Annotated in this window: 54 protein-coding genes (2 of these 54 running past the window's edge); 27 read left to right on the top strand and 27 right to left on the bottom strand. The window is 59.3% G+C overall.

Annotation, left to right across the window (positions count from 1 at the left end):
• On the bottom strand, positions 1-245 hold the beginning of the coding sequence (gntX, locus tag FO014_RS11135; RefSeq protein WP_111737909.1) for a DNA utilization protein GntX. 439 nt of this gene lie to the left of the window's left edge; only the first 245 of its 684 coding nucleotides appear in the window; its start codon is at positions 243-245; its stop codon lies off the left edge, out of view.
• Positions 246-283: 38 nt separating this feature from the next.
• Between gntX and bioH the strand changes: the two genes are divergently transcribed.
• A complete protein-coding gene (gene bioH, locus FO014_RS11140) occupies positions 284-1,060 on the top strand; it encodes a pimeloyl-ACP methyl ester esterase BioH (protein WP_105232948.1) in 777 nt (258 codons plus the stop codon).
• 256 nt (positions 1,061-1,316) lie between these two features.
• The gene (locus FO014_RS11145; RefSeq protein WP_015962219.1) at positions 1,317-1,601 is read left to right on the top strand and encodes a YdgH/BhsA/McbA-like domain containing protein; all 285 of its coding nucleotides are present in this window, start codon (positions 1,317-1,319) and stop codon (positions 1,599-1,601) included.
• Between the two features lie 38 nt (positions 1,602-1,639).
• On the opposite strand, the gene FO014_RS11150 is transcribed toward FO014_RS11145, so the two are convergent.
• From FO014_RS11150 to greB, 5 genes are all read right to left on the bottom strand, one after another.
• Positions 1,640-1,879: a FeoC-like transcriptional regulator gene (locus tag FO014_RS11150; protein ID WP_160029596.1), complete on the bottom strand. Its 240-nt coding sequence runs from the start codon at positions 1,877-1,879 to the stop codon at positions 1,640-1,642.
• Positions 1,879-4,200 (bottom strand): Fe(2+) transporter permease subunit FeoB, encoded by a 2,322-nt coding sequence (gene feoB, locus FO014_RS11155; protein WP_160031400.1) that lies wholly within the window; start codon positions 4,198-4,200, stop codon positions 1,879-1,881. Before feoB ends, FO014_RS11150 begins: the two co-directional genes overlap by 1 nt.
• A 44-nt stretch (positions 4,201-4,244) precedes the next feature.
• Positions 4,245-4,469: a ferrous iron transporter A gene (gene feoA, locus FO014_RS11160; RefSeq protein WP_105232945.1), complete on the bottom strand. Its 225-nt coding sequence runs from the start codon at positions 4,467-4,469 to the stop codon at positions 4,245-4,247.
• 592 nt (positions 4,470-5,061) lie between these two features.
• A complete protein-coding gene (locus tag FO014_RS11165) occupies positions 5,062-7,392 on the bottom strand; it encodes a Tex family protein (RefSeq protein WP_160029597.1) in 2,331 nt (776 codons plus the stop codon).
• A gap of 155 nt (positions 7,393-7,547) precedes the next feature.
• Positions 7,548-8,021 (bottom strand): transcription elongation factor GreB, encoded by a 474-nt coding sequence (greB, locus tag FO014_RS11170; RefSeq protein ID WP_105232943.1) that lies wholly within the window; start codon positions 8,019-8,021, stop codon positions 7,548-7,550.
• Positions 8,022-8,299: 278 nt separating this feature from the next.
• Between greB and ompR the strand changes: the two genes are divergently transcribed.
• A complete protein-coding gene (gene ompR / locus FO014_RS11175; RefSeq protein WP_004709363.1) occupies positions 8,300-9,019 on the top strand; it encodes an osmolarity response regulator transcription factor OmpR in 720 nt (239 codons plus the stop codon).
• Positions 9,016-10,389, top strand: coding sequence for a two-component system sensor histidine kinase EnvZ (envZ, locus tag FO014_RS11180; protein WP_105232942.1), 1,374 nt, complete (start codon positions 9,016-9,018; stop codon positions 10,387-10,389). The genes ompR and envZ overlap by 4 nt, the downstream gene beginning before the upstream one ends.
• A 32-nt stretch (positions 10,390-10,421) precedes the next feature.
• Here envZ and FO014_RS11185 read toward each other — a convergent pair whose 3' ends face one another.
• From FO014_RS11185 to FO014_RS11215, 7 genes are all read right to left on the bottom strand, one after another.
• Positions 10,422-10,901, bottom strand: a complete 480-nt coding sequence (locus tag FO014_RS11185; protein WP_160029598.1) for a type II toxin-antitoxin system VapC family toxin — start codon at positions 10,899-10,901, stop codon at positions 10,422-10,424.
• A complete protein-coding gene (locus tag FO014_RS11190; RefSeq protein ID WP_160031401.1) occupies positions 10,898-11,161 on the bottom strand; it encodes a FitA-like ribbon-helix-helix domain-containing protein in 264 nt (87 codons plus the stop codon). Before FO014_RS11190 ends, FO014_RS11185 begins: the two co-directional genes overlap by 4 nt.
• 123 nt (positions 11,162-11,284) lie before the next feature.
• Entirely contained in the window at positions 11,285-12,904 is a 1,620-nt protein-coding gene (gene pckA, locus FO014_RS11195; RefSeq protein ID WP_160029599.1) for a phosphoenolpyruvate carboxykinase (ATP), read from the bottom strand.
• 197 nt (positions 12,905-13,101) lie between these two features.
• Positions 13,102-13,983, bottom strand: coding sequence for an Hsp33 family molecular chaperone HslO (gene hslO / locus FO014_RS11200; protein WP_105232938.1), 882 nt, complete (start codon positions 13,981-13,983; stop codon positions 13,102-13,104).
• 25 nt (positions 13,984-14,008) lie between these two features.
• On the bottom strand, positions 14,009-14,416 hold the full coding sequence (gene hslR / locus FO014_RS11205) for a ribosome-associated heat shock protein Hsp15 (RefSeq protein ID WP_105232937.1): 408 nt from the start codon (positions 14,414-14,416) through the stop codon (positions 14,009-14,011).
• A complete protein-coding gene (yrfG, locus tag FO014_RS11210) occupies positions 14,413-15,093 on the bottom strand; it encodes a GMP/IMP nucleotidase (protein ID WP_160029600.1) in 681 nt (226 codons plus the stop codon). The genes hslR and yrfG overlap by 4 nt, the downstream gene beginning before the upstream one ends.
• 149 nt (positions 15,094-15,242) lie before the next feature.
• Entirely contained in the window at positions 15,243-17,378 is a 2,136-nt protein-coding gene (locus tag FO014_RS11215) for an intracellular growth attenuator family protein (protein WP_160029601.1), read from the bottom strand.
• A 428-nt stretch (positions 17,379-17,806) separates the two neighbouring features.
• Between FO014_RS11215 and nudE the strand changes: the two genes are divergently transcribed.
• Positions 17,807-18,361, top strand: a complete 555-nt coding sequence (gene nudE, locus FO014_RS11220) for an ADP compounds hydrolase NudE (RefSeq protein WP_105232934.1) — start codon at positions 17,807-17,809, stop codon at positions 18,359-18,361.
• 75 nt (positions 18,362-18,436) lie between these two features.
• Here the strand turns inward: nudE and mrcA are convergent, their stop codons facing one another.
• Positions 18,437-20,998, bottom strand: a complete 2,562-nt coding sequence (mrcA, locus tag FO014_RS11225; RefSeq protein ID WP_105232933.1) for a peptidoglycan glycosyltransferase/peptidoglycan DD-transpeptidase MrcA — start codon at positions 20,996-20,998, stop codon at positions 18,437-18,439.
• A gap of 122 nt (positions 20,999-21,120) precedes the next feature.
• Between mrcA and pilM the strand changes: the two genes are divergently transcribed.
• The 12 genes from pilM (at position 21,121) to trpS (ending at position 31,214) form a co-directional block, all read left to right on the top strand.
• On the top strand, positions 21,121-21,957 hold the full coding sequence (gene pilM, locus FO014_RS11230; RefSeq protein WP_160029602.1) for a type IV pilus biogenesis protein PilM: 837 nt from the start codon (positions 21,121-21,123) through the stop codon (positions 21,955-21,957).
• Positions 21,957-22,493 carry a PilN domain-containing protein gene (locus FO014_RS11235; protein ID WP_160029603.1) on the top strand — a complete coding sequence of 179 codons (537 nt, stop codon included), beginning with the start codon at positions 21,957-21,959 and terminating at the stop codon, positions 22,491-22,493. The genes pilM and FO014_RS11235 overlap by 1 nt, the downstream gene beginning before the upstream one ends.
• The gene (locus tag FO014_RS11240; RefSeq protein ID WP_160029604.1) at positions 22,486-22,968 is read left to right on the top strand and encodes a hypothetical protein; all 483 of its coding nucleotides are present in this window, start codon (positions 22,486-22,488) and stop codon (positions 22,966-22,968) included. The genes FO014_RS11235 and FO014_RS11240 overlap by 8 nt, the downstream gene beginning before the upstream one ends.
• Positions 22,953-23,318: a HofP DNA utilization family protein gene (locus FO014_RS11245; protein ID WP_160029605.1), complete on the top strand. Its 366-nt coding sequence runs from the start codon at positions 22,953-22,955 to the stop codon at positions 23,316-23,318. The genes FO014_RS11240 and FO014_RS11245 overlap by 16 nt, the downstream gene beginning before the upstream one ends.
• Positions 23,315-24,526 carry a DNA uptake porin HofQ gene (gene hofQ, locus FO014_RS11250; RefSeq protein ID WP_160029606.1) on the top strand — a complete coding sequence of 404 codons (1,212 nt, stop codon included), beginning with the start codon at positions 23,315-23,317 and terminating at the stop codon, positions 24,524-24,526. The genes FO014_RS11245 and hofQ overlap by 4 nt, the downstream gene beginning before the upstream one ends.
• Before the next feature lie 349 nt (positions 24,527-24,875).
• Positions 24,876-25,397 carry a shikimate kinase AroK gene (aroK, locus tag FO014_RS11255; protein ID WP_015962198.1) on the top strand — a complete coding sequence of 174 codons (522 nt, stop codon included), beginning with the start codon at positions 24,876-24,878 and terminating at the stop codon, positions 25,395-25,397.
• Positions 25,398-25,453: 56 nt separating this feature from the next.
• Entirely contained in the window at positions 25,454-26,542 is a 1,089-nt protein-coding gene (gene aroB / locus FO014_RS11260; RefSeq protein WP_160029607.1) for a 3-dehydroquinate synthase, read from the top strand.
• Positions 26,543-26,788: 246 nt separating this feature from the next.
• Entirely contained in the window at positions 26,789-27,793 is a 1,005-nt protein-coding gene (locus FO014_RS11265) for an SPOR domain-containing protein (RefSeq protein ID WP_160029608.1), read from the top strand.
• Between the two features lie 175 nt (positions 27,794-27,968).
• Positions 27,969-28,781, top strand: a complete 813-nt coding sequence (gene dam / locus FO014_RS11270; protein ID WP_160029609.1) for an adenine-specific DNA-methyltransferase — start codon at positions 27,969-27,971, stop codon at positions 28,779-28,781.
• 57 nt (positions 28,782-28,838) lie between these two features.
• Entirely contained in the window at positions 28,839-29,516 is a 678-nt protein-coding gene (gene rpe / locus FO014_RS11275) for a ribulose-phosphate 3-epimerase (RefSeq protein ID WP_160029610.1), read from the top strand.
• A complete protein-coding gene (locus FO014_RS11280) occupies positions 29,509-30,207 on the top strand; it encodes a phosphoglycolate phosphatase (RefSeq protein WP_160029611.1) in 699 nt (232 codons plus the stop codon). Before rpe ends, FO014_RS11280 begins: the two co-directional genes overlap by 8 nt.
• A gap of 2 nt (positions 30,208-30,209) precedes the next feature.
• The gene (trpS, locus tag FO014_RS11285; RefSeq protein WP_105232923.1) at positions 30,210-31,214 is read left to right on the top strand and encodes a tryptophan--tRNA ligase; all 1,005 of its coding nucleotides are present in this window, start codon (positions 30,210-30,212) and stop codon (positions 31,212-31,214) included.
• A gap of 65 nt (positions 31,215-31,279) precedes the next feature.
• On the opposite strand, the gene cysG is transcribed toward trpS, so the two are convergent.
• The 4 genes from cysG to nirB are packed head-to-tail and all read right to left on the bottom strand — an operon-like array spanning position 31,280 to position 36,448.
• Positions 31,280-32,683, bottom strand: a complete 1,404-nt coding sequence (gene cysG, locus FO014_RS11290; protein ID WP_160029612.1) for a siroheme synthase CysG — start codon at positions 32,681-32,683, stop codon at positions 31,280-31,282.
• A 60-nt stretch (positions 32,684-32,743) separates the two neighbouring features.
• A complete protein-coding gene (nirC, locus tag FO014_RS11295) occupies positions 32,744-33,544 on the bottom strand; it encodes a nitrite transporter NirC (protein ID WP_105232921.1) in 801 nt (266 codons plus the stop codon).
• Positions 33,545-33,572: 28 nt separating this feature from the next.
• Positions 33,573-33,902 carry a nitrite reductase small subunit NirD gene (nirD, locus tag FO014_RS11300; RefSeq protein ID WP_105232920.1) on the bottom strand — a complete coding sequence of 110 codons (330 nt, stop codon included), beginning with the start codon at positions 33,900-33,902 and terminating at the stop codon, positions 33,573-33,575.
• Complete coding sequence (gene nirB, locus FO014_RS11305; RefSeq protein WP_160029613.1) at positions 33,899-36,448, bottom strand: nitrite reductase large subunit NirB; 2,550 nt, start codon at positions 36,446-36,448, stop codon at positions 33,899-33,901. The genes nirD and nirB overlap by 4 nt, the downstream gene beginning before the upstream one ends.
• Before the next feature lie 287 nt (positions 36,449-36,735).
• On the opposite strand from nirB, the gene FO014_RS11310 reads away from it, so the two are divergent.
• The gene (locus FO014_RS11310) at positions 36,736-38,019 is read left to right on the top strand and encodes a cytosine deaminase (protein ID WP_160029614.1); all 1,284 of its coding nucleotides are present in this window, start codon (positions 36,736-36,738) and stop codon (positions 38,017-38,019) included.
• Between the two features lie 67 nt (positions 38,020-38,086).
• Here FO014_RS11310 and tsgA read toward each other — a convergent pair whose 3' ends face one another.
• The 6 genes from tsgA to FO014_RS11340 form a co-directional block, all read right to left on the bottom strand.
• Positions 38,087-39,271, bottom strand: a complete 1,185-nt coding sequence (tsgA, locus tag FO014_RS11315; RefSeq protein ID WP_160029615.1) for an MFS transporter TsgA — start codon at positions 39,269-39,271, stop codon at positions 38,087-38,089.
• A gap of 176 nt (positions 39,272-39,447) precedes the next feature.
• Positions 39,448-40,434: a LacI family DNA-binding transcriptional regulator gene (locus tag FO014_RS11320; protein WP_160031402.1), complete on the bottom strand. Its 987-nt coding sequence runs from the start codon at positions 40,432-40,434 to the stop codon at positions 39,448-39,450.
• A gap of 38 nt (positions 40,435-40,472) precedes the next feature.
• Complete coding sequence (locus FO014_RS11325) at positions 40,473-41,783, bottom strand: 6-phospho-beta-glucosidase (RefSeq protein ID WP_160029616.1); 1,311 nt, start codon at positions 41,781-41,783, stop codon at positions 40,473-40,475.
• The gene (locus tag FO014_RS11330; protein ID WP_160031403.1) at positions 41,780-42,082 is read right to left on the bottom strand and encodes a PTS lactose/cellobiose transporter subunit IIA; all 303 of its coding nucleotides are present in this window, start codon (positions 42,080-42,082) and stop codon (positions 41,780-41,782) included. The genes FO014_RS11325 and FO014_RS11330 overlap by 4 nt, the downstream gene beginning before the upstream one ends.
• A gap of 50 nt (positions 42,083-42,132) precedes the next feature.
• Complete coding sequence (locus tag FO014_RS11335) at positions 42,133-43,455, bottom strand: PTS sugar transporter subunit IIC (RefSeq protein WP_160029617.1); 1,323 nt, start codon at positions 43,453-43,455, stop codon at positions 42,133-42,135.
• Positions 43,456-43,471: 16 nt separating this feature from the next.
• Positions 43,472-43,777 carry a PTS sugar transporter subunit IIB gene (locus FO014_RS11340; protein WP_160031404.1) on the bottom strand — a complete coding sequence of 102 codons (306 nt, stop codon included), beginning with the start codon at positions 43,775-43,777 and terminating at the stop codon, positions 43,472-43,474.
• A gap of 423 nt (positions 43,778-44,200) precedes the next feature.
• On the opposite strand from FO014_RS11340, the gene ppiA reads away from it, so the two are divergent.
• From ppiA to argD, 6 genes are all read left to right on the top strand, one after another.
• The gene (gene ppiA, locus FO014_RS11345) at positions 44,201-44,770 is read left to right on the top strand and encodes a peptidylprolyl isomerase A (protein ID WP_105232913.1); all 570 of its coding nucleotides are present in this window, start codon (positions 44,201-44,203) and stop codon (positions 44,768-44,770) included.
• Between the two features lie 162 nt (positions 44,771-44,932).
• Entirely contained in the window at positions 44,933-46,618 is a 1,686-nt protein-coding gene (locus FO014_RS11350; protein WP_160029618.1) for a sensor histidine kinase, read from the top strand.
• Positions 46,618-47,343: a two-component system response regulator BtsR gene (gene btsR, locus FO014_RS11355; RefSeq protein ID WP_160029619.1), complete on the top strand. Its 726-nt coding sequence runs from the start codon at positions 46,618-46,620 to the stop codon at positions 47,341-47,343. The genes FO014_RS11350 and btsR overlap by 1 nt, the downstream gene beginning before the upstream one ends.
• An 86-nt stretch (positions 47,344-47,429) precedes the next feature.
• Positions 47,430-48,959 (top strand): helicase HerA-like domain-containing protein, encoded by a 1,530-nt coding sequence (locus tag FO014_RS11360; RefSeq protein ID WP_160029620.1) that lies wholly within the window; start codon positions 47,430-47,432, stop codon positions 48,957-48,959.
• Positions 48,960-49,091: 132 nt separating this feature from the next.
• A complete protein-coding gene (locus FO014_RS11365) occupies positions 49,092-49,667 on the top strand; it encodes an aminodeoxychorismate synthase component II (RefSeq protein WP_105232909.1) in 576 nt (191 codons plus the stop codon).
• 132 nt (positions 49,668-49,799) lie between these two features.
• Complete coding sequence (gene argD, locus FO014_RS11370) at positions 49,800-51,020, top strand: bifunctional acetylornithine/succinyldiaminopimelate transaminase (RefSeq protein WP_160029621.1); 1,221 nt, start codon at positions 49,800-49,802, stop codon at positions 51,018-51,020.
• A 48-nt stretch (positions 51,021-51,068) separates the two neighbouring features.
• On the opposite strand, the gene crp is transcribed toward argD, so the two are convergent.
• The gene (gene crp / locus FO014_RS11375; RefSeq protein ID WP_004090925.1) at positions 51,069-51,701 is read right to left on the bottom strand and encodes a cAMP-activated global transcriptional regulator CRP; all 633 of its coding nucleotides are present in this window, start codon (positions 51,699-51,701) and stop codon (positions 51,069-51,071) included.
• A 377-nt stretch (positions 51,702-52,078) separates the two neighbouring features.
• Between crp and FO014_RS11380 the strand changes: the two genes are divergently transcribed.
• Positions 52,079-52,486 (top strand): OsmC family protein, encoded by a 408-nt coding sequence (locus tag FO014_RS11380; protein WP_160029622.1) that lies wholly within the window; start codon positions 52,079-52,081, stop codon positions 52,484-52,486.
• Positions 52,487-52,488: 2 nt separating this feature from the next.
• Here FO014_RS11380 and FO014_RS11385 read toward each other — a convergent pair whose 3' ends face one another.
• Complete coding sequence (locus FO014_RS11385) at positions 52,489-53,397, bottom strand: LysR substrate-binding domain-containing protein (RefSeq protein WP_160029623.1); 909 nt, start codon at positions 53,395-53,397, stop codon at positions 52,489-52,491.
• 254 nt (positions 53,398-53,651) lie between these two features.
• Between FO014_RS11385 and FO014_RS11390 the strand changes: the two genes are divergently transcribed.
• Positions 53,652-54,782: an MFS transporter gene (locus tag FO014_RS11390; RefSeq protein ID WP_246168134.1), complete on the top strand. Its 1,131-nt coding sequence runs from the start codon at positions 53,652-53,654 to the stop codon at positions 54,780-54,782.
• Positions 54,782-55,954 (top strand): amidohydrolase, encoded by a 1,173-nt coding sequence (locus FO014_RS11395; protein ID WP_160029625.1) that lies wholly within the window; start codon positions 54,782-54,784, stop codon positions 55,952-55,954. The genes FO014_RS11390 and FO014_RS11395 overlap by 1 nt, the downstream gene beginning before the upstream one ends.
• Positions 55,955-55,960: 6 nt before the next feature.
• On the opposite strand, the gene FO014_RS11400 is transcribed toward FO014_RS11395, so the two are convergent.
• On the bottom strand, positions 55,961-56,662 hold the 3' portion of the coding sequence (locus FO014_RS11400; RefSeq protein ID WP_105232905.1) for a phosphoribulokinase. The gene runs 168 nt beyond the window's last position; only the last 702 of its 870 coding nucleotides appear in the window; its start codon lies beyond the right edge, outside the window; it ends in the stop codon at positions 55,961-55,963.

Raw genomic sequence — 56,662 nt, forward strand, 5'->3', positions numbered from 1 at the left:
TTGAGCTGCTTAATCAGTCGGCTCAGCGGGCTGACATAGTCGGCGACGAACACCAGCCGCTGCCAGGGCGGCGTTTTTTGCAGGCAGCGGCCGCAGGGGTAACGGGTGTCGCCGGCAGGCAGGCCGCAGCACGGACAGCAAGGCGGCGGCATGGGCAGCTGGCGCAGGCAGTAGCTGCAGATGCCGTGCTGCGCCAGGCGCAAAGGCTGCCGGCATAGCCAACAGCGGCTGCGGATTGTTAGCATAGCGTCCTCCGTGACGAGTCAAACAAGGACAATAACTGATGACAGCGCTGTACTGGCAAACAATGGGTGAAGGCGATCGCGATCTTGTGCTGTTGCACGGCTGGGGGCTGAACGCCGAGGTCTGGGGTTGCGCGCTGACGCGACTGGCGCCGCATTTCCGGCTGCACCTGGTGGATCTGCCCGGCTATGGGCGCAGTCAGGGCTTTGGGGCGTTGACGCTGGCGCAGATGGCGGACGTTGTGCTGGCGCAGGCGCCGCAGCAGGCCTGGTGGCTGGGCTGGTCGCTCGGCGGGCTGGTTGCCAGCCAGGTCGCCCTGACGCAGCCGCAGCGGGTCAACGGTCTGATTACCGTGGCATCGTCGCCGTGTTTCTCCGCCCGCGACGACTGGCCGGGGATTCGTCCCGAAATATTAAGTGGTTTCCAGCATCAGCTGAGCGAGGATTTTCAGCGCACGGTGGAGCGCTTCCTGGCGCTGCAGACGCTGGGTACCGAGAGCGCCCGCCAGGACGCCCGTACGCTGAAATCGGTGGTGCTGAATCAGCCGATGCCGAGCGTGGAGGTATTGAACGGCGGGCTGGATATTCTGCGCACCGCCGATTTGCGCCGTCAGTTGGCCGATGTGCGCTGCCCGCTGCTGCGTATTTACGGCTATCTGGACGGTTTGGTGCCGCGCAAAGTGGCGGCGCTGGTGGATGAACTGGCGCCGGACTCCCGCTCGGTGGTGGTCGCCAAGGCGGCGCATGCGCCGTTTATCTCGCATCCCGATGAGTTTGCCGACCTGATCCTGCGCTTTGTCGGCGACGGCGCACTTTGATCCAGCGCAACGCCCGACTAAAAATACCGGCGATAACTGGCTAAAAAACCAAGCTGTCCGATACTGAATAAGTCAATGTGTTGGTTGCAAATGAAAGCGCTCTGTAGCCGCTCTTTTATATCGGCGCCCAGTCTCTGGGTGAGGAGGAACGTCAGGGAAATGGCGAACCTCCGGGCGTCGCGGCAGCCTGTTGTCACAAGGTGTTTATTTTTGACGACCTGAATAACGTATAAATTATCCATTGAGAGGTAGAGTTATGAAATCATTGAAGATGATCGTTGCTGCTCTGGTTGTGGGTTCCGTGTCTTTCAGCACCATGGCGGCCACGCTGCTGACGCAAGAAGATCTGGATAAAAATCCGGGAAAATACGAGAAGATCGGTACGGTGAGCACCACGGCGGAAACCACTTCGCCGATGGACGCGAAAGAGAAGCTGTCCAAACTGGCCGATGAGAAGGGCGGGCAGTATTACGTGGTGATCGCGGGCCGCGAGCACGGCAAATTCAGCGCCATCGCCGATGTGTATAAAGACAAACAGTAATTGCTGATTAACCGGGGGCGCATGGCCGCGCCCCTGGCTCACGCCTTCAGCCGATAGACCCGCGTCGTACAGGCTTTCCCCTCCGGACAACGTTTGCAGGCGCCGCTCAGACAGCCGCCGTCATCCAGAACGTGGCTTTCCGCTTTACCCAGCGCAATTAAACGATCGAGCATGGCCTGCACCAGCGGCAACGGCGCGTTCAACTGCCGGCTGAGCTGCTGCGCCTGAGCGCTGCCGCAGAGCGCCAGCGCATCGCGCACCTGCAGCAGGCTGGCCATCAGTGACACGCCTTTTGCGAGGGTTGGCAGCAGTCGCCGTCCGTTGCGGCGACGCTGCGCAGCCTGACGGTGACGCGGCTGCGGGCTTTACGCAGGCCGAACAGCACCAGCAGGTTGACCACCACCACCACAGCCAGACAGAGCAGGCTGTACTGAGGGTGCTGGCTGAAGGTGGCAATCTGGTAAAACAGCGTCGCCAGCGAATAGGCGATGTTCAACCCCCACAGAATGGAGAAGGTCATCCAGCCGCGGCTGGATTCGCGGGCGATAGCCCCCATGACCGAGACGCACGGTACGTACAGCAGCACGAAGATCAGATAGCTATAGGCGGAAACCGACGTACCGAATTTGCTGCTCATGGTGCCCATCGAACTGACGCCCATTTCGCCGTCGCCTTTGCTGGCTTCGATCGGGTTGGACAGGACGCTGAGGCTGAAAGTGTCTTTCAGCCCTTGCCAGGTTTCCTGCAGCGCCGCATGCAGCTCATCCAGCAGGTTGAAGTTTTCGGCATCAAACGCTTCATGAGTGATGTGTTCGGCGGTATACAGCGTGTTCAGCGTGCCCACCACCACTTCTTTCGCCATCGCGCCGGTCACCAGCCCGACGGTAGCCTGCCAGTTATCGCCGTGCACGCCCATTGGCTGCAGCAGCGGCGTCAGCACTTTGGAGACCGAGGCCAGCGCGGAATCATTGATGCTGTCCACCGGCTTGCCGCTGAAGGAGAAGCTGTTCAGGCCGCCGATAAAAATGCTGGCGATGACGATCACCTTGCCGGCGCGCAGCACGAAGCCTTTCAGCCGTTGCCAGGTTTGCAGCAGCAGGCTTTTCAGGTGCGGCACGTGATACACCGGCAGTTCCATCACAAACGGCGAGGCTTCGCCGCGCATAATGGTGTATTTCAGCACCAGGCCGGTTAGGATCGCCACCAGAATGCCCAGCAGATACAGCGAGAACACCACGCCGGCGCCGTGTTGGCCGAAAAAGGCTGCGGCGAACACGGCAAAAATCGCCAGCCGGGCGCCGCAGGACATAAATGGCGCCATCATGATGGTGATCAGCCGTTCGCGCTGCGCATCCAGCGTGCGGGTGCCCATAATTGACGGCACGTTGCAGCCAAAGCCGACAATCAGCGGCACAAAGGATTTGCCCGGCAGGCCCAGCGCCTGCATCAGCCGGTCCATCACGAACGCGGCGCGCGCCATGTAGCCTGAATCCTCAAGGAATGACAGGAACAGGTACATCATGCCGATTTGCGGCACCAGCGGTAGCACGGTGTTGATGCCGCCGCCGACGCCCTGCGCCAGGAAGATCGTCAGCCATTCCGGGGCATGCAGGGTATAACCGAGCCATTGAATCCCCTGAATAAACAGGGCGGCCGAGCCAAGATCGAAAATCGGCTGCAGCGCGCCGCCGATATTGATAGCCAGCAGGAACATCAGGTACATCACCAGCAGGAAGATCGGTACGCCCAGCCAGCGGTTGAGGATCACGCTATCCAGCATGTCGGTCAGCCGGTTCGGCCGCGCCTGTTGTGCATCGCTGACGCTGTCGCAGATGGCGGCGATGGACTGGTAGCGCGCATCGGCAATCACCAGCGCCGGATCCTCCTGTTGCTGTTGCTCCAGCGACTGTCGGGCCGCCGGCAGCAGCGCGGCGGCGTCGCCCGCCAACTGGTGACTGTAAATATCGCCTTCGAGCATCTGCAATGCCAGCCAGCGGCGCTGTCCGTTTGCCAGCGTCTCGGGCATGGCGGCGCTGAGGGCGTCGACTTCCTGCAGCAGCAGCGGCGGGTAGCTGACCAGCGCGGTGAGCTGGTTGAACTGATGATTATCGATGATCTGTTTGAGCACGCCGATGCCATCGGCCTTGGTGGAAATCATCGGCACCACCGGGCAGCCGAGCCGTGCCGACAGGGCGGCGATATCAATATGGATATGCTGGCTGCGGGCGATATCCAGCATGTTCAGCGCCAGAATGCAGGGGATACCCAGTTCAAGCAGCTGCAGCGTCAGATAAAGGTTGCGTTCAAGGTTGGAGGCGTCGACCACGTTGATCAGTAAGTCGGCGTCGCCGCTGAGGATGTAATGGCAGGCAATCTGCTCATCCAGCGAGGTTTGTTCGGAAATGGTGGTCAGCGAATAGGTGCCGGGCAGATCAACCAGCGTGACCCGCGACTGCGGCGTAGTGAACTGACCCTCTTTGCGTTCTACCGTCACCCCTGCCCAGTTGCCGACCCGTTGACGGGCGCCGGTGAGCTGGTTGAACAGCGTGGTTTTCCCTGAATTCGGATTGCCGATTAAGCCAATGGTGAGTGTTTTCATCATTATTTTTCATGCCGCATGAGAGTGTCGACGACGGCCCGGCGTTACGGTTGCGCTTCAAGCGCCAGCAGGGCGAGATCTTTTTTACGTAATACCAGGCTGACGCGTCGGGTCTTTATTTCTATCGGGTCACCGAGCGGGGCAACGCGAATCACGTCGAATAATGAACCGGGCAACATGCCGAGCGATAAAAGTTTTTGTCGATAGGCCGGGCTGATTTCAGGCGAAAAACCGGCGATCTTATAAGAGCGTTTGGGCTGTAGATGCATATGACCTGCTTGATTTTTCTGGGCGCGCTGAACGTTTACGCCAACGCGTCGGGCATTGAATACGGCGGCTGCCGATACCGCTTCAGGTCGCTGCCGATAAGGGATAAACACGTACAAGAATAATAGTGAGAACGATTATCCAATTCAATACGGATAGTGTGGCTATTGGTAACGATTCGTTATCGACTGCATGCGGTATGCCGTTACTTGTATCACCTGGCTGACGGCGCGGCAAATGAGGTAAATGCGTTAAATTTATTAAAAATTCGCATCCACTTTTTCTTATTTGAGCGTGGTGTGAACTTGGCGTGAGGATATGATGCTGTTTTGCTACATCGGTGAAATTATCATTAACAGGGCATGGTGCTGCCAATGGCGTTAACGCATTGTGTTATGGCAGAAATAAGCGCCATGAAAGCGGAATGTTAATGAAAATGTGAATGAGAACGCGTTTGACCGTGCGCATAGGGTGAAGAGAGAGACCGGTAACGGGCGGTGAAAAAATAGCGCCGGAGTTGCGGCAGGTCAAAAAAATGCGGGTTTTATCTAAAACAGGCGGAGCCGGACGGCCCCGCCTGAGACGCTGCGGCGGTTAACGCTTTTTGCCGAACGCCGCCGCCAGCGCATCACCCATGGCGCTGTTGCCGGCCGGGGCGTTGTTGCGCGCTTTCGGCCGCTGGGCCTGCTGGCGCGATGCGTTATCGCGATCGCGCGCCGGCGCGGAACCGCCGCGTCGCGGCGAACCTTCGCCCGGCTGCTCGTCCAGGCGCATGCTCAGCGCGATGCGCTTACGCTGCAGATCCACTTCCATCACCTTCACCTTGACGATATCGCCGGCTTTCACCACGGTGTGCGGATCTTCGACGAACTTGTCGGCCAGTGAAGAGATGTGCACCAAACCATCCTGATGGACGCCGATATCGACGAAAGCGCCGAAGTTGGTCACGTTGGTCACCGAACCTTCCAGGATCATGCCCGGCTGCAGGTCGTTCAGCGTTTCCACACCGTCGGCAAAGGTGGCGGTTTTGAACTCAGGGCGCGGGTCGCGGCCCGGTTTTTCCAGCTCCTTCAGGATATCGGTCACGGTCGGCACGCCGAACTGCGCGTCGGTGAAGTCGCTGGCCTTCAGGCCGCGCACCGCGCTCGGGTTGCCCATCAGATCCTGCAGCGCCTGCTGGGTAGCGGCCAGAATACGCTCCACCACCGGGTAGGTTTCCGGGTGCACGGTCGAGGCGTCCAGCGGGTTGTCGCCGTGGTTAATGCGCAGGAAGCCGGCGCACTGTTCAAAGGCCTTCGGCCCCAAGCGGCTGACTTTCAGCAGCTGTGCGCGGTTGTTGAAGCGGCCGTTCTCGTCGCGCCAGCTGACGATGTTCTGCGCCATGATGCGCGTCAGACCGGCAACGCGAGTCAGCAGCGGCACCGACGCGGTGTTCAGGTCGACGCCGACGGCGTTTACGCAGTCCTCGACGACGGAGTCCAGCTTCTTCGCCAGCTGGCTTTGGCTGACGTCATGCTGATATTGACCGACGCCGATGGATTTCGGCTCGATTTTCACCAGCTCCGCCAGCGGATCCTGCAGACGACGGGCGATTGACACCGCACCGCGCAGTGACACGTCGAGGTTCGGGAATTCCAGTGCCGCCAGCTCGGAGGCGGAGTAGACCGAAGCGCCGGCTTCGCTGACGATCACCTTCTGCGCCTTGACCGCCGGGAACTGCTTTTGCAGTTCGGCAAAGAAGCGCTCGGTTTCACGAGAGGCGGTGCCGTTGCCGATAGCCACCAGTTCGACGTTATGTTTGGTGCACAGTGCGGCGACCGCAGCGGCGGCTTTGGCGGCCTGGCCGGTGTGTGGATAAACGGTATCGGTCGCCACCAGTTTGCCGGTGGCGTCGACCACCGCCACTTTGACCCCGGTGCGCAGGCCCGGATCGAGACCCATGGTGGCGCGCATGCCGGCCGGCGCCGCCATCAGCAGGTCATGCAGGTTGCGGGCAAAGACGTTGATGGCTTCATCTTCGGCGCGCTCGCGCACCGTGCCCATCAGTTCGGTTTCCAGGTGCAGCAGCACCTTGATGCGCCAGGTCCAGTTGACTACCGCCTTGCGCCAGGCGTCCGCCGGCGCGTTGTTCAGCCGCAGATCCAGGTGGCTGATGATGATCTGCTCCGCCTGGCTTTCACGCGGCGCTTCGTCGAACTGCGGGTCGGCATTCAGCGACAGCTGCAGAATGCCTTCGTTGCGGCCGCGGAACATTGCCAGCGCGCGGTGCGAAGGCACCTGGGCGATTGGTTCGTGATGGTCGAAGTAGTCGCGGAATTTTGCACCTTCCTCTTCTTTACCCTCTACCACCTTGGCGACCAGGTGGGCGTTCTTCCACAGGTAGTTACGCACTTTGGCCAGCAGCGCGGCGTCTTCGGCGAAGCGTTCCATCAGGATATAGCGTGCGCCGTCCAGCGCCGCTTTCACATCCGCCACGCCTTTGTCGGCGTCGACAAACCGTTCCGCCAGCTGTTCCGGCTGCTGTTGCGGATCCTGCCACAGCGTATCGGCCAGCGGCTCCAGACCGGCCTCAATGGCGATCTGGCCGCGGGTGCGGCGTTTCGGTTTGTAGGGCAGGTACAGGTCTTCGAGTTCGGTTTTGCTCAGCGTGGCGTTAATCGCGCCCGCCAGTTCGTCGCTCAGCTTGCCCTGATCGTCAATGGATTTGAGGATGGTCTGGCGGCGATCTTCCAGTTCACGCAGATAACCCAGGCGGGTTTCCAGCTGGCGCAGTTGGGTGTCGTCCAGGCCCCCGGTGACTTCCTTACGATAGCGTGCGATAAACGGCACGGTATTACCTTCATCCAGCAGGCGGATTGCGGAGTCGACTTGCTCCGGACGCGCCTGCAGCTCTGTTGCAATAATGCGGCTCAGTGGCTCATTCATAAGTCTGGTATCTGTTAAGAACGGTGAATAAACAGGGGACAGTTATACGTACTGCCGGTGAAAAATGCCAGCGTGCCTGGCCGGCGCTGCACGGCCGCTGCGCCGGCAGCGCAGGGCGGTGCTGGCGTGAGGCAAGGTTCGGAATAGGCTGAAATTTATTTAACGTATTCAATCTGATTGACGTACCACAGCGCTTCGCCGAGCGGCGTGTTGACGGTAACGGCGTCGCCGACCTCTTTTTTCAGCAGGGCACGCGCCATCGGCGCGTCGATGGAGATGTAATCTTTGCGGCCGAAAATCTCGTCGTAGCCGACGATGCGAAAGCGTTTTAGGTCGCCGTCGTCGTTTTCCACCTCAACCCAGGCGCCGAAGAAGACTTTGCCTTCCTGCTGCGGCGAGTAGTCGACGATTTTCAGCTGTTCCAGGCATTTGGTCAGATAGCGCACCCGGCGGTCGATCTCCCGCAGGCGCTTTTTGTTGTACTGGTAGTCGGCGTTTTCGCTGCGATCGCCGAGGCTGGCCGCCCAGGTGACCTTTTTCGTCACCTCCGGCCGCTCTTCGCGCCACAGGTAATCCAGCTCTTGTTTAAGTTTGTTATAACCTTCGCGGGTTATTAATTGAGTTCTCATCGTTACCCACCTTAATGGATCGGCCATGGGATTTTATCACGCGGATTTTCGCATAACCTGGTGTATGCCGGGCATTTTATCGCAATGTGATATGCTGCGCAGCAGCGTGAATAATGACGGGATAATGGCAACTTTTCCCCCGTCCGGGCGACGAAAACAGTTGATTAATAAGCTTTGTAACAATTTCGGCTAGAATGTATACCATTAATCGCTGTCCGATATGACAGGGTTTTTTAACAATATTCGCATCAGGCAATACAGCCTTTGGGAGTAATACAATGCAAGAGAATCATAAGATTCTGGTCGTTGATGACGACATGCGTCTGCGTGCGCTATTGGAACGCTATTTAACCGAGCAGGGTTTTCAGGTGCGCAGCGTGGCGAACGCCGAACAAATGGACCGCCTGCTGACGCGGGAATCGTTCCACCTGATGGTGCTGGACCTGATGCTGCCGGGGGAAGACGGTTTGTCTATCTGCCGCCGCCTGCGCAGCCAGAGCAACCCGATGCCGATCATCATGGTCACCGCCAAGGGTGAAGAAGTGGATCGTATCGTCGGGCTGGAAATCGGCGCCGATGATTACATTCCGAAACCGTTCAACCCGCGCGAACTGCTGGCGCGTATCCGCGCGGTACTGCGCCGTCAGGCCAATGAGCTGCCGGGTGCGCCGTCGCAGGAAGAGGCGGTGATCGCCTTCGGCAAATTCAAGCTGAACCTCGGCACCCGTGAAATGTTCCGCGAAGACGAGCCGATGCCGCTGACCAGCGGCGAGTTTGCGGTGCTGAAAGCGCTGGTGAGCCACCCGCGCGAGCCGCTGTCGCGCGATAAGCTGATGAACCTGGCGCGCGGCCGCGAATACAGCGCCATGGAGCGTTCGATCGACGTGCAGATCTCCCGCCTGCGCCGTATGGTGGAGGAAGATCCCGCCCATCCTCGCTATATTCAGACCGTTTGGGGCCTGGGCTATGTCTTTGTACCGGACGGCAGTAAGGCATGAGGCGATTGCGCTTTTCACCGCGTAGCTCGTTTGCCCGAACCCTGTTGTTGATCGTCACTTTGCTGTTCGTCAGCCTGGTGACGACCTATCTGGTGGTGCTGAACTTCGCCATCCTTCCCAGCCTGCAGCAGTTTAATAAGGTCCTGGCGTACGAAGTGCGTATGCTGATGACCGATCGGCTGCAGCTGGAAGACGGCACGTTGCTGGAGGTGCCGCCGGCGTTCCGTCGGGAAATCTATCGTGAGCTGGGGATCTCGCTGTATACCAATGCCGCCGCAGAAGAGAGCGGTCTGCGTTGGGCGCAGCACTATGAGTTCCTCAGCCAGCAGATGGCGCGCCAGCTTGGCGGCCCGACCGATGTGCGCGTCGAGGTCAACAAAAATACGCCGGTGGTCTGGCTGAAAACCTGGCTGTCGCCGGATATCTGGGTGCGCGTGCCGCTGACCGAGATTCATCAGGGCGACTTCTCACCGCTGTTCCGCTATACGCTGGCGATTATGCTGCTGGCGATCGGCGGCGCCTGGCTGTTTATCCGTATTCAGAATCGGCCGCTGGTGGAGTTGGAACACGCGGCGCTACAGGTCGGCAAAGGCAATATTCCGCCGCCGCTGCGTGAATATGGCGCGTCGGAAGTGCGTTCGGTAACGCGCGCGTTTAACCAGATGACCTCCGGCGTGAAGCAACTGTCGGACGACCGCACCCTGCTGATGGCCGGCGTCAGCCACGATCTGCGCACCCCGCTGACGCGTATCCGCCTGGCGACGGAAATGATGGGCGCCGAGGACGGTTATCTGGCGGAGTCGATCAATAAAGATATCGAAGAATGTAACGACATTATCGAACAGTTTATCGACTACCTGCGAACCGGTCAGGAGATGCAGACGGAGCTGTGCGATCTCAACGCTATTTTGGGTGAGGTGATCGCGGCGGAAAGCGGCTACGAGCGGGAAATTGACGCCAGCCTGGCGCCAGGCGAGCTGATGATGAATGTGCATCCGCTGTCGATCAAGCGTGCGGTGGTCAACATGGTGGTCAACGCGGCGCGTTACGGCAATGGTTGGATCAAGGTCAGCAGCGGCAGTGAGCTGCAGCGCGGCTGGTTCCAGGTGGAAGATGACGGTCCGGGCATCAAACCGGAAGAGCTGAAGCACCTGCTGCAGCCGTTTGTACGCGGCGACAGCGCGCGCAGCACCAGCGGCACCGGTCTGGGCTTGGCGATTGTGCAGCGTATTATCGATGGCCACGCCGGCGCGCTGGAGTTTGGCGTCAGCGAACGCGGCGGTTTGCGGATGCGCGCCTATATTCCGTTACCGATGGCTACCCGCGATGCGCTCAACGGTAATAACGGCCAGCCGAAAGAGAAGGCCTGACTCTCCTGCTGAAGGGCGCCGCCAGGCGCCCTTCAGGATTTACGGCTCATCACATAGTATTCGGCGGCGTCTTCATGCAGGCGCTGCCCCGCCGGCACCTGCCAGGGGTCGATCAGCTCGATGCCACAGTGGAGAAAGTTTTTGCCGTTGCGCGTGGCAAGCGTAGCGCCGTACTGCAGACAGGTGGCGGCGATCTGCGCATCGGGTACGTTCATCGGCGTGCCCTGACGCTGGGTTCTGCCTATTAGCTCCGCATACTGCATGGCGCACAGGGTATCAAACGGCAAAATCTGCTCATCGAAGTTAATCTGAATCGCCTCTGCCAGCCTGAGCCTGAGCGCCCGCTGGCGTTTGCCGTCCGGCATGCCGGCCACGCTGCTGAATAGCTCGGCGACAACGATGGCGCTTAAATACAGCTCACTATTATCTTTTTCGTTCAGCCAGCTGATCACGTTGTAATGCGGATTGGGGCGCAGCGTTTCTGCGATCACGCTGATGTCGAGAATAATCATGCCTGGCCGTCATCATCGTCGAAGGTTACACGGTGCGGTGGTGCGGCATCGCGTGGCGGGATCGCCAGCTCCACGCCGCCAAATTCGGCAAAATGCTGGTGCATCCAGGTACCTAACCCGTAGCGCGCCGGCTTTTTCGTCAGCGCCTGTTTTAAAATCATACGCGCCTCCTCCTCCATGGAATGACCATTTTTAGCGGCTGCAATACGCAGCAGTTCTTTGATCTCGTCATCGAGATTTCTGACGGTTAGGGTAGCCATTAAATTTCCCGTTGCTGTCAATGATTGCAATGCCGTCATTGTCTCACCCGGTTGTTTATTAAACAATGCGGGAGCGTAAAAAAGGCGCGGAAGCCGCGCCTTGAGTGAAGAGCTAAGAGAGGGTTACAACTTTGGACCGGCGCTGACCAGGGCTGCCCCGGCCGGCGTATCGGTGTATTTATCGAAGTTGGTGATAAAGCGTTGCGCCAGATCCTGCGCTTTCTCTTCCCACTGCGCTTCGCTCCGGTAGGTGGCGCGCGGGTCAAGGATCGCGGGGTCGACGCCAGGCAGTGCCGTCGGCACCGCCAGATCGAAGATCGGCAGGGTGATGGTTTCCGCCTGGTCGATTTCGCCGCTGAGAATGGCGTCGATAATGCCGCGCGTATCTTTGATTGAGATACGTTTGCCGGTACCGTTCCAGCCGGTGTTCACCAGGTAGGCCTGCGCACCGGCGGCCTGCATGCGTTTAACCAGCACTTCAGCGTATTGCGTCGGGTGCAGCGACAGGAAGGCGGCGCCGAAGCAGGAAGAGAAGGTCGGCGTTGGTTCGGTAATACCGCGCTCGGTGCCTGCCAGTTTGGCGGTAAAGCCGGACAGGAAGTGGTACTGAGTCTGGTCGGCGGTCAGGCGCGAAACCGGCGGCAGCACGCCAAAAGCGTCAGCGGTCAGGAAGATCACCTTGGTGGCGTGGCCGGCCTTGGAAACCGGTTTGACGATGTTCTGGATATGGTAAATCGGGTAGGAAACGCGGGTGTTTTCGGTTTTCGAACCGTCATTGAAATCAATGCTGCCGTCGGCCAGTACGGTGACGTTTTCCAGCAGCGCATCGCGCTTGATGGCGTGGTAAATATCCGGTTCGGCTTCTTCGGAGAGCTTGATGGTTTTGGCGTAGCAGCCGCCTTCGAAGTTGAACACGCCGTCGTCGTCCCAGCCGTGCTCATCGTCGCCGATCAGCTGGCGCTTCGGATCGGTGGACAGCGTGGTCTTACCGGTGCCGGACAGGCCGAAGAATACCGCCACGTCACCCTGTTCGCCGACGTTGGCCGAGCAGTGCATGGAAGCGATGCCCTTCAGCGGCAGCAGGTAGTTCATCATGGAGAACATACCCTTTTTCATTTCGCCGCCGTACCAGGTGCCGCCGATCAGCTGCATGCGATCCGTCAGGTTGAAGGCGACGAAGTTTTCCGAGTTCAGCCCCTGCTGCTGCCAGTTTGGATTGGTGCATTTGGCGCCGTTCATCACCACGAAGTCCGGCTCAAAGTCTGCCAGCTCTTCGTCGCTCGGGCGGATGAACATGTTTTTCACGAAGTGCGCCTGCCAGGCGACCTCGGTGATAAAGCGTACTTTCAGGCGGGAGTCGGCATTGGCGCCGCAAAAGGTATCAACCACGAACAGGCGTTTACCGGAGAGTTGCTGAGTCACCAGCTGCTTCAGCTCGCCCCAGATTTCCGGGCTGAGCGGTTTGTTGTCATTTTTGCCTTTCCCCTGATCGGCCCACCACACGGTATCGCGGGTCACGTCATCACGGACAATGTATTTGTCCTTCGGGGAGCGGCCGGTAAAGATCCCGGTATCGACGGCTACCGCACCCAGGTTGGTCACCACGCCGCGCTCGTAGCCCGTTAAGGAAGGGTCGGTTTCTTCTTTAAACAGGAGGTCATAGCTTGGGTTGTAGACGATCTCGCCGGCGTTGTGGATCCCGTAGGCGGCAAGATCCTGGGGGGTTATACCTTTAGCACACATGTCACTACTCCTTGGTCACAGAATTTCTGCGGCCAATTGTAGGTATTTAATAGTGCGTAACCGCGATAGGTATCAAATATTTAACGTTTTAAACTAAATTTAGTTACGAAGTGAGAGATAGCACACGGAAAAAAGCAAACGTGCAAACGGAAAGGGCTGACGGGGCGCGCTTCGGCCCCGCCAGTATGGGGTGCAACTTAGTGTAACTGGTCGCTTTCGCCGGTGTTACCTGCGTATAACGCGGCGACGTCCATCGCATCAAACACGTAATGGTTGCCGCAATAGTCGCAGTGCATATCGATGTTGCCGTCCTGCTCCAGCATATCGGCCACCTCATCGGTGGGCAGCGTCAGCAGCGCGTCGGCGCAGCGCTGGCGCGAGCAGGTGCAGCGGAATATGACCGGCTGCGGTTCATACAGCGTCACCTCTTCCTGGTGGTACAGGCGGTACAGCACCTCATTGGCCGGCAGAGTGAACAGCTCTTCGTTCTTGATGGTGGCGGTCAGCTGCACCAGGTGATCGAAGTCGTCAGCGTTTTGTTCGTCCTGCGCCGGCAGAACCTGCAGCAGCATGCCGCCGGCGGCCGGCTGGCCGTCAGCCTCGCCGGTGCGAATAAACAGACGGGTCGGCAGCTGTTCCGACTGGCGGAAATAGTTCTCCAGGCACTCGGCCAGGGTTTCGCCTTCCAGCGCCACCACGCCCTGATAGCGCTCGCCCTCGGCCGGGGTAATGGTAATGACCATCACGCCGTTGCCGATCATCTGCTGCAGCGTGCTGCCGTCGGCGATATCGCCCTGCAGGCGCGCCACGCCGCGCATTTCCTGCTGGTTGTTGCCGTTGATCACCGCCAGCTTCAGCGGGCCGTCGCCCTGCAGCTGTACGGTAATATCGCCGTCGAATTTCAGGGTTGCCGTCAGCAGGCTGGTTGCCACCAGCATTTCACCCAGCAGCGCCTGCACCGGGGCAGGGTAGTCGTGGTTTTCCAGAATGTGCCGATAGGTGTCGCTGAGGGTAACCAGCTCACCGCGCACCGCGTAGTTCTCGAACAGGTAACGGTGTAATTGGTCATGATTAGACATAGTTTTCTCTCTGTGAGGCGAGGGGTTATTCCGACTCGCCAAATTTAAATTTAATCAGGGTGCGCCGCTCTTTCTTGTCCGGACGGCGATCCGGATGCGGCATGCTCAGGGCGTTCAGCTTGCGCGCCTGCGCCATCTTTTCCCGGTTGGCGATGCTGGCCGCGGTTTCCTCATACATCAGCTGCGCTTCGCCGGCGCCGCGACGCTGGCCGTTGAGCGCCAGCACGATCACCGTGCGCTCTTCATTTCCCTGACGCAGCTTGATCTCCGCGTTCAGCTCGACGTTCTTGCTGGGCTTGCTGCGCTGACCGTTATAGTGCACCTTGCCGCCGTCGATCATCTCGCGCGCCAGCGAACGGGTTTTATAAAACCGTGCGGCCCACAGCCACTTGTCTAAACGGACGGCGTCGTCGCTCGTCGTTTTTGCTTTCATTCTGGCTCCCGTGCCAGCGCCGGTATCAACTGACGGTAATCGCGCATGGACGGATGACGCTGGAAAGTTTTTTCCGCCATGCTGGAATCCGGATTTTGTACGCCGAGACAATAGCGAATGCCAAACCGGTGCGCGGCGTCCAGAATCGGTTCGCCGTCATCCACGAACAGCGTGCGCTGCGGGTCGAAGCCGATGCGTTGCTGCACCGCTTGCCACAGGCGCTGATCTTCCTTCGGATATCCAAATGTGTGGGTGGAAAGTAATAAATCAAGGTGCCGATCGAGGCCGGTATGCGCAATTTTTACCGCCAGACTGTGCGGGTGCGCATTGGTCAGCAAAATGGCCTGCCGGCCGGAGTCGCGCAGCGCCTGCAGAAACGGCGCGGTATCATCGCGCAGGCGGGCGCGGGAGCCGGCTTCACTGGTCATGGCGTAGATATCCAGATCCAGTCGTGAGCTCCAGTAATCAAAGCAGTACCAGTTCATGGTGTGCTGTACCGCGGCATACTCGGCGTCAATCATTTGGCGGGCCTGGTCGAACGAGATGTCGCGCTGGGCGCTCAGCGCCTGCGGCACCCGCTGCAGCCAAAAGTGGCTGTCGAACTCCAGATCGAGCAGGGTGCCATCCATGTCCAGCAAAACGGTATCTATATTGCGCCAATCAAATTCAGGAACCATGAATACTCCAGCGGCAGGCCTGTGCGCCCATTGTGAAAACGGTGTTTCCGCCCGTCGCACCGGCGGGAAGGGCGGAGAATATAGGGTTAGGGTAGCATAAGCAGATGACAATACGTGAGAACGAGCCGGCGCCGCCGGCCCGTCAGGACTTAGTCCCTGGAATGCAGTGAGACAGGCGTTAGCTGCGGGTTAAAGCAGCTTTCATAATAGCTCTGAATGTCAGCCAGCCGGCGGCGGTTCATCCGCTGACGCTGGATCAAGCGGAACGTATTGTAACCGAGGCCAAACGTCACTCCGATCAACAACAGGCTGGTGCCGAGGTAGCGCCACAGCGTGATGATATCCGGCTCGCTGTGCAGCGCGATATGGCGGGTTCCGTTGGCGTCGGTGCTGAGGCTGGTGATAACGCCCTGCGCTTCAAACGGCGTATGCAGCAAAACGCTGGTCATTCGCTTCAGCGCATTCCACTGCTCCAGCGCATTGTCTTCATTCGGCGTTGCGGCCGGCTGCAGCGTATGGTTCACCAGCTGTTTGCCTTCATCGCTGGAGATCAGGAAACCGCCCGGCGGCGGGCTGTTCAGCGCCGCTGCCGCCTGACGGGTTTCCTGATACACGAAGGAGGAGGTGGCCGATTTGGTCAGCCGTTCCAGGGATTCGGCGCTGACCGGCCGCAGCAGGACGTTGACGCCGTCCAGCGAGCCGGAACGTGCGCGTTTTACCAGGCTGTTCCAGTCTTTGGCGTTGCCAAGGTTCACCAGAGCGTTTTTCAGCCGCACGCAGTCGTTGCTTTCTCCGCACAGGTCACGGGTTTTCAGCACAATATCAGAAAAATCATCCAGCAGAATCATGCCGGACTTTTCGATGGCGCTGGCCAGCTGCGGGTTGATTTTCTGGTCGCTGCCGCTGGGATGCAGCTGGCTGTTGACCGTGGTGAGCAGCGCCGAGGCCTTATCGATAATGTCCGACTCCGGCTGTGGCAGCGGCGCGGCGGTGTTCCAGTAAATGCCCGAGCAGTCGAACGGCATAAAGCCGGCCGCCGAGGCATTGACCGGCGTCGGCGGTACATAGCACATGCCGCTGCCCTGAATCTTCAGGCTGTCGCCGACGTGCAGAGGGATGGTTTCCAGCGCCTGTACGCTGCTGACTTCGGTGCGCTGTGCTCCCTGCAGCCAGGCGACGCTCAGTTTCAGCGGCAGGCCCAGTGGGATATAGCTCAGCAGTAAAATCAGCACCAGCAGCGAGCTGGCGATCAGCGCGGCGTTCTTCCCCCAGTGCTGCAGCGGGAAGTGCTTCATTTCATCATGCAGCGACAGGTAACGCCCCTGACGCACCACCTGGCGGTTGAGGTAGATATCGACGTCGGTAGGCTTGCCCAGATCCGCGCTGACGAACGACTGCCAGTGTGCGGGATACGCCAGGTCGACGGTGCCGAGCGAGATGTTGCTGATCTGCCCCTGACCGGACTCGCCGAACAGCCCCCAGCGCTTCGGCATGCCGCGCAGGCAATGAATCTCTTTCAGTTCATGATCGGCCGGGCGGCGGAACAGGTTCCAGCACCCCCAGGCGATCATCAGCACCGCGACAAAAATCATCCACGGCACCACCAGGACGGGGCTGATCAGGCTGAAGAACAGCAGCAGCAGGGCGGCGGAAATAATGCCGGCTTCCTTCAGGCCGCTGGGTCGGCTGAGCATATGTTCTTCCGGCGTTTCCTTACGGATATTCAGCAGCTCGACATGTTCGCTTTCTTCCTTGCGGATGGAAGCGTTGCGCGCCGGCTCGGCGCTGACGACCGGCGGTAGTGGGCGATCGTTGATATGGTCGGTGAGTGAGTGGCCGTTGAGGGAGATCACCAGCGGCAGCGTTTGCGTTTTGATGATTTCCACGTGGTTGTCGGCGCTGATGTACTGTTCCCAGAACGGCGGCAGGTGCACCTCCTCGGAGTCCAGATAGTAGCGCCATTTGTTTGGCTCATCGCTGGCGAGGCCGTAACGGGTAATCGCGTGGGTAATCGGGTAGACATTGTCGCTTTGCGGGGTCAGCGTCAGCTTACTGGCGGACAGGGGCGAGCTGCTGGGCAGCAGTTTATTGCCCAGCCGGTTTTGCTGACCGAGGTAGTGCTCGACTGCCGCTCGCTCTTCCGACGTCAACTTGCGGTGCGTCGGTTTGAGGAAGGGCAATGAACGGGCCAGTACCGGCCGGTTGCGAGCTTTAAACCAAAAATACAGGCCAGCGATTATCAGACAGGCAAGCACTAAGGCCAATATCAACACTATTGTGCTCATGCTATCCCCATATTACGCCATGACTCCCGTCAACCTGATGATAAAGTTGCCTATTATATGCAGTAAATCAGAGTGGGGCAGCTGCGGCGCCGGCAAAAATGAAAAAACGCACGGTTAAACAAACCCCAATCTTGCACGATGATAGCAAGGGGTGACCATTGCTAATATCGGCATTGTCCTATTTTAACACGATTTATTTGCTGAATTAGCGTAGAAAAAAGGCATCCGCTGGCCGAGGTTGTTAAAAAAAAGTAAATTTAAGACGGTGTGCGTTGCGGCCAGGGTTCCCATTAACGCACAATGTGATCAAGATCGACAATGGTCAGCGTTTAAGCCTGTCGCTAACGGCATGCCCGCCAATCATTATTCCGGTTACCCTCGCCTCAACCGAATTTGGAGAGTATAGGGGAACGCATTTTGAGGCAATCATGGATAAACACCTGCAAAAACCTAAAATCCTGAAGGTAGAAACCATCGCACGTTCGCGCTTGTTTAACGTTGAATCTGTCGATCTGGAGTTCAGCAACGGTGTGCGGCGAGTATACGAACGTATGCGGCCTTCCGACCGTGAAGCGGTGATGATTGTGCCGGTAATTGGCGACGACCTGCTGTTGATTCGCGAGTATGCGGTCGGCACGGAATCCTATGAGCTGGGGTTCCCGAAGGGGCTGATCGACCCGGGTGAAGAGGTGCTGGAAGCCGCCAACCGCGAATTGATGGAAGAGGTGGGTTTCGGAGCGGAGCGCTTTGATTTCCTCAGCAAGTTAACCATGGCGCCGTCCTATTTCTCCAGCAAGATGAATATCGTGCTGGCACACGATCTGTACCCGCAAAAGCTGGAAGGGGACGAGCCGGAGCCGCTGCCGCAGGTGCGTTGGCCCATTGCCAATATGATGGCGCTGTTGGCGGAACCGGATTTTCGCGAGGCGCGTAACGTCAGCGCGTTGTTCCTGGCCGAGGCCTTCCTGCGCGGCGGCCGTTAAACGGCCGCACGCGATGTTTATCGCCTGACACAGCGCAAATAAAAAGGGCCAGATTTCTCTGGCCCTTGTTTATGGTTAGAACAGTTCGTGGCTTTCGCCGCCGGAATCCATCAGGGTGGTGCCGGCATCGTAGGTCGGGTACTCCGTTGGCTGCGTGCCTTCGATAAAGTACTCGGAACGGCTGCCGGCGCCGCCTTTCGACAGTTTGCCGGTGCTCTTGTCGATAATAACGCTGATAATGCCCTGCGGCGGCGTGGCTTTCTGCTCCGGAATGCCTTCCAGCGCAATCTTCATAAACTCATCCCACGCCGGCTGCGCGCTCTTCGCACCGCCTTCGCCGCCGGAAATCTGGTCCGGAATGGCGCCGGAGGCCGTTGAGCGACCCAGGGTGCGGCGGTGGTCATCAAAGCCGATCCAGACGGTGGTGACCGTATCCGGGCCATAGCCGGAGAACCAGGCGTCTTTCGAGCTGTTGGTGGTGCCGGTTTTGCCGCCGATATCACGACGTTTCAGATCGCGGCCGGCGCGCCAGCCGGTGCCCATCCAGCCCGGTTCGCCGTAGATGTTGCTGTTCAGCGCATCGTGGATCAGGAATGACAGCGGCGTGTTGATCACGTGCGGCGCATACTGCTGATCGCCGTCCTGCAGCACCTGGGCCGGGGTAACCTGCTCCAGCTTCGGCATTGGCACGCCGGCGTTGTTGTTGTCTTCCTGTGAGACCGCCACGTTTTCCACGTTATCGTCCGACAGCACCGCCGAACGGTGGGTGTCGCCGTAAATCACCGGCAGGTTACAGCTGTTGCAGACCACTTTCGGCTTGGCTTCAAAAATGGTGTTGCCGGTTTCATCTTCGATATGCGTGATGAAGTACGGATCCACCAGATAACCGCCGTTCGCCAGCACGGCGTAGCCGCGCACCAGCTGCATCGGGGTGAAGGAGGCGGAACCCAGCGCCAGCGACTCTGAATGCACGATGTTTTGCGCCGGGAAGCCGAAACGCTGCAGATATTCAGCCGCGTAGTCGACGCCCATCGCACGCATGGCGCGCACCATCACCACGTTCTTCGACTGCCCCAGACCTTGACGCAGACGGATTGGACCGACGTAGGTAGGCGGCGAGTTCTTCGGCCGCCATTCGGTGCCGGAGCCGGCATCCCAGCGGGTGACCGGCAGGTCGTTCAGGATCGTGGCCAGCGTTAAGCCTTTATCCATCGCCGCGGTATACAGGAACGGCTTGATATTGGAGCCGACCTGACGCAGCGCCTGGGTGACACGGTTGAACTTGCTCTGGTTGAAGTCGAAACCGCCGACCAGCGCTTTCACGGCGCCGTCATGCGGATTCAGCGATATCAGCGCGGAGTTAACGTCCGGCACCTGCGACAGCCACCAGGCATCGTTAACCTTACGCACCCAGACCTGCTGGCCAACCTGCACCACATCGGTCACGCGCTTCGGCGTCGGGCCTTGCAGCGTGTCGGATTTGTAAGGGCGCGCCCAGCGCATGCCCGCCATCGGCAGAGCGATGCTGCTGCCGTCCGCCAGCATGGCGGTTGCCTGCTCGGCATTGGCGGCGGTGATCACCGCCGGCGCCAGCGGGCCGTAGTTTGGCAGGCCTTTGAGCGAGGTGGTGATTTGCTTCTGATCCCAGGCGGCTTCGCCGACTTTCCACAGCACATTGGACGGGCCGCGGTAGCCGTGGCGCATATCGTACGCCAGCACGTTGTCGCGTACCGACTGCTGTGCCGCCAGCTGCAGCTTCTTGGTGACGGTGGTATAGACCTTGTAGCCGTCGGTGTAGGCGTTTTCACCGTAACGCTTGATCATTTCCTGGCGCACCATCTCAGCGAGATAAGGGGCGGAGAAACTGATCTGCGGCGCGTGGTAGTTGGCCACCAGCGGCTCGTTACGCGCTTCGTCGTATTGCGCCTGATTGATGTAATGTTCGCCCAGCATACGGGCCAGCACCACATTACGGCGCGCTACGGCGCGATCGTGCGAGTAGAGCGGGTTAAAGGTGGACGGCGCCTTCGGCAGCCCGGCGATGGTGGCGATTTCGCTCAGGGTCAGCTGGCTGACGTCTTTGCCGAAATAGACCTGCGCCGCAGCGCCAACGCCGTAGGAGCGGTAACCCAGATAAATTTTGTTCAGATACAGCTCAAGAATCTCATCTTTCGTCAGCATCTGCTCAATGCGCACCGCCAAAAACGCTTCCTTAATCTTACGCATCAGCGTGCGTTCCGGACTCAGGAAGAAGTTTCTGGCGAGCTGTTGGGTGATGGTGCTCGCCCCTTGGGACGCGTGGCCGGAGACCATCGCCACCGAGGCGGCGCGGAAGATACCGATTGGGTCAACGCCGTGGTGCTCATAGAACCGGCTGTCTTCGGTGGCGATAAAGGCGCGCACCATCACCGGCGGAATTTGATCCAGTTTGAGCGGAATACGGCGCTTCTCGCCGTATTGGGCGATCAGTTCGCCATCGGCACTGTAGACCTGCATCGGGATTTGCAGTCGGACATCTTTCAGCGTTGCAACGTCGGGCAGCTGTGGCTCGACATATTTGTACAAGCCAAAAACCGAGGCTGCTCCCAGCACGATGCAACATACTGCAAGGATTAGAAAATACTTTACGAACTTCACCTGAGATTTCCCATTTTTATGTCATTTGGGCAGTTTATAAACAACCGCGCGGTAGTATAAAGGTAAGGCTTCGCCATGGATATGTTCTTTTATCATCTTACCTTAAGGAGACGGGTCAAAATATGTTCCCGAACACATGGAATGTGGGGCTCGACATACAGAGCAACAGCCTGCGCGCAATCGCGGCACAGCGGCGCCGCGGCGGCTGGCAGCTGCGGCATTGGTGGCAAAAAAATTTGCCGCATGCCGTATTGCGCGACGGTTATCTGGATCAATCCGAAAGTTTAGTTCCGTTGCTGCGGCAGTGGCGAATCCGCTTGCCGCGACATATTTCCTTACGCATTGCCTTACCTGTGCAACGGGTTTTACAACATGTCATACCGGCGCCGGATGTACGTCTGCAGGAGCCGGCGCGCGATCGCTATATCACCGCGCAGGGGGCGAAACAGTTTCCGCTCGACAGTCAGACGTTGGCGCTGGACTACCGTCCGCCGCAGGAGCAGACGGCGCAACTGTTGCTCACCGCCGCCCGCCAGCAGGAGCTGCAGATGTGGCTGCGCTGCCTGCAGCAGGCCGATCTCTCGCCGCAGGTGGTGGATATCACGCCCTGTGCGCTGTTAACCATGGCTGAGGCCGCCGGGCTGCCGCCCGATGCTGTTTTGCTGCATCGGCTGGACGATCACTGGCTGTGGGCGGCGCCGCGCAGCGCCGCCTTCGCCTGCGGCGTGCTGCGCGAGCCGGAGGCAGGTGATGCCGAACGGGCGTTAGCGGCCGCGTTGGCCGCTAACGCAGGAGCGGAGACGCTGTATTACAGCAGCGTGTTGGACGAACCTGCGCCGGAGGGCGCGCTGTTGTGGTCGCCGCTTGACGCTTTCCCTTATCGGCAGGCGCCGTTACCTGCAAAACCAGGGGCTTTTGTGCTGGCCGGCGGGCTGGCGTTGCGGCAGGAGGATTGCTGATGTATCAGGTTAACTTACTGCCCTGGCGTCAGCAGGCACAGCGTCGCCGTGCACGGCTCTGGCTGCGTTTGCTGACGCTGCAGCTGGTGTTGGCGCTGACGATTGCCGCGGTAATGCTGGCAGGCGTACGCCACCGGCAGCAGCAACAGCGCAGTCTGCTGCTGCAATACACGCAGCGGTATGAAGCGTTGCAGCAACAGTACCGGCTGATTCAGACGGCGACGGGCGAACTGGCGCGGCTGAGTGCACGTCAGGCGCAACATCGCCGCAATCAAAGCCATAATTTGCAGTATGCGCGCTTTTTGCCGCAGCTGGCGGCGGCATTGCCGGCCAGCGTATGGCTGCTCTCTCTGGAAACACAGGCGCATACCCTGCGGCTGCGCGGATTGAGCCAGGGCTATCCGGCGTTGGTTCAGTTGACGCACCGTCTGACGACGCAGGCGCTGTTGCCCGATCACCGGTTGACGGACGTCGCGCAACGTTCGGACGGCCTGTTCTCTTTTACCTTGACGGCGCCCTGGGGGCGTGATGAGTAGGCCGCTGCCTGACGGGCTTATCCTTTGGCTGCAGCGTCCGGGGTGGCAACTGTTGGCGTTGCAGTGGCTGCTGCTCGGCATTCTGCTGGTGCTGCCAGGGCTGGGCCTGATCCGCGGGGAGTGGCGGCAGTTGGAACGGTTAAGCGATGACGCCCGGCAGCAGGCGCAGCGCGTGGGGCAACTGCAGCGGCGGCTGGCGTCGCTGTCGCCGCTGGCGAGGCTGGAACAACAGATAGCGCAGCAACGGGAGCAATGGCCGACCGAACCGGAGCTGTCGGCGGTGCTGCAGCGGGCCGGCGTCAGGCTGTTGCGTTGGCAGCGGCAGGAACAGCCGGCGCAGCAGCGGCTGCGGTTACGCAGCGACTACTTCTCTTTGCTGCAGCTGCTGGAAAGTTTGCCGGGTACGGTACGCATCAGCCAGTTATCTCTGGAGATGCAGCCGGAAGGATTGAGTGCGGAATGGCTGTTGCAATAACGCGCTGCGGCTGGCTGGCGCTGGCGTTGGCGCCCGCGTTGTGGGCTGCACAGCCGCGCGATCCTTTCCAACCGCCTGCCGTATCCTGCCCCGGCACCGGCGCGTCGCCCGGACGATGGCGGCTGACGGGCATTATCGGCCAGGCGGATCGCCGCCTGGGTTGGGCCATCACGCCGGAAAAGCGCTGGCTGCGGCTACAGCTGCAGCAACGGGTGCTGAACGGGGACTGGCAGGTGACGCATATTGGCGTACAGACGCTGAGGCTGCAGCCCGTGGCGACCGATGCGCTCTGTCCGCCGGTTGCCGGCGATGTCACGCTGGTTTTGGGGAATAATAAGGAAGCAATATGAAGGGATGCAAAAGCTTGGCGGGGCTGCTGTGCGCGTTATCGTTCGGCGTCATGGCGGCGGCGCGGGACGATGCCCCGGTTTCTCTGGCGTTTCATGATGCGCCGATCGCACTGGTGCTGCAGGCCTTGGCAGATTATCAGCAACTGAATTTGGTGACGGCGGAGACGGTGAACGGTAACCTGACGCTGCGGTTGGAAGAGGTGCCGTGGCGGCAGGCGCTGGCGGTGATTTTGCGGATGGGGAAACTGAATATGACGCTCGACGGCAAGGTGATGACAGTTTTTCCGGCCGAAGAGGCGCCGCCGCCGCTACAGACGCTGACGCAGCGGCTGAATCATGCTGAAGCGGCGGCGATCTCGCAGAGTTTACAGACGCAGCGCGGCGCGCTGTTGAGCGAGCGCGGCAGTGTCGTGGTGGATCAACGCACCAACACCCTGATGATTCGCGACGAGGCGCCGGCGCTGAAGGTGCTGGCAGGCTGGTTGCAGCAGATGGATCAGCCGCTGGAGCAGGTGCAGCTGGCGGCGCATATCGTCACTATCGGCAGTGAGGATTTGCGTGAGCTGGGCGTCAGTTGGGGGCTGGCAGATGAAGCACTGCCGGCTAAAGCGCTGCGGCTCGACAACTTTAGCGTTGGTTTGCCGTTGGAGCGCAGCGCGATAAGCGCGGGGTTTCACTTGGCGCGCATCAGCGGACGCATCCTGGATTTGGAGCTGACGGCGCTGGAACAGGAAAATGCGCTGGAGATTATCGCCAGCCCGCGCCTGGTCACCGCCAACCAGCAAACCGCCAGCATCAAACAGGGGACGGAAATTCCGTATGAAGTGTCCAGCGGCGCCAGCGGTGCGACATCGGTGGAATTTAAAGAGGCGGTGCTGGGGATGGAGGTTACGCCGAAGATTTTGCCTAACGGCCGTATCGCGCTGAAGCTGCAGATCAGCCAGAACATGCCCGGCCGCGCGATCAAGCAGGGAGAGGGGGAAGTCCTGGCGATCGACAAGCAGGAGATAAAAACGCAGGTGACGGTAAAAAACGGCGAAACCATCGTGTTGGGCGGCATATTCCAGCGGCAAAGCAGCCGCAGCGCCGACAAGGTGCCGGGATTGGGCGATGTACCGCTGCTGGGCTCGCTGTTTAAACGCAGCGGCACACAGTATAAAAAGCGGGAGCTGGTGATTTTTATCACGCCAACCTTGGTTAAAGGTTGAGCACTCAGCGGCCTCGCCGATGAAAATCTGCAGAAGTTGATGAGCAGATGCACTTTTTTCTCGCCACAGAGACATCTGAGTTTGACGCTGCGGCCGATTTAGCTTACAAGGGTTACCGAATTGAGCTCCGAGGTTTTTTTGTTAACGCTCAGACGCCGTTAAAAACATATGGTTTCCCTCCCGCGGCGTGGATAGCGATTTATTCGGTTGCCAAACTACCAAGAGTGTTGAGATAATTTTTCGTCTGATCTCGCACTATCGCTCATGAGGTTTCAGTTTAGGTCCCGCCGCTGATTTGATTGGCGGGGCGGGTTATCATTAACGAATTGTCTTAGTAATACCGAAAAACATGGCAGAGAAACGCAATATCTTTCTGGTTGGGCCTATGGGTGCCGGCAAAAGCACTATTGGCCGTCAGTTAGCTCAGCAACTCAATATGGAGTTCTTCGACTCCGATCAAGAAATTGAGCGACGTACCGGAGCTGACGTGGGCTGGGTATTCGACGTGGAAGGCGAAGAAGGTTTCCGCGATCGTGAAGAAAAAGTCATTAATGAACTGACGGAAAAGCAAGGGATTGTGCTGGCGACCGGCGGTGGTTCGGTGAAATCGCGTGAGACGCGTAACCGTCTGTCGGCGCGAGGTGTCGTTGTTTATTTAGAAACCACCATCGAAAAACAGTTGGCTCGTACCCAGCGTGATAAAAAACGTCCGCTGCTGCAGGTTGATGAGCCGCCGCGTGAGGTGCTGGAAGCGCTGGCAAAGGAACGCAATCCGTTGTACGAAGAAATCGCCGATGTCACTATCCGTACCGACGATCAAAGCGCTAAAGTAGTTGCCAACCAGATTATCAATATGCTGGAAAACAACTGATTGCGTTCCCCGCGCCGCGATGCGGGGATCAACCACATTGGGGAACTGGGCGCGATATGGAAAGAGTTACCGTAACGCTTGGGGAGCGTAGCTACCCGATTACCATTGCTGCCGGATTGTTTAACGATCCGGCTTCTTTTATGCCGCTGAAGGCGGGCGATCAGGTGATGCTGGTCACTAACCAGACACTGGCGCCGCTGTATCTGGAGCAGGTGCGTAACGTGCTTGAACAGAGCGGCGTGGTGGTTGATCAGGTGATTCTGCCGGATGGCGAACAGTATAAATCCCTTGCGGTGCTGGAACAGGTGTTCTCGGCGCTGCTGGCTAAACCCCATGGCCGCGACACCACCCTGGTCGCCCTTGGCGGCGGCGTTATCGGCGACCTGACCGGGTTTGCCGCGGCCTGCTACCAGCGCGGCGTCCGTTTTATTCAGGTGCCGACCACGCTGCTGTCGCAGGTGGACTCCTCCGTTGGCGGGAAAACCGCCGTCAATCATCCGCTCGGTAAAAACATGATCGGCGCGTTCTATCAGCCGGCTTCGGTCGTGGTTGATCTGGACTGCCTGAAGACGTTACCGGCGCGCGAGCTTTCATCCGGTCTGGCGGAAGTGATCAAGTATGGGATTATTCTTGATGCTGATTTCTTCCGTTGGCTGGAAAATAATATCGATGCGTTGGTCGCGCTGGATATGCAGGCGCTGGCATACTGCATTCGTCGCTGCTGCGAACTGAAAGCGCAGGTGGTTGCCGCCGATGAGCGTGAAAGCGGCCTGCGCGCCCTGCTGAATCTGGGCCATACCTACGGCCACGCGATTGAGGCGGAGCTGGGTTACGGCGTCTGGCTGCACGGCGAAGCCGTGGCGGCCGGCATGATGATGGCGGCGCACACTGCGCATCGGCTGGGACAGTTTTCCGAGCAGGATATTGCGCGCGTCAGCACTTTGCTGCAGCGTGCGGGTCTGCCGGTGACCGGGCCGCAGGAGATGACGCCGGCGGCGTATCTGCCGCATATGATGCGCGACAAGAAGGTGCTGGCCGGTGAACTGCGCCTGGTGTTGCCGACGGCGATCGGCGCAGCGGAAGTCCGCAGCGGCGTTGCGCATGATACGGTATTGGCGTCGATCGAAGATTGTTTGCCGCAGTAAGTCGCTTCCTCTGATAAACGGCCGGTTCGCTGGCGGTGCTGTAAAAGAAGAGGCAATAACAGTGGCTTAGCCGCGGTTTGCATCTATATTATTAATCATGCGAATGGGTTTTGCCCGATTACCATGATTTGAGTTAATCGGCTGTATCGCCGTCGCTTTACCGTGATACGCCCCAGGTGGCTGGTGCTACGCAAGGCGGCCAGCCTGCGGGGTAACAGCCTTTACCTCTCAGTTGGAGGGTTTTAGATGGATGAATTTAAACCGGAAGACGATCTCCGACCCGATAGCAGCGATCGTCCTTCCTCACGGTCGCGTAAAGCGGCCCCCGGCCCGCGTTTAGCTGTTTCACGTCAGCATCTGATGATCGGCATCGGCATCCTGGTGCTGCTGCTGCTGATTATCGGGATCGGCTCTGCGCTGAAAGCGCCGACCAAACACGAATCCGCGCAGCAGCAGGGCAATCAGTCCGGTTCGGCGCGCGACATCAATCTGTCCGGTTCCTCATCGTTGACCACGACGAACAATGGCGTTCCGGGCGGCACCACCGATGCCAATGACGCCAACGGCGTGAATACGACTCAGCCGCAGCAGCCGCAAGAGATCAGCGTACCGCCGATTTCCGGCACGCCGACCGAGGCGCAGCCACAGCCGCAACAGGGCGGTGCGCAGCAACGCGTGGATCTGCCCGGCAATATGAATGACGCGCTGTCTGCACAGCAAGGACAGGTTGATACCGCCACGCAAGGCATGACGGGCGGCAGTTCAACGCTGCCGACGGCGCCGGCGACGGTAATGGGCGGTTCGAACGCTCCGCATGAAACCACGCGCCCGGTGCAGAGCCATACCGCGCAGCCGCATAAAACGCCGGCGAAGAGCGCCAGCAAACCGGCCGCCTCGACGCATAAATCAAGCAGCAGCAAAGCCTCTGCATCGGCCTCTTCCGGTAAGTCTGCTGCGGTCAGCGGCAGCGGCGGCGCTATCCAGTCTGCGCCGGCCAGCCACTTCACGCTGCAGCTGAGCAGCGCGTCCCGTTCCGATACCCTGAACGCGTTTGCCAAACAGCAGAAGCTGCCGAACTATTCCGTGTATCAAACCACGCGCAACGGTAAACCGTGGTTCGTGCTGGTGAGCGGCGTTTACGCCTCTTCCGGGGAAGCGAAGCGCGCCATTGCGTCATTGCCTGCGGACGTGCAGGCGAAAAAACCTTGGGTTCGTTCTGTACGCCAGGTACAACAGGACCAGAAAAAGTAATCTGACAGCTTTCAGGCTGCCGTCCTGCGCCATGCGACGACCTTGGGTCCGAGCGATGGCCGGGCGGCGGCCTGCAGGATGAAGGGTATAAATCATTTTAATTTGTGCGCTGATGTGCTGTCTGAAACAGAGTACAATCCGCCGCTCTGAATTGTATAAGTAGCTAACTGACGGCATGAAGAAGAACCGCGCTTTTTTAAAATGGGCTGGTGGAAAATACCCGCTGGTAGATGAGATTCGTCGCCATCTGCCGGAAGGGGACTGCTTAATCGAGCCCTTCGTGGGTGCGGGGTCGGTGTTTTTGAATACCGATTACGATGCCTATATTCTCGCCGATATCAACAGCGATCTTATCAACCTGTATAACATCGTGAAGCTGCGTACGGATGACTTCGTACGCGATGCCCGCATTCTGTTCGCCGATGAATTCAATAACTCGGATCAGTTTTACCTGCTGCGCGAAGAGTTTAATACTAGCCGGGACGCGTACCGCCGGGCGTTATTGTTCCTGTATCTGAACCGCCACTGTTACAACGGCCTGTGCCGCTATAACCTGCGCGGCGAGTTCAACGTGCCGTTCGGCCGTTACAAAAAGCCTTACTTCCCCGAGGAAGAGCTGTACTGGTTTGCGGAAAAATCGCGCAATGCCACCTTTGTCTGTGAGCATTACCGCGATACCATGCTGAAGGCGACCGCCGGTGCGGTGGTGTACTGCGATCCGCCGTATGCGCCGCTGTCGGCGACGGCGAATTTTACCGCCTATCACACCAACAGCTTCAGCCTGGACGATCAGCAGGGGCTGGCGCAGATTGCGCATCAGCTGTCAGTTGAGCATCAGGTGCCGGTATTGATCTCTAACCACGATACCGAACTGACGCGCGACTGGTACCAGCATGCTGCGCTGTATGTGGTGAAAGCCCGCCGCACCATCAGCCGTAATATTCTGGGCCGCAGCAAGGTGAACGAGCTTTTGGCGCTGTATCGCTAAGCCGGAAAGAAGCAGGCCCCCGGCGTATCATAACTACCCCTACGTTTGGAGAAGCGGATGAAAAAGAGTTTGATTGCCCCGTCCATTCTGTCGGCAGATTTTGCCCGCCTGGGCGAGGACACGGCGAATGTCTTGGCCGCCGGTGCCGATGTGGTGCATTTCGATGTAATGGATAACCATTACGTCCCGAACCTGACCATCGGCCCGATGGTGTGTCAGGCGCTGCGCAACTACGGCATCACCGCGCCGATTGACGTTCATCTGATGGTGAAGCCGGTCGATCGCATTATCCCGGATTTCGCCAAGGCCGGCGCCAGCTACATCTCTTTCCATCCTGAAGCTTCCGAACATGTCGATCGCACCATCCAACTGATCAAAGAGCACGGCTGTAAGGCCGGGCTGGTGTTCAACCCGGCCACGCCGCTGAGCTATCTTGACTACGTGATGGATAAGCTTGACGTGATTTTGCTGATGTCGGTCAACCCGGGCTTTGGCGGCCAGTCATTTATCCACGGTACGCTGGATAAGCTGCGCCAGGTGCGCAAGCTGATTGATGACAGCGGCTACGATATCCGTCTGGAAGTGGACGGCGGGGTGAAGGTTGATAACATTGCCGAAATCGCCGCTGCGGGCGCCGATATGTTCGTCGCCGGTTCCGCCATCTTCGGCCAGCCGGACTATCGCACGGTGATCGACGCCATGCGCAGCGAACTGGCGAAAGTCACCCATGGCTGATTTCAACGCCATCCGCGCCCTGGCGTTTGACCTGGACGGTACGCTGGTTGACAGTGCGCCGGGCCTGGCCGCGGCGATGGACCGGGCGCTGGCGGAGATGAATCTGCCGCAGCCGGGCATTGAACGGGTCAGCACCTGGATCGGCAACGGCGCCGATGTCCTGGTGCAGCGGGCGCTGCGCTGGGCCGAGGTCGAAGAGACGCCGGAACAGTGCCGGCAACTGCGTGAACGTTTCGATCGCTGCTATGCCGACACGGTTGCCGACGGCAGCCGCCTGTTCCCGCAGGTGCGGCAGACGCTGGCGCAGCTGGCGGAGTACGGCATGCCGATGGCGCTGGTGACTAACAAGCCGACGCCGTTTGTCGCGCCGCTGCTGCGTTCGCTGGGGATTGCCGACTACTTTTCGCTGATTATCGGCGGCGATGACGTGGTTGAGAAAAAGCCGCATCCGGCGCCGCTGTACCTGGTGCTCGGCAAGCTGGGTCTGCGGGCCGGCGAGCTGTTGTTCGTCGGCGACTCGCGCAATGATATTCAGGCGGCACAGGCGGCGGGGTGCCTGAGCGTCGGCCTGACGTATGGTTATAACTACGGTGAAGCGATAGCCCTGAGCCATCCCGACCGCGTGTTGGAACGCTTCGCCGATCTGTTGCCCGTTCTTGGGCGGTCATCTTTAGAGAATCAGGAAATTTAAACATGAGTAAGCCCATCGTATTTAGCGGCGCGCAGCCGTCCGGCGAATTGACCATTGGCAACTACATGGGTGCGCTGCGTCAGTGGGTTCATATGCAGGATGATTACGACTGCATCTACTGCATCGTCGATCTGCATGCGATTACCGTACGTCAGGACGCGGCAAAGCTGCGTGAAGCGACGCTGAATACGCTGGCGCTGTATCTGGCCTGCGGCATCGATCCGAACAAAAGCACCATCTTTGTTCAGTCGCACGTACCGGAGCACACGCAGCTGAGCTGGGCGCTGAACTGCTACACCTATTTCGGTGAACTGAGCCGTATGACTCAGTTCAAGGACAAGTCCAGTCGCTATGCGGAAAACATCAACGCCGGCCTGTTCGATTATCCGGTGCTGATGGCGGCAGACATTCTGCTGTATCAGACCAACCAGGTGCCGGTAGGCGAAGACCAGAAACAGCACCTGGAGCTGAGCCGCGATGTGGCATCGCGCTTTAACGCGCTGTATGGCGATATCTTCAAGGTGCCGGAGCCGTTTATCCCGAAATCCGGCGCGCGCGTGATGTCGCTGCAGGAGCCGACCAAGAAGATGTCCAAGTCGGACGATAACCGCAACAACGTTATCGGTCTGCTGGAAGATCCGAAAGCGGTCACCAAAAAAATCAAACGGGCGATGACCGACTCCGATGAGCCGCCGGTCATTCGTTACGACGTGGCCAATAAGGCAGGGGTCTCCAATCTGTTGGATATCCTGTCCGGCGTGACCGGCAAGTCAATTGCCGAGCTGGAAGCCGAGTTCGAAGGCCAGATGTACGGCCACCTGAAAGGCGCGGTTGCCGAGGCGGTGTCCGGCATGCTGGGCGAGCTGCAGGAGCGTTACCATCGTTTCCGCAACGACGAGGCCTATCTGCAGCAGGTGATGCGTGACGGTGCGGCCAAAGCGCGCGCACGTGCACAGGAAACGTTGAACAAAGTCTATGAAGCGATCGGCTTTGTGGCGCACCCGTAACCTCAGGGCGTCAGACAGCAAAAAGGCCGGGCATTTGCCCGGCCTTTGTCATTTTTAACCCGTTGTCAGGCCATTTTCGCCAGCTCCGGCGCGGCTTCACGGCTGGCGAACCAGTTCAGTTGACTGCGCAGGCTGACGACGCTGCCGACAATAATCAGGCTCGGGCTGGCCGCCTGCTGCGCCAGCGCCGGCAACTGCCGCAGTTCGCCTTCGAGAACTCGCTGACGACGGCTGGTGCCGTTTTCCACCAGTGCTACCGGCGTATCGGCGGCCATACCGTGTGCGACCAGCTGCCTCTGAATCTCTCCCGCCTGCGACAGACCCATATAGAACACCAGCGTCTGCTGGCCGGCGGCCAGCGTGGCCCAGTCGAGATCGCCGTCGCTTTTGGCATGGCCGGTGATCAGACGGACGCTTTGCGCATGGTCGCGGTGGGTCAGGGGAATGCCGCTGTAAGCTGAGCAGCCGGAGGCGGCGGTGATGCCCGGCACCACGGAAAACGGAATACCGCCCGCTGCCAGCGTCTCCAATTCCTCGCCGCCGCGGCCGAAGATAAACGGGTCGCCGCCTTTCAGACGCACCACGCGTTTACCGTTTTGCGCCTGCTCCAGCAGAATCTGGTTAATCTGCGCCTGCGGCACACAGTGATCGCCGGCGCGCTTGCCGACAAAAATGCGTTCGGCGTCGCGGCGCACCAGCGCCATCACGTCATCAGAAACCAGACGGTCGTAAACCACCACATCGGCCTGCTGTATCTGCTGCAGGCCTTTCAGCGTCAGCAGACCGGCATCGCCCGGCCCGGCGCCCACCAGCACCACTTCACCGCCGGCGTGAGTCTGGCTGGCGAACAGCGCTTCGGTGTGGCTGGTGATCATGGCGTCATCGTTATTGGCCAGCGACTGCGCCAGCCGGTCGTGGGCAAACAGCCGCTCCCAGAAACGACGGCGATCTTCAGGCCGTGCAAAGCGCTGTTTTACGCGCTGGCGCAGCGTACCGCCCCATTGCGCCAGACGGCCGAGGTGCTGCGGCAGCGTGGCCTCCAGTTTTTCACGCAGCAGACGCGCCAGCACCGGCGCTTTCCCGCCGGACGAAACGGCGACCATGATTGGCGAGCGGTCGATAATCGACGGCATGATAAAGCTGGCGCGTTTAGGATCGTCCACCACGTTGCAAAACACCCGCTGCTGATTGGCGCACTGATACACCAGCGCGTTGACCTCCACCCGGTCGGTGGCGGCAATCACCAGCCACTGCTCCGCCAGCAGTTCGGCGCGGAAGTCGCCGCCGATCAGCGTGACCTGTCCCTGTTCGGCCCAGCGCTGAAACTGCTCGTTGAACGCCGGTGCGTTGACCGTCAGCTGTGCGCCGGCATCCAGCAGCAACCGCGCCTTGCGCTCGGCGACGTCACCGCCGCCGACCAGCAGGCAGGCTTTATGTTGCAGTTGGCAGAAAATGGGTAGGTAATCCATCAGCAATTCCTCTGGGCGGGGCCAGGGGCGCCGCGTACGGCGCCCGGGATAAGTCGGTAATTATGCGGTCTGACGTGCGCGCTTGCTATCCCCCTGCGGGCGCTGTGCGCGCGGGGTGGCGTACCAGTAGCCAAGCCCCATCAGAATCATGCCGGAAACCATATTGCCCAGCGTGACCCACAGCAGGTTATGGCCGATGCCGCCGAGCGTATAGGCTTCGCCGTGCTGGCCGAACCAGGAGAGCGCGAACAGCGTCATATTGGCGACCGAGTGTTCGTAGCCGGAGGCGATAAACGCCAGCAGACACCACCAGATGGCGATAAATTTCGCCGCGCCCTCAACGCGCAGCGCCATCCAGATCGCCAGGCAGACCAGCCAGTTGCACAGGATGCCCTTAAAGAACAGCACGTCCGCCGGCGCGGTGGTTTTCGCCAGCGCTACGCTGTGCACCAGACTGGTGTCTACCGGCAGCAGGCTGCCGCCGCCATAATAGTACATCAAGGCGACCAGCACCGACCCCAGCAGGTTACCGAGCCAGGTCTGCGGCAGCACCGTCCACATCTGCCCCTGTGAGATGGCGCCGGCTTTGACGCCGAGCGTCAGGAACATGGTGTGGCCGGTAAACAGTTCGGAACCGGCGATAATCACCAGCGTCAGCGCGATGCCGAAGGTGGCGCCCATCACCAGCGGACGCACGGACGGATCCACCAGATTGCCGAGGGTGAAAATCAGGATGATGCCAAGGCCCACATAGGCGCCGGCCATGGCGGAGGCGATCCAAAAACCGAGCGGGCTCTCCTTCGCCAGTTTGACGATGCGCGCCGCGTTGGCGGCGCATTTGTTGATGGTGTCGGTAAACATAGGCTGTTCCCAGAAGGTTAGAATATTGTTATGCCGCCGCCACCTGCACCACGCCGTCGACCACCCGGCTGGCGAAGTGCGCCACTGAATGTGCCTCATCCTCCATACAGCGGCCGTCATGCAGGCGGAAACGCTGTTTTTTCAGCGGACTGGCGACCCACAGCTCGCCCTGATGTTCGGCGATCAGGCCGCGCGACAGCACGCTGGCCTGGGCGAAGGGATCGATATTGCTGATGGCGAACACCTGTTCATCGGCGTAGGGGCGGAAGACCGCCACCTGCTGTTCGCCAATCAGGGCGCAGACGCCGGTGCCGGGCAGGATATCGGCGACGGGACAGACGGTGATCCACGGGCTCATGCGTTGTTCTCCTCGGTTTCCAGTACGGTGACGGGGATGCGCTCGTCCGGGCGGGCCGGGCGGTGCTGGTCACGTTCGGCGATCATCTGCACGTTCGGGTCGCGCAGGCTACTGTTGATAAAGTGGGCGAAGCGTACCTGCAGCTCCGGATGCGCAACGGTTTCGCTCCATTCGCAGATCACCGCGTCGCGCAGGCGCAGAATTTCCGCTTCCAGCTGCGCGTTGATGCCCAGTTTGTCGTCGATAATCACCTGGCGCAGATAGTCGATGCCGCCTTCCAGGCTTTCCAGCCACAGCGAGGTGCGCTGCAGTTTGTCGGCGGTGCGGATGTAGAACATCATAAAGCGGTCCAGATAGCGCACCAGCGTATCGCGGTCGAGGTCGGCCGCCAGCAGGTCGGCGTGGCGCGGCTTCATGCCGCCGTTGCCGCAGACATACAGGTTCCAGCCGTTTTCGGTGGCGATAATGCCGACGTCCTTACCCTGCGCTTCGGCGCATTCGCGGGTGCAGCCGGAGACGCCGAACTTCATTTTGTGCGGCGTGCGGATGCCTTTGTAGCGGTTTTCCAGCTCGACGCCGAAGCCGACGCTGTCGCCGACGCCGTAGCGGCACCAGGTGCTGCCGACGCAGGTTTTCGCCATGCGCAGCGCCTTGGCGTAGGCGTGACCGGTTTCAAAGCCGGCGGCGATCAGTTTCTCCCAGATGGCCGGCAGATCGTTTTTCTGCGCGCCGAACATGCCGATACGCTGCGAACCGGTGATCTTGGTGTAGAGGCTGTACTCGCTGGCGATCTCGCCGATGGCCCGCAGACCCTCCGGCGTAATCTCGCCGCCGGCGGAGCGTGGGATCACCGAGTAGGTGCCGTCTTTCTGGATATTGCCGAGGAAATTGTCGTTGGTATCCTGCAGCGGGGTGTGTTGCGGTTTGAGGACGTACTCATTCCAGCAGGAGGCCAGCAGCGAACCGACGGTCGGCTTGCACACTTCGCAGCCGTAGCCTTTGCCGTATTTCGCCAGCAGCTCATCAAAGGATTTGATGCCTTCAACGCGGATCAGGTGGTACAGCTCCTGGCGCGAGTAGGCGAAATGTTCGCACAGGTGGTGGTTAACCTCGATGCCCTGCTTGCTGAGCTCGGCGTTCAGCACCTGGGTAATCAGCGGAATACAGCCGCCACAGCCGGTGCCAGCCTTGGTTTCCGCCTTGATGGCGGCGACGGTATGGCAGCCCATGCTCACCGCCTTGATAATATCGCCTTTGCTGACGTCAAAGCAGGAGCAGATTTGTGCGCTTTCCGGCAGGGCGTCCACGCCGATGGCCGGTTTGCTGCCGGCGTGCGCCGGCAGGATCAGGCTGTCCGGGTTCTCCGGCAGTTCGATGCCGTTCAGCGCCAGCTGCAGCAGATTGCCGTAATCGCTGGTGTCGCCGACCAGTACTGCGCCCAGCAGGGTTTTATTATCGGCGCTGACCACCAGGCGTTTATACACCTCTTTGCTTTCGTCCAGATATACGTAGCTGCGGGCGCCTGCTGTACGGGCGTGTGCATCGCCGATGCCGCCCACGTCCACCCCCAGCAGTTTCAGCTTGGCGCTCATATCCGCGCCGAGGAAGGTGTTGTCGCGCCCCAGCAGATGGTCAGCGGTTACCTGTGCCATTTTGTAGCCCGGCGCCACCAGGCCAAAGGTGCGCTCCTGCCAGGAGGCGCATTCGCCGATGGCGTAGACATCCGGGTCGGACGTCTGGCATTGATCGTTGATCACGATGCCGCCGCGGCGTGCGGTAGCCAGCCCGCACTGGTGCGCCAGCTTGTCCTGTGCGCGGATGCCGGTGGAGAAGACGATAAAGTCGACTTCCAGCTCGCTGCCGTCGGCAAACTGCATGGTTTTACGCGCCTGCTGACCGCCGTTGACGATCTCGCGGGTGTTTTTGCCGGTGTGCACTTGAACGCCCATGCGTTCGATCTTGCGGCGCAGTTGATCGCCGCCCATCGGATCGAGCTGTTCGGCCATCAGCACCGGCGCGAATTCGATCACATGGGTTTCGATGCCCAGGCTTTTCAGCGCGCCGGCGGCTTCCAGCCCCAGCAGACCGCCGCCGACTACCGCGCCGCGCTTGCTGCGGCGGGCGCAGGCTTCAATCGCGTTGAGGTCTTCGATGGTGCGGTAAACGAAGCAATCCTGGCTTTCCGCGCCCTTGATGGGGGGGATCCACGGGTAGGAGCCGGTGGCCATGATCAGTTTGTCGTAAAACACCGTGCGGCCGGTGTTGGAGTGAATCACCTTCTCGCTGCGGTTGATGGTAATGGCGCGTTCGCCGACCAGCACCTTGACGCCGGATTTCTCGTAAAAACCTTCGCGTACCAGCGACAGCTCTTCGGCGGTATGGTGGGAAAAGTAGGAAGAAAGGTGTACGCGGTCGTAAGCGATACGCGGTTCTTCGCAAAAAACGGTGATGTCGAACTGGTCGGGGTCTGCCTTTTCCAGCAGATCTTCGATAAAGCGGTGGCCGACCATGCCGTTACCGATGACAGCGAGTTTGACTCTGCTCATGATTGCCTCAAAAATTCTGGTTTCCTGCGCTTACCTTATTCCTCCCGCCGTACGGCTTATTGATGTAAATCAAGTCTACTCCCATATACCTCTAAGGTGTTATATTACTGATTTTTATCGTTATTTGATAAGTTGCGGTTTTCATTCAACTTTAGCTGAATCGAGCCAGTTTGATGGTTGTCGCACTATTTTTCGCCGTTTACGCCATTTTTGCTGATGACTGTTTTTGTCAGCCTGCGCGCGTGCCAGTATGATGAAAAAATCAGCCGGTCAACGGGAGGGGAAGTGTGGCAAAGCAAAGGTTGAAGTTTATCGACAATCTGCGTCTCAGCGGGCATGAAGGACTGTGGCAACTGAGCATCGAGCAGGGGCGTATCGCCCATCTGATCCCGCAGCCGGCCGGCCAGGCGTGGCGTAGCGACGCGCTGGATGCCGAGGGCGGCCTGGCGCTGCCGGCGTTTGTCGAGCCGCATATTCATCTGGATACCACCCAGACCGCCGGTCAGCCGGCCTGGAACCAGTCCGGCACGCTGTTTGAGGGGATTGAACGCTGGGCGGAGCGTAAGGCGCTGCTGAGCCACGAGGATGTGAAGCAGCGCGCCTGGCAAACGCTGAAGTGGCAGATCGCCAACGGCATTCAGTACGTGCGTACCCATGTGGACGTGTCGGACCCGTCGCTGACCGCGCTGCGCGCCATGCTGGAGGTGAAGCAGGAGGCGGCACCCTGGGTGACGCTGCAGATCGTTGCATTTCCGCAGGAGGGCATTCTCTCTTATCCCAACGGTGAAGCCCTGCTGGAGGAGGCGCTGCGCCTGGGGGCCGATGTGGTGGGTGCAATTCCACACTTTGAATTTACCCGCGAGTACGGCGTAGAGTCGCTGCACAAGGCCTTCGCGCTGGCGCAGAAATATGGCCGGTTGGTGGATGTACACTGCGATGAGATTGATGACGAGCAGTCGCGCTTTGTCGAAACCGTCGCGGCGCTGGCGCTCAAGCTGGAGATGGGCGCGCGGGTGACCGCCAGCCATACCACGGCGATGCATTCCTACAACGGCGCTTATACCTCGCGGCTGTTCCGCCTGTTGAAACTGTCCGGCATCAACTTTGTCGCCAACCCGCTGGTGAATATTCATCTGCAAGGGCGTTTTGACGACTATCCGAAGCGGCGCGGCATCACGCGGGTGAAAGAGATGCTGGCGGCGGATCTCAACGTCTGTTTCGGCCACGACGACGTCTTCGACCCGTGGTATCCGCTCGGCACCGCCAATATGCTGCAGGTATTGCATATGGGTCTGCACGTCTGTCAGCTGATGGGCTACGGCCAGATTAACGACGGCCTGGAACTGATCACCACGCGCAGCGCCCGCACGCTGCAGCTGCAGGATTACGGGCTGGCGGCAGGCAACAGCGCCAACCTGGTGATTCTGCCGGCGGAAAACGGCTTTGACGCGGTGCGGCGCCAGACGCCGGTGCGCTACTCCATTCGTCAGGGAGACGTGATCGCCGCCACCCGGCCGGCGGAAACGACGATTTACCTGGATGATGAGGAGCTGGTCGATTTTCGCCGCTAGGATGCAGGGATAAAAAAAGCACCGTCGCCGGTGGCGAACGGTGCTTTTTTATGGGAGGCAGCGACGATTAGTGGGTCACGTGGCCGTGGCTGCGGTGCTTGGTGACAAAGCCCAGCAGCAGACACATCACGAATACCGCCAGGTACAGGCCGTTGGCGGTGGTCAGCGCCGCGTGCGCGCCGCCTTTGGCGACAATCGGGCCGGTGACCACGAAGGTCAGCATGGTGCCGATGGTGCCGCAGGTCAGGATGAAGTTCACCAGCTTCGGCGAAGAGACCTTGGTCTGCAGCGAACCGAGGGTAATCAGCGTGGTGTAGATGGCGCTGGAAACAAAGCCCAGGGCCATAATGTAGTAGCCCAGCAGCTGCGGCTCGTCGCTGCTGACGAACATATACATCGCGCCGGTCGCCAGCGCCGCCAGCACGGTGACGATGCGCTGTAGGTCGAAGAAGCGCAGCACAAAGCTGAATACCCACATCCCCAACATATAAGAGGTCCAGAAATCGCTGACCAGCTTGCCGGCCTGGCTGATATTCATCCCCAGAGATTTGGTGGCATACTCCGGCACCCACTGGATGAAGCCCAACTGGCCGAGGATGTAGCACAGCGCGGCGATCGACAGGAACAGCACGCCGATACCCCATTTTTCTTTGGCGACCGTTTCGCCGTCGGCATTGCCTTTATTGCCCAGTACCGGGAACTCGGAACACAGGGCCAGCACGAAAATCGCCAGATACAGTACGCCGATGCAGGCGTAAACCCAGTACCAACCGATATGGCGCGCCAGCAGCGTGGCGGCGACGATCGGGAAGATCATCCCGGCCATGCTGAAGAACGAATCGGTAAACAGCAGGCGTGAACCGCGCTGGCGACCGGAATACATATGGGTGATCAGGAAAGTGCCGATCGACATGGTAATGCCGCTCACTATCCCGAGGATAAACATGCAGATGGAGAACAGCGTCAGGGTTTTGCCGACCATCAGGCCAACCACCGCCAGCACCATCAGCAGAAAACCGAACACCAGTTGGCGTTTCAGCGGGATAATTTCCATCAGCCAGGCATTGAGGAAGATCGAAATCAGAATGCCGGCGTTCAGGAAGGTAAAGGTGTTGCTCATGCTGGAAACCGGCAGATTAAAGTACTCTGCAATGTTTCCCATCACCATCCCTGTGACGATCACTAAGGCACCGGTCAGCGCATAGGAAAAGAAGCTGATCCATGTAAGCCGGATGCGGTTGTTGTTATTCATTGAATAAGCCCGATTGGTCTGTTGGATTTGAGATGCCGGTGGCGGGATCTGACGTCGCTTGCCAAAAAAAGAAAACGGTCCGCTGACCACCTGGGGGCGGATCCTAGCATAGCTATCGGGATATTTTATGATTGCTGACTAATTTTTGATGCAATCAATGAAAACTATTTAATCAATTAGTGATCTGTGTCTAGTTTGGCAATCGAATCGCGCCTGATGATCTGCGGCGCGAAGGTCACGGGCGGCGTTGCAGGATCGATCAGCAGGCGTGCGGCCTGCTGGGCCATCTCCACGATCGGGAAGTGCACGCTGGTCAGCGCCGGACGGACAAACGGCGCGCGTTCGCCGCTGTCGTAACAGACCAGCGAAATATCCTGCGGGACGCGCAGGCGGCGTTCGTTGATCGCCAGCAAAGCGCCGATCGCCATCTCTTCGTTGCAACAATAGATGGCGCTGGGCAGCACAGGGCGCAGCAGCAGGCGTTCGGCACACTGATAGCCGCTTTCCAGGTCGTAAGCCCCTTCCGGACAGTCCAACGGTTCCAGACGCGCCGCACGCATGGCGTCCTCAAAGCCCCGGATGCGCAGCCGGCTGGAGGCGCGCTGGCGCGGCCCGCTGATGCAGGCGATGCGGCGGTGGCCGGCGTCGATCAACTGCTGGGTTGCCAGGAGGCTGGCCTGCGGATGGTCGAAGGTGACACAGCGATCCTCCAGCCCCGGCACCAGACGATCGAGCAGCACAAAGCGGCGCTGTTCCGCCGCCAGTTGACGTAGCCTATCGTCGCTCAGGTAGCGGACGTGCAGGATCACCCCGTCGCAGCGCAGGTTGAACAGCCGCTGGATCGCCGCCAGTTCATTGTCGGCGCTGTTACGCCCCTGGGTGACCAGCAGCTGTTTGCCGTGCGACTCCGCCTCGGTCTGCACAAAATCCATCAACGCGCCGAAAAAACCGCCGCGGTATGAGGTGGTCACCAGGCCCAGCGTGTTGCTTTGGCTGGAGGCCAGCGCGCGCGCCGCCGGATTGGGGGTATAGCCAAGCCGGGCGATGGCCCGCTCCACTTTCTCGCGGGTGGGTGCTTTGACATTGCTGTCGCCGTTCACCACGCGCGACACCGTGGCGCGCGATACGCCCGCTTCAGCGGCTACATCTTCCAGTGTCACCATCATGTCCTTCGACCTGCCTCATTGCCGTTTCGTGATTATCAGAGCGTAAACTGCGGTAAGTATGCGCTATTGGCCTGCAGTACGTCTTCCAGCAGCGGCCCGGCAATTTTCGCGCTGGCGACCAGCGGGTTGGTAACCAGCGCCAGCAGCGCGCTGCGGCGATCGCCGTGTACGGCGGCCTCGATGGTCAGGCGCTCATAGGCCTTCACCTGCTGGGTCAGCGCATGCATGGATTCCGGCAACCGGCCGAAAGCCAGCGGATGGGCGCCCTGCGCATCGACGATACAGTTGGTTTCTATCACAGCATCGTCGGCGAGGCCATGAATAGCGCCGCGGTTTGCGGTGTTTACCACTAATTGCGTACCGAGATTGTTGTGAATTGCCCGGATCAGCTCCAGCGCCACCTGCGAATAGAACGAGCCGCCGCGGAAGCTGAGCTGCTGCGGTTTGCTGTCCAGATGCGGGTCGGCATACAGCTCAAACAGCTCTTTTTCCACCTGCATCACCTGCTCGGCGCGGGTGCCGCGTTCGGCGGCGGCGGCCATCTCTTCCGCCAGCATCTCCTGCGTCTGGTAGAAGTAACGGTGATAAGGGCAGGGGATGGCGCCGACGGCGCGCAGGAACGCCGGCGGCCACGGCTCTTCCTTGATGTTGTTCATGGTCAGCGTCGCGCCGTCGCACAGCCTGTCGATCACCTCGGCGGTGACGTCCCGGCCGCTGTGCATCACCTGATGCACCCAGACCATATGGTTGAGCCCGGCGAAGCGCAGCCGGACAGCGTCAAACGGCGCTTCCAGCATGTTGGCGATCATATGGTGCATGCTGATCGGCACATTGCACAGGCCGATAATTTTCGCCTTGGTGTAGCGGGAGATCGCTTCGGTCACGATGCCGGCCGGGTTGGTGAAGTTGATGATCCAGGCGTCCGGCGCCAGCCGTTCGACCTTGCGCGCGATATCCAGCATTACCGGAATGGTGCGCAGCGCCTTGGCAAAACCGCCGACGCCGGTGGTCTCCTGGCCAATCAGGCGATACTTCAGCCCCAGACGTTCGTCGGCGGCGCGGGCCGGCAGTTGCCCGACCCGCAGCTGCGTCAGGACAAACTGTGCGCCGCGGATGGCGTCGTCCAGTGCAAAATGCACGCTGACCGTGACTCGTTCCAGCCCGTGTCGCGCCAACATACGTTGGGTCAGCGCGGCGATAATCTCGACTTTCTCGCGGCCGGCCTCGACGTCGACCAATGCCAGTTCGCTGACCGGCAGCTCCTCAATGCGTTCAATCAGGCCTTCGACCAGTTCCGGCGTATAGCTGCTGCCGCCGCCGATAATGGCGATTTTCAGGGTATTCATCCGCGCGCCTCCGTTTGTGCCTGCCGGCGATAAAGTTCAATCATGTCGTCTGCCAGATCCTGAATCACCATCGCGTTCATCAGGTGGTCCTGGGCGTGGACGGTGATCAGGTTGATGGCCAGCTTGCCGCAGCCTTCGTCCAGGCCGATCAGCCGGGTTTGAATCTGGTGCGCCTGCGTCACGGCCTGCTTTGATTCGGCCATATGGGCGGCGGAGGCGTCAAAGTCGCCCGCCCGCGCCTGCTGCAACGCCATCAGCGCGCTGCTGCGGGCGCTGCCGGCGAACACCAGCAGTTCCATAATGGTGCTTTCGAAATCCTGACTGACGTCAGTAGCTAATTCACTCACGGTTACGCTCCTGTCGCCGCAGATGCAGCGCGTTCGGCGTCGGCCTGCTGCATTTCCTGCGTGATTAATTGTTTTTCATACACTTTGAAGAACGGCAGCCAGATGGCGAAATCAAGCGCCATCAGCAGCAAGACCAGTACCGCGGCGCGAATATCCCAAGAAGCGGAGATCAGCGCGCCGAGCGGGGCCGGTGCGGTCCAGGGCGCCATGGCGACCATCTTTTCCACAAAATCCCAGTGCAGGGCGAAATAGGCCAGTACGGCATTGACCATCGGCACCAGCAGCAGTGGAATAAACAGCGTCGGGTTCATCACCACCGGCGAGCCGAACAGCAGCGGTTCGTTGATGTTGAACACCGAGGGCACCACGCTCAGCCTGCCGATGGTGCGCAGATGGACCGAGCGGCTGCGCAGGTATAACAGCGCCAGCACCAGCGTGGAGCCGGAGCCGCCGATGCAGACATAGAACGACCAGAACGGCGCGGTCAGCGTCTGGGTCGTAGCCGCGCCCTGCGCCACCAGCGCGGCGTTGGCCGCCAGATTGGTCATAAAAATCGGGTTGAGCAGGCCGGTAACGATATTGTCGCCGTGAATACCGGCAAACCACAGCAGGTTGGCGATCAGCACCATCAGCAGAATGGCGGGCAGGGTATCGCCGACGCCGATCAGCGGCTGGAACAGGTGCATAATGGCGGCCGGCAGCAGCAGGTGAAACTCGCTCTGCAGCAGAATGCTGAGCGGATAGACCGTCAGTAAAATACCAATGACCGGATACAGCAGCTCAAATGAGCGGGCGATGGCGGGCGGCACCTGCTCGGGCAGACGCAGCGTGATGTTGTACTTTTTCAACAGGCGGATCAGCTCCACCGACCAGATGGCGCAGATCAGCGCGGTGAACACCCCCTGACCACCGAGAAAATCGAGCGACATTTTGTTATCGGCCTGCGGCGCGGCCGCCAGCAGAAATGCCATCAGCGACAGCAGTCCGGCGGTCAGCGCGTCCAGACCATAGTGCTTGGCCAGGCTGTAGGCGGTGCCAATAGCCACGAACACGCTCATCAGCCCCATGGTCATAAAGAACGGCATGGTGATGGTGTTCCAGTGCGTTTTGGCGACGCTCAGCCAGACGCGGCCAAAGCCGGAGGTGGTGTCGGCATCGAACGGCGGATTGGCGACGATCAGCATGATACTGCCGACGATTAAAAACGGCATGGCGCAGATAAAGCCGTCGCGGATGGCAATAATGTGGCGTTGGCTGCCGATACGGCCGGCCAGCGGCGCGATGTGGTTTTCCACGACGCGCATCAGAGAAACGTACAGGCTCATGGGCATCTCCGCCGGTTTAGGCCATCAGGGCGAGGGCGTGATCCAGCACCTTATCGCCGCGCAGCGTGCCGTAATCCATCATGTCGATGACCGCTATGGGCTTGCCGAGCGGCGCGGCGATGCGGCTAAAGCGCGCCAGTTCATATTTCACCTGCGGCCCCAGCAGCACGACGTCGGCATCGGCCAGCGCGCTTTCAAATTCAGCGGCGGGTACGGCGACAATCTCCAGCGTCAGCGCCCGTTTTTCCGTTTCAGCCTGCATCCGTTTGACCAGCATGCTGGTGGACATGCCGGCGGCGCAGCACAGTACGATCTTTTTCATCATTGCTCTCCTGTGGTTTCCCGTATCTGGCGCGCCGCGTCGCTGCCGGCCGGTGGTTTTCCGGGGTGCAGCGTGGGATTGCCGTCGGTTTTTTTCTTAACGCCCAAATGAGAGCGCTCTCATTTGCTAGCCTAGCGGGAGCACAGAAACAAAACGGGAGACAGGTCGCAAAAAATGCCAAATGGCCGATTGGTACAAATAATGCGTGATCGACTTTGCAAAAATCTGCATGGCGATCATACTCTTGTCAGGAAAATTCGGGAGTTCGTCTGCAAAAAACGGGGGTTGCCCGGATGAGGCGGCGTTGTTTTGAGAACTTTCCCGCAATAGCGTAAATATAAGTAAATGGCTGGCGCTCACCAGAATGGCTCTTTAGAATCAAGGCGCTTTCCGTTGTTTGTCTCCCAGAGAAAGGACCCGCTCATGTTCAAACGTACCTTAACCACCCTTGTCGCCCTGTGCTCCCTGACGGCGATGGCGCCGGCCGCACTGGCCGCAGGCGAAACCCACGTCATGCTGACCACCTCCGCCGGGAATATCGAGCTGGCGCTGGATGGCCAAAAAGCGCCGGTATCAACGAAAAACTTCGTTGACTACGTGAACAGCGGTTTCTATGACAACACCGTGTTCCACCGCGTGATCCCCGGCTTTATGGTTCAGGGCGGCGGCTTCACGGCGGATATGCAGCAAAAGAGCACCAAAGCGCCGATCAAGAATGAGGCGGATAACGGCCTGCGCAACCTGCGCGGCACCATTTCCATGGCGCGTACTGCCGATAAGGATAGCGCCACCAGCCAGTTCTTCCTGAACGTAGCGGACAACGCCTTCCTGGACCACGGCCAGCGCGACTTTGGCTATGCGGTGTTCGGTAAAGTGGTGAAGGGCATGGAAGTGGTCGACAAGATTTCTCAGGTACCGACCGGCAACGTCGGTCCTTATCAAAATGTACCAAGCAAGCCGATTGTGATTCTGTCGGCGAAGGTGATGCCATAATCGCCCCGGCCGGCCCCGCACGGGGCCGGTTTCTGTTTGTCGCCCTCTGAAGCCTCGCCTGCATCACTGTTTTCCTGCCCTGCTCATGGTGTAATCAACGCAGATAATCAGACCGGATAGCCGGCGTTTTGATGTTCCTCTCGTTCAGGGTGCGTTGTTGTGATGTACGAATTTGATCAGGTGCTGTTGCTGTTGCAGCAGATGTGCGTCTATTTGGTGATCGCCTATCTGTTGAGTAAAACCCCGCTGTTTATTCCGCTGATGCAGGTCACCATCCGCTTGCCGCACAAGCTGCTGTGTTACGTGATTTTTTCGGTATTCTGCATTATGGGCACCTATTTCGGCCTGCATATTCAGGACTCGATCGCCAACACGCGCGCTATCGGCGCGGTGCTGGGCGGCCTGCTGGGCGGGCCGTCGGTCGGGTTTCTGGTCGGGTTGACCGGGGGGATGCATCGCTATACCCTCGGCGGCATGACCGACGTGGCCTGCGCGGTGTCCACCGTGGCAGAAGGCCTGGTCGGCGGGCTGGTGCACAGCCTGGCGCTGCGGCGCGGCCGTCTCGACCTGCTGTTTAATCCGCTGTTTGTCGCTGGCGTCACTCTGGCCGCAGAAATCCTGCAGATGGGCATTATTCTCGCCATCGCCCGTCCGTTTGACGAGGCGCTGCGTCTGGTAGGCTATATCGTGTTGCCGATGCTGGTTGCCAACACCGTGGGCGCGGCGATGTTTATGCAGATCCTGCGCGACCGGCGGGCGATGTTTGAAAAGTACACCAGCGCGTTTTCCTCCAAAGCCCTGAAGCTGGCCGAGCGCACCGAAGGCATTTTGCGTCAGGGGTTCGACCGGGAAAACAGCATGAAGGCGGCGCGGGTGATTTATCAGGAGTTGGGTATCGGCGCGGTGGCGATCACCGATCGCGACAAACTGCTGGCGTTTATCGGCATCGGCGACGATCACCATCTGCCGGGCACGCCGATCTCGTCGGCCCATACCCGCTGCGCCATCGATAATAACGAAGTGGTGTATGCCGACGGCAATGAACTCTCCTACAGCTGTTCGATCAGCGGCAACTGCAAGCTGGGGTCGACGCTGGTCATTCCGCTGCGTGGCGAAAATCAGCGGGTGATCGGCACCATCAAGCTGTATGAGCCGAAAAGCAAGCTGTTCAGCACCATCAACCGCACCCTGGGAGAAGGCATCGCCAGCCTGCTGTCGGCGCAGATTATGGCCGGCCAGTATGAACGGCATAAACAGCTGTTGGCACAGTCGGAAATCAAGCTGCTGCATGCGCAGGTGAATCCGCATTTCCTGTTTAACGCGCTAAATACGCTGGTGGCGGTGATTCGCCGCGACGGAGATCGCGCCTGCGAACTGGTGCAGTATCTGTCGACCTTCTTCCGTAAGAATCTCAAGCGTTCGGATGACGAAGTCAGCCTGGCGGACGAGATTGAACACGTTAACGCCTATCTGCAAATTGAACAGGCGCGCTTTGCCGATCGACTGGAGATCGTGGTGTCGCTGCCGGACCGCCTGCTGGCGGTGCGTCTGCCGGCGTTTTCCCTGCAGCCGATTGTGGAAAACGCCATCAAGCACGGCACCTCGCAGCTGCTGGGTACCGGGCGCATCACCATCGACGCCCGCAGCGAGGGCGGGCGCCTGCTGCTGCAGGTCACGGACAATGCCGGCCTGTATCAGGAAAAAACGCCGGGCGACGGGCTGGGCATGAGCCTGGTGGACCGGCGTATCCGCGTGCGCTACGGCGAAGAGTATGGCGTGCGGGTCAGCTGTGAACCGGAGGCGTTCACCCGCATTACACTGCATGTTCCACTGGAGGGCGCCGCCTGATGCTGAATATATTGATTGTTGATGATGAGCCGTCGGCACGCGACAACCTGCGTCATCTGCTGGCCGCCGAGCCGGAGGTGTGCATTATCGGCGAATGTGCAAATGCGATTGAGGCCATCAGCCAGATCCACCGGCTGCAGCCGGACGTGGTGTTTTTGGATATCCAGATGCCGCGCATCAGCGGCCTGGAGATGGTCGGCATGCTCGATCCCAACCGGATGCCGCATATTGTATTCCTCACCGCGTACGATGAGTATGCGCTGCAGGCGTTTGAGGAGCACGCCTTTGACTACCTGCTGAAGCCGGCGGAGCCGCAGCGGCTGCAGAAAACCCTGCAGCGTCTGCAGCAGCGTCATACGGCGCAGGATATCGCTGCACTGCCGGAAAGCGCCGGCTATTTGAAATATATCCCCTGCGCCGGGCACAGCCGGATTTATCTGCTGCGTTTTGACGAGGTGATCGCCATCCGCTCGCGCGCCAGCGGCGTGTATGTGGTGCGTAACGACGGCATGGAGTGCTTTACCGAACTGACGCTGCGCACGCTGGAGAGCCGCACGCCGCTGGTTCGCTGTCACCGCCAGTATCTGGTGAATCTGGAGCAAGTGCGGGAAATTCGTTTTGAAGAAGGCGGGGCCGCGGAGATGATTATGTCGGTCGGCGATGCGGTGCCGGTCAGCCGCCGCTACCTGAAATCGCTGAAAGAACAGCTGGGGCTGCGCGGCTAAGCGCTTGACGAGCTTCCGTCGCGCTTATAGCTTTATGGCATCACAGGCGCATCTGCGCCGCGTTAGCGTCATCAAAGGAACAGTAAATGAGTGAAGCACGGATTATCGCCAAGGCGATGAAAGACGGTAAACCCGTTCAGGATCTGGCGATTCTGCCCGCCTTGGCCAACCGCCACGGCCTGATTACCGGTGCGACCGGTACCGGTAAGACCGTGACGTTGCAAAAAATGGCCGAACAGTTCTCACGCATCGGCGTGCCGGTGTTTTTATCGGACGTGAAGGGCGACCTGTCGGGGATTGGCACCGAGGCGGTGCCGAATGAAAAACTGCAGGCGCGGCTGACGGCGATCGGCGTGACCGACTGGCAGCCGCAGGCCAGCACTATTATTCCGTGGGATATTTACGGCGAGAAGGGCCACCCGATCCGCGCCACGGTGTCCGATCTCGGCCCGCTGCTGCTGGCGCGTCTGCTGGATCTGAATGAGGTGCAAAGCGGCGTGCTGCAGCTGGTGTTTAAAATTGCCGACGACAATGCGCTGCTGCTGCTGGATATGAAAGATCTGCGCGCGATGGTGCAGTACGTCGGCGACAACGCCAAACAGTTCAAAACCCAGTACGGCAATATCTCCAGTGCGTCGGTCGGCGCCATCCAGCGCGGCCTGCTGACGCTGGAGGAGCAGGGCGCCAACCTGTTCTTCGGCGAGCCGATGCTCGACATCAACGATCTGATGAAGACCGATGCCAACGGCCATGGCATGATCAATCTGCTGGCGGCCGATAAGCTGATTAACCAGCCGAAACTCTATTCGGTATTTCTGCTGTGGCTGCTGGCGGAGCTGTTTGAGCAACTGCCGGAAGTGGGCGACCCGGAACAGCCGAAACTGGTGTTCTTCTTTGACGAGGCGCACCTGTTGTTCAACGATGCGCCGCCGGCGCTGCTGACCAAAATTGAGCAGGTGGTGCGCCTGATCCGTTCCAAAGGCGTCGGCGTCTATTTTGTGACGCAAAACCCGCTGGATATTCCGGACAGCGTGCTTGGCCAGCTGGGCAACCGCGTTCAGCATGCGCTGCGCGCCTTTACGCCGCGCGACCAGAAGGCGGTGAAGGCTGCGGCGCAGACCATGCGCGCCAACCCGGATTTTGATGCGGAAACGGTGATTGGCGAGCTGGGCGTCGGGGAAGCGCTGGTGTCGTTCCTCGATGAGAAAGGACGGCCCAACGTGGTGGAGCGTGCGATGGTGATCGCGCCGGAGTCCAAAATGGGCATGCTGGGGGCGGAAGGGCTGAACAGCGCCATCAATAAATCGCCGTTGTACGGCCGCTATGAAGAGATGGTGGATCGCGAATCGGCCTATGAGAAGCTGTCGTCCGAAGGCTTCGCCACCGTGGGCGAGGATGCGCAAGCGGTGGATAAAGCCGCGCCGCAGGCCGGCCAGCAACAAAACGGCGGCGGCCTGATGGGCAGCCTGAATGAGCTGTTGTTCGGCTCCACCGGCCCGCGCGGCGGCAAGCGCGACGGCATTGTACAAACCGCCGCCAAGAGCATGGCGCGTGATTTGAGCAAGCAGATCCTGCGCGGCGTGCTGGGTTCGATTATGGGCGGCCGTAAAAAGTAATCTTTTCTTCGCGTAATGCATCGGCAACCGCCTTCACCCCGGCGGCTTACTGCGGTAAGCTCCCGGGCTGAGGCGGTTGCCGTCTTGTTGTACCAGGAAATTACTCCCCAAATCATAGGCCGTTGAACCGCCATGCTGCTGCTGATCGATAACTACGACTCTTTTACCTACAACCTTTATCAATACTTTTGCGAGCTTGGCGCCGAGGTGCTGGTAAAGCGCAATGATGAACTGCAGCTGGCCGATATTGACAGGCTGGCGCCGCAGCATCTGGTGATCTCCCCCGGCCCCTGCACGCCGAACGAGGCCGGTATTTCGCTGGCGGCCATTACGCATTTTGCCGGTAAGCTGCCGATTCTCGGCGTCTGTCTGGGGCATCAGGCATTGGGGCAGGCATTCGGCGCCGATGTGGTGCGCGCGCGCGAAGTGATGCACGGCAAAACCTCGGCAATTCGCCATACGGACCGCGGCGTTTTTCGCGGGCTGAACAATCCTCTGACGGTAACGCGCTACCATTCGCTGGTGCTGGACGCAGCAACGCTGCCGGACTGTTTTGAGGTTACCGCCTGGAGCGAGCGTGACGGCGTACGCGATGAGATTATGGGGATTCGCCACCGCACACTGGCGCTGGAAGGGGTGCAGTTCCATCCGGAGAGCATCCTTAGCGAGCAGGGGCACGTGCTGCTGAGTAATTTCCTTAAAAGTTAATCGGTTATAAATTTTTCGTTATGATTGGCGATTTTGGTTTGCCCTTAATTGGTTTTTTATGCATATTTTGTGATTATATTGTCACTTTGCTGGCGCTATTAAAAAACCAATCTCTTGAGGTGGAACCCAATAATGACGGAAAAATACGCGGTGAACCGCAGCACGTACGATAAGGTGATTTTGCCGGTTTATGCACCGGCGCAGTTTGTGCCGGTCAAAGGTCTGGGCAGCCGCGTGTGGGACAGCGAAGGGAAGGAGTATATCGACTTCTCCGGCGGCATCGCCGTAACTGCGCTGGGCCACTGCCACCCGGCATTGGTGGCGGCGCTGCAGCAGCAAAGCGAAACCCTGTGGCATACCAGTAATGTGTTCACCAATGAGCCGGCGCTGCGTTTGGCCAGCAAACTGATTGACGCCACCTTTGCCGATCGGGTCTTTTTCGCCAACTCCGGCGCGGAGGCCAACGAAGCGGCCTTCAAACTGGCGCGCCACTATGCCATTACCCGTCACAGCCCGTACAAAACCAAAATTATCGCCTTCTATAACGCCTTCCACGGCCGGACGCTGTTTACCGTCTCGGTCGGCGGGCAGGCAAAGTATTCCGACGGCTTCGGGCCAAAGCCGGCCGATATTGTGCATGTGCCGTACAACGATCTGGCGGCGGTCAAGGCGGTGATGGATGACAGCACTTGCGCGGTAGTGATGGAGCCGATTCAGGGCGAAGGCGGCATTACGCCGGTGGACGCCGAGTTCCTACAGGGCGTGCGCGCTCTGTGCGATAAGCACCAGGCGCTGCTGGTGTTTGATGAGGTGCAGAGCGGCATGGGGCGTACCGGCAAGCTGTTCGCCTATATGCATTACGGCGTGACGCCGGATATTTTGACCACCGCTAAAGCGCTGGGCGGCGGCTTCCCGGTCAGCGCGATGCTGACCAGCGAGGAGATTGCCTCTGCCATGCAGGTCGGCACGCACGGCACCACCTACGGCGGCAACCCGTTGGCCTGCGCGGTGGCCGAGGCGGCGCTGGACGTGATCAACACGCCGCAGGTGCTGGACGGTATCGCGCAGCGTCATGCGCTCTACGTGGAGAAACTGCAGCAGTTGGCCGACAAGTACGGTATTTTCAGCGATATTCGCGGCATGGGGCTGTTGATCGGCGCCGAGCTGAGTGCGGCTTACCAGAATAAGGCGCGGGATTTCCTGGCCGCCGCCGCCGCGCATGGCGTGATGATTCTGAACGCCGGGCCTAACGTTATCCGCTTTGCGCCGTCATTGGTGGTAGAGCTGCAGGATATTGAAGAGGGGATGGCGCGTTTTGAACGTGCGGTGCAGGATGTGGTGAATGCGGTATAAGCCGCTACCGGCATAAAAAACGGCGCGAATGCGCCGTTTTCTGATTAATTAACGCGTGCCATAAACAACAATGGTTTTGCCGTGCGCGGAGATCAGGTTTTGATCTTCCAGCATTTTCAGGATACGGCCGACCGTTTCGCGTGAACAACCGACGATTTGACCAATTTCCTGACGCGTGATTTTAATTTGCATACCGTCAGGGTGGGTCATGGCGTCCGGCTGTTTCGCCAGGTTCAGCAGGGTTTGCGCAATGCGGCCGGTAACGTCAAGGAAGGCGAGGTTCCCCACTTTCTCTGAGGTGACCTGCAGGCGGCTGGCCATTTGCGCGGAAAGGCGCATCAGAATATCCGGGTTGACCTGGATCAGCTGACGGAATTTCTTATAGGAAATTTCAGCTACTTCACAGGCGGTTTTCGCTCTCACCCAGGCGCTGCGCTCCTGGCCTTCTTCAAATAATCCAAGCTCGCCGATGAAATCCCCCTGGTTGAGATAGGACAGGATCATCTCTTTGCCTTCTTCATCTTTAATCAGCACCGCAACGGAGCCTTTCACGATGTAGTAGAGCGTTTCAGCCTTTTCACCTTGGTGAATCAGCGTACTTTTGGATGGATATTTGTGGATATGGCAATGAGACAGGAACCATTCGAGAGTCGGGTCTGTTTGCGGTTTGCCGAGAACCATTCGCTATTATCCTCTGTTGTAATCGCTGCCTTTGTAACACAGGGATCGGAGCTCCCTGTTAAACGCGTTGATAACCGGTAATGCATGCGGGCTATAAACAGGTTTTGAGGCGTGCCGTAAAATACGCTATTGCCCTAGCATATTAACTTGCTGTCAGTGCTGCAAGCTACATTCTGTTAACATCTCATTTAAGATGCTTTCCTTGGGCAGATCCCTGAAAGTCGGTGTCCAAAAAGAGTTATTGCGGTTTGTTTGTAGCATAGAGTGAGGCGAGTGTCTTCTGTTGTCTCGCTTCAGCATGACCGGCATCAGGTTCCATTGCCAGTTTCAGCGCGAAAGCGTAGTCTGATTTTAAGAAATTAACCGGAGTGAGCAGTATGCAGGCAAGAGTGAAATGGGTGGAAGGATTGACCTTCCTCGGTGAGTCCGCGTCAGGTCATCAGGTGTTAATGGATGGTAGCGCCGGGGAAAAGGCGCCGAGTCCGATGGAGATGGTGCTGATGTCGGTGGGCGGTTGCAGCGCGATCGATGTGGTGTCGATTCTGCAAAAGGGCCGCAATGACGTGCGTGACTGCGAGGTGAAACTCAGCTCGCAGCGGCGGGATGAGGCGCCGCGTACTTTTACCGCGATCAATCTGCACTTTATCGTCAGCGGTAAAGGGTTGAGTGACAAGGTGGTGGAGCGTGCGGTCAACCTGTCTGCTGAAAAGTACTGCTCGGTATCGCTGATGTTGAGTCAGGCGGCAACGGTGACCCACAGTTTCGAAATCCGCGTGGTGGAATAAGTTTACCAGGCGTAGCGCTGACACTGGCCGTGCAGCAAATCCAGCAAACGCCGCGCCGTTACGGTTAGCGGCGATCTCTGCGAATAGAGCACGCAATACTGCGCCTGCGGCAGGGTATCAATCGGCAGCGTGACCACCTGTTCCTGCAAATGCAGCGGACGCGCCATCGCGCGCGCCACAATGGTCAGGTAGTCAGACGCCAGCACCATATTCAGGCCGCAGATGACAGAGTCCGAGCGCACCGGCGGCGTTTCCAGCTGTTGATAAAAATCACCCAGCACGGATTGCAGATGCTGGTAATAGCCCATATCGGTTTCCGGCAGCAGCCATTTGGCCTGGCGCAGCGCATCCAGCGAGCGAGCGTTGGCCAGCGGATGACCGCGGCGGGCGACGATGCAAAATGACGCATTGAACAGCGGCTCGCGCACCAGATCTTCTAAAGGCAGTTCCGGACTGATGGAACCGACGGCGAAATCCAGCCGGCCTTCGCGCAGCGCGGGCAGCAGGGTGGAGAGCTGGGCTTCCTGCAGCACCAGATTTACCTGCGGGAACTGTTTTCGGAACGCGTCGGCCAGCATCGGCAGCACCGTCAGCGCCAGCAGTGAAGAAAGCCCCATCGCCACTGTCCCCTGTGAGTGTTGGCTGATCTGCTGAATCTCATCCGCCGCACGCTGCAGCTCTTCCAGAATAAACTGCATCCGCACCGCGAAAATGCGACCGCTTTCGGTCAGGGTCATGCCCTGATTGCTGCGAATAATCAGCTGCGTGTCCAACGCCTGTTCCAGTTCACGCAGGCTGCGGCTGACCGCCGGCTGGGATTGCTGCAGCGCGCGCGCCGCGCCGCGAATGCTGCCGCTGCGAATCACCTGCTGAAAAACCCGAAGCTGCTGCAATTTTGGCAGGTAGCGCACGTTCATCTCCCTATCAGTAAAAACTATCACCCTGAACAAAATTGCATCTTATGCCGCCAAGGTAAAGACGCTAACGTCATTAGTGGCGACTTAAGTCGCTGTTATTAAAACTATAAGTGATAAGGATCACAATTTCGTTGATGCAGCCCGTCTGCCGACGTGCAATACAGGGGAGTCCAGCCATGAAGCCGCGAGCTTTAATGATTTTTTTGCTTTTTGTCGGTTATGTGATTGTTTATATAGATAAAACTGTGATGGGGTTTGCCCTGTTGCCGATTGAGCGTGAATTTAATCTGCCGGCGGAACAGCTGGGCTATGTCACCGGCGTATTCTTCCTGGCGTATTCATTGTTTCAAATTCCGGCCGGCTGGCTTAACGACCGCTTCGGTTTTAAGAAGGTGCTGTGTGCTTCTTTATTGCTGCTGGGTGGTTTCGCCTTGTGCTTCGGCCTACTGGGCTTTGGCCTGGGGCTGCTGGTGACGTTCCGCTTTCTGTCGGGGATGGGGCATTCCGGCTATCCCTGCTCATGCGCCAAAGCGGTGGTCGCCAACTTTCCGCTGGAGCAGCGCACTTTCGCACAGTCGATTTTGCTCTCTTCCGCCGGCCTGGCGATGACCGCCGGGCCGTTGGTGGCGGTGTACTGCCTGGAGCATATCGGCTGGCGCGGCTCTTTCTCGGCGCTTGGCCTACTGGCTTTTGCGGTTGCCGCCTGCGTGCTGTGGCTGGTGCCGAATCCGCCGCGGGCGGCGCAGCGTTCGGCGGACGGCGCCGGCAATACCTACCGCACCTTGCTGAAAACGCCGATTGTGCTGCTGCTGTTTGTGGCGATTTTCTGTATCAACATTCCGTCTTACGGCTTGATGGCCTGGTTGCCTAAATTTCTGGTTCAGCAGCGCGGTATGGCGCTTGGCATGTCCAGCCTGGTGGTGGCCGCAGGCGGCCTGGGGATCTGGATCTCTTCGCTGGGCACCGGCTGGCTGGTGGGGCGCTATATGCAGGGGCGTGAGCCGCTGGTGATTTTCTGCTGCTCGCTGCTGAGTGCGCTGTGTATCTGGCTGGTTTATACCTCCACGTCGGCATGGGGCGCCAGCGTGTTGCTGTTTTTGGGGTATGTCTTCCTGATGGCGTCCTTTGTCACGGTGTTTACGCTGCCGATGAAGCGCCTGGCGCCGGAGGTGATGGGCGCCGCCATGGGGCTGATCAATACCGGCGGCACGCTCGGCGGTTTTGTTGCGCCGATTGTGATGGGGTATCTGATCACCCTGAGCCAGGGGTATGCATCGACCTTTATCTTTCTGGCGCTGGCGATGGTGGTTTCCGGTCTGGTGATGCTGCCGTTAGCGGTGAAGCCGCGCCAATCCCTGTTAAACGGAGGTGAATTGTGATGAATATCGATAAGCTGATCGACGATGTGGCGGCGGATGTGCTGCGCTGGCGGCGTTATCTGCACGCCAACCCGGAATTGTCGTTTCAGGAGGCGGCTTCGGCGGACTACATTGCCGAGCAACTGGCGGCGCTGGGGCCGTTGAGCCTGCAGAGGCCGACGCCGAACAGCGTGGTGGCCGAACTGGCGGGCGGGCGCCCCGGTCCTTGCTACGCCCTGCGGGCGGATATTGATGCCTTGCCGATTCAGGAAGAGAGCGATGAAGCGTTCTGTTCCACCCGGCCGGGGGTGATGCACGCCTGTGGTCACGACGCGCACAGCGCCATGCTGCTCGGCGCCGCCAGCGTACTGTGTCAATTGCAGTCTCAGCTGAGCGGAACGGTGCGTTTTATTTTCCAGCATGCCGAGGAGGTGCCGCCGGGCGGGGCGCAGGAGCTGGTGGATTTGGGCGTACTGGACGGCGTGAAGATGATTTTCGGCCTGCACGTAATGCCGAATTTCCCTACCGGCAGCGTTGCGCTGAAGGAAGGGGTATTCAGCGCCTCCAGCGACAACTTCGATATCATGCTGCAAGGTAAGGGCGGACATGGTTCGATGCCGCAGCTGTGTATCGATCCGGTCACGATTGGCGCCCAGGTGGTGACCGCGCTACAGCAAATTATCGCTCGCCGGCTTGACCCGCTGCATGCGCCGGTACTGACCGTCGCCACCTTTCAGGCGGAAGGGGGCTATAACGTTATTCCGGACAGTGTACGGCTGGCCGGTACGCTGCGTACTCACGATCATGCGGTACGTGAACGGGTGCCACAGCTGGTGGAGCAAACGGTGGCCGGCATTACGCAGGCCAGCGGGGCGAGTTATCAGATGCGGTGGACGCGCGGTTACACCATTGGCGACAATCATCCGCAGGCCTGTGAAATTGCCCGTGAGGTGATTGGCGACACGCTGGGCACCGATGCGCTGCACGAAATGAGCGCGCCGATGTTCGGCAGTGAGGATTTTTCTTCCTACCAGCGGCAGGTGCCGGGCTGTTTCCTGTTTATCGGCAGCGGCAACGAAAAGATCGGCGCGACTTATGGGGTGCATAACCCGCGCTTTAAACTGGATGAGGAGGTATTGCAGATCGGAGTGAAACTGCATGTCGGCTTTATCCGGCGCTTGCTGATGGCATAGGCGCCGTTATTCGATCTTTTTCCCTTCCAGCAGGCGCTGCACCAGCGGCGCCATAATCAGCTCCATCGCCAGCCCCATTTTGCCGCCTGGTACCACCAACGTATTGATATGAGAGATAAATGAACCTTGCAGCATCGCCAGCAGATAGGGGAAGTCGATCTGATCCAACCCACGGAAATGAATGACTACAAAACTTTCATCCAGCGAAGGAATAGCTTTGGCGGCGAACGGGTTGGAGGTGTCGACCGTCGGCACCCGCTGGAAGTTGATATGGGTGCGGGAAAACTGCGGCGTGATGTAGTTGATATAGTCTTCCATCGAGCGCACCACCGAATCCATCACCGCTTCGCGCGAATGGCCGCGCTCGCCGGTATCGCGGATTAATTTTTGGATCCACTCCAGGTTAACGATGGGCACCACCCCGACCAGCAGATCGACATGACGCGCCACGTCATGCTGATCGGTCACTACGCCGCCGTGCAGGCCTTCATAGAACAACACGTCGGTCGGCGACGGCAGCGGTTCCCACGGGGTGAAGGTGCCGGGCACCTGATTGTAGGGCACCGCTTCGTCATAGGTATGCAGGTATTTGCGCGAGCGGCCGCTGCCGTTTTTACCGTATTCGGTAAAGCTTTGTTCCAACAGGCCGAAGTCGTTGGCCTCCGGGCCGAAGTAGCTGATATGGCGGCCGAGATCGCGCGCTTTGCG

The organism is Serratia rhizosphaerae, assembly GCF_009817885.1.
GTDB lineage: Bacteria > Pseudomonadota > Gammaproteobacteria > Enterobacterales > Enterobacteriaceae > Serratia_B > Serratia_B rhizosphaerae.

Bases quoted from the DNA above. Each gene is read 5' to 3' on its own strand.
- ppiA (WP_105232913.1), top strand. From the start codon at position 44,201: ATGTTCAAACGTACCTTAACCACCCTTGTCGCCCTGTGCTCCCTGACG.
- nirD (WP_105232920.1), bottom strand. From the start codon at position 33,902: ATGAGCCCGTGGATCACCGTCTGTCCCGTCGCCGATATCCTGCCCGGC.
- FO014_RS11240 (WP_160029604.1), top strand. From the start codon at position 22,486: ATGAGTAGGCCGCTGCCTGACGGGCTTATCCTTTGGCTGCAGCGTCCG.
- FO014_RS11365 (WP_105232909.1), top strand. From the start codon at position 49,092: ATGCTGCTGCTGATCGATAACTACGACTCTTTTACCTACAACCTTTAT.
- FO014_RS11165 (WP_160029597.1), bottom strand. From the start codon at position 7,392: ATGAATGAGCCACTGAGCCGCATTATTGCAACAGAGCTGCAGGCGCGT.
- FO014_RS11320 (WP_160031402.1), bottom strand. From the start codon at position 40,434: ATGGTGACACTGGAAGATGTAGCCGCTGAAGCGGGCGTATCGCGCGCC.
- FO014_RS11265 (WP_160029608.1), top strand. From the start codon at position 26,789: ATGGATGAATTTAAACCGGAAGACGATCTCCGACCCGATAGCAGCGAT.
- FO014_RS11215 (WP_160029601.1), bottom strand. From the start codon at position 17,378: ATGAGCACAATAGTGTTGATATTGGCCTTAGTGCTTGCCTGTCTGATA.
- FO014_RS11360 (WP_160029620.1), top strand. From the start codon at position 47,430: ATGAGTGAAGCACGGATTATCGCCAAGGCGATGAAAGACGGTAAACCC.
- trpS (WP_105232923.1), top strand. From the start codon at position 30,210: ATGAGTAAGCCCATCGTATTTAGCGGCGCGCAGCCGTCCGGCGAATTG.
- nirB (WP_160029613.1), bottom strand. From the start codon at position 36,448: ATGAGCAGAGTCAAACTCGCTGTCATCGGTAACGGCATGGTCGGCCAC.
- ompR (WP_004709363.1), top strand. From the start codon at position 8,300: ATGCAAGAGAATCATAAGATTCTGGTCGTTGATGACGACATGCGTCTG.
- FO014_RS11145 (WP_015962219.1), top strand. From the start codon at position 1,317: ATGAAATCATTGAAGATGATCGTTGCTGCTCTGGTTGTGGGTTCCGTG.
- bioH (WP_105232948.1), top strand. From the start codon at position 284: ATGACAGCGCTGTACTGGCAAACAATGGGTGAAGGCGATCGCGATCTT.
- FO014_RS11330 (WP_160031403.1), bottom strand. From the start codon at position 42,082: ATGGAACTGCTGGTGTTCGCCGGCAGCGCCCGCAGCAGCGCGCTGATG.
- greB (WP_105232943.1), bottom strand. From the start codon at position 8,021: ATGAGAACTCAATTAATAACCCGCGAAGGTTATAACAAACTTAAACAA.
- tsgA (WP_160029615.1), bottom strand. From the start codon at position 39,271: ATGAATAACAACAACCGCATCCGGCTTACATGGATCAGCTTCTTTTCC.
- nirC (WP_105232921.1), bottom strand. From the start codon at position 33,544: ATGTTTACCGACACCATCAACAAATGCGCCGCCAACGCGGCGCGCATC.
- feoA (WP_105232945.1), bottom strand. From the start codon at position 4,469: ATGCATCTACAGCCCAAACGCTCTTATAAGATCGCCGGTTTTTCGCCT.
- aroK (WP_015962198.1), top strand. From the start codon at position 24,876: ATGGCAGAGAAACGCAATATCTTTCTGGTTGGGCCTATGGGTGCCGGC.
- FO014_RS11390 (WP_246168134.1), top strand. From the start codon at position 53,652: ATGGGGTTTGCCCTGTTGCCGATTGAGCGTGAATTTAATCTGCCGGCG.
- argD (WP_160029621.1), top strand. From the start codon at position 49,800: ATGACGGAAAAATACGCGGTGAACCGCAGCACGTACGATAAGGTGATT.
- aroB (WP_160029607.1), top strand. From the start codon at position 25,454: ATGGAAAGAGTTACCGTAACGCTTGGGGAGCGTAGCTACCCGATTACC.
- cysG (WP_160029612.1), bottom strand. From the start codon at position 32,683: ATGGATTACCTACCCATTTTCTGCCAACTGCAACATAAAGCCTGCCTG.
- FO014_RS11335 (WP_160029617.1), bottom strand. From the start codon at position 43,455: ATGAGCCTGTACGTTTCTCTGATGCGCGTCGTGGAAAACCACATCGCG.
- envZ (WP_105232942.1), top strand. From the start codon at position 9,016: ATGAGGCGATTGCGCTTTTCACCGCGTAGCTCGTTTGCCCGAACCCTG.
- FO014_RS11380 (WP_160029622.1), top strand. From the start codon at position 52,079: ATGCAGGCAAGAGTGAAATGGGTGGAAGGATTGACCTTCCTCGGTGAG.
- pckA (WP_160029599.1), bottom strand. From the start codon at position 12,904: ATGTGTGCTAAAGGTATAACCCCCCAGGATCTTGCCGCCTACGGGATC.
- feoB (WP_160031400.1), bottom strand. From the start codon at position 4,200: ATGAAAACACTCACCATTGGCTTAATCGGCAATCCGAATTCAGGGAAA.
- crp (WP_004090925.1), bottom strand. From the start codon at position 51,701: ATGGTTCTCGGCAAACCGCAAACAGACCCGACTCTCGAATGGTTCCTG.
- FO014_RS11280 (WP_160029611.1), top strand. From the start codon at position 29,509: ATGGCTGATTTCAACGCCATCCGCGCCCTGGCGTTTGACCTGGACGGT.
- FO014_RS11190 (WP_160031401.1), bottom strand. From the start codon at position 11,161: ATGGCTACCCTAACCGTCAGAAATCTCGATGACGAGATCAAAGAACTG.
- btsR (WP_160029619.1), top strand. From the start codon at position 46,618: ATGCTGAATATATTGATTGTTGATGATGAGCCGTCGGCACGCGACAAC.
- yrfG (WP_160029600.1), bottom strand. From the start codon at position 15,093: ATGGTTCCTGAATTTGATTGGCGCAATATAGATACCGTTTTGCTGGAC.
- hslO (WP_105232938.1), bottom strand. From the start codon at position 13,983: ATGTCTAATCATGACCAATTACACCGTTACCTGTTCGAGAACTACGCG.
- FO014_RS11340 (WP_160031404.1), bottom strand. From the start codon at position 43,777: ATGAAAAAGATCGTACTGTGCTGCGCCGCCGGCATGTCCACCAGCATG.
- pilM (WP_160029602.1), top strand. From the start codon at position 21,121: ATGTTCCCGAACACATGGAATGTGGGGCTCGACATACAGAGCAACAGC.
- hofQ (WP_160029606.1), top strand. From the start codon at position 23,315: ATGAAGGGATGCAAAAGCTTGGCGGGGCTGCTGTGCGCGTTATCGTTC.
- rpe (WP_160029610.1), top strand. From the start codon at position 28,839: ATGAAAAAGAGTTTGATTGCCCCGTCCATTCTGTCGGCAGATTTTGCC.
- FO014_RS11395 (WP_160029625.1), top strand. From the start codon at position 54,782: ATGAATATCGATAAGCTGATCGACGATGTGGCGGCGGATGTGCTGCGC.
- FO014_RS11150 (WP_160029596.1), bottom strand. From the start codon at position 1,879: ATGGCCAGCCTGCTGCAGGTGCGCGATGCGCTGGCGCTCTGCGGCAGC.
- FO014_RS11185 (WP_160029598.1), bottom strand. From the start codon at position 10,901: ATGATTATTCTCGACATCAGCGTGATCGCAGAAACGCTGCGCCCCAAT.
- FO014_RS11245 (WP_160029605.1), top strand. From the start codon at position 22,953: ATGGCTGTTGCAATAACGCGCTGCGGCTGGCTGGCGCTGGCGTTGGCG.
- FO014_RS11350 (WP_160029618.1), top strand. From the start codon at position 44,933: ATGTACGAATTTGATCAGGTGCTGTTGCTGTTGCAGCAGATGTGCGTC.
- FO014_RS11325 (WP_160029616.1), bottom strand. From the start codon at position 41,783: ATGAATACCCTGAAAATCGCCATTATCGGCGGCGGCAGCAGCTATACG.
- nudE (WP_105232934.1), top strand. From the start codon at position 17,807: ATGGATAAACACCTGCAAAAACCTAAAATCCTGAAGGTAGAAACCATC.
- FO014_RS11235 (WP_160029603.1), top strand. From the start codon at position 21,957: ATGTATCAGGTTAACTTACTGCCCTGGCGTCAGCAGGCACAGCGTCGC.
- hslR (WP_105232937.1), bottom strand. From the start codon at position 14,416: ATGAAAGCAAAAACGACGAGCGACGACGCCGTCCGTTTAGACAAGTGG.
- dam (WP_160029609.1), top strand. From the start codon at position 27,969: ATGAAGAAGAACCGCGCTTTTTTAAAATGGGCTGGTGGAAAATACCCG.